The 44,406-nt window shown below is 45.4% G+C and carries 41 protein-coding genes; 16 read left to right on the top strand and 25 right to left on the bottom strand.

The features are described from left to right. Positions 1-166 precede the first annotated feature (166 nt). From H5300_RS12320 to H5300_RS12295, 6 genes are all read left to right on the top strand, one after another. Positions 167-763, top strand: a complete 597-nt coding sequence (locus H5300_RS12320) for a DJ-1/PfpI family protein (protein ID WP_102445671.1) — start codon at positions 167-169, stop codon at positions 761-763. Between the two features lie 97 nt (positions 764-860). After that, positions 861-1,100 carry a hypothetical protein gene (locus tag H5300_RS12315; RefSeq protein WP_182796065.1) on the top strand — a complete coding sequence of 80 codons (240 nt, stop codon included), beginning with the start codon at positions 861-863 and terminating at the stop codon, positions 1,098-1,100. Between the two features lie 21 nt (positions 1,101-1,121). Next, on the top strand, positions 1,122-1,523 hold the full coding sequence (locus tag H5300_RS12310; protein ID WP_017076957.1) for a hypothetical protein: 402 nt from the start codon (positions 1,122-1,124) through the stop codon (positions 1,521-1,523). A gap of 335 nt (positions 1,524-1,858) precedes the next feature. Then, the gene (locus H5300_RS12305; RefSeq protein ID WP_108185324.1) at positions 1,859-2,377 is read left to right on the top strand and encodes a hypothetical protein; all 519 of its coding nucleotides are present in this window, start codon (positions 1,859-1,861) and stop codon (positions 2,375-2,377) included. A gap of 43 nt (positions 2,378-2,420) precedes the next feature. Beyond that, positions 2,421-2,777: a MerR family transcriptional regulator gene (locus H5300_RS12300; RefSeq protein ID WP_182796064.1), complete on the top strand. Its 357-nt coding sequence runs from the start codon at positions 2,421-2,423 to the stop codon at positions 2,775-2,777. A gap of 60 nt (positions 2,778-2,837) precedes the next feature. Next, the gene (locus H5300_RS12295) at positions 2,838-3,218 is read left to right on the top strand and encodes a carboxymuconolactone decarboxylase family protein (RefSeq protein ID WP_017083073.1); all 381 of its coding nucleotides are present in this window, start codon (positions 2,838-2,840) and stop codon (positions 3,216-3,218) included. A 111-nt stretch (positions 3,219-3,329) separates the two neighbouring features. Here the strand turns inward: H5300_RS12295 and H5300_RS12290 are convergent, their stop codons facing one another. The 10 genes from H5300_RS12290 to H5300_RS12245 form a co-directional block, all read right to left on the bottom strand. Further along, entirely contained in the window at positions 3,330-4,211 is an 882-nt protein-coding gene (locus tag H5300_RS12290) for an AEC family transporter (protein WP_054541472.1), read from the bottom strand. 287 nt (positions 4,212-4,498) lie between these two features. After that, positions 4,499-5,833 carry a guanine deaminase gene (gene guaD / locus H5300_RS12285; protein WP_182796063.1) on the bottom strand — a complete coding sequence of 445 codons (1,335 nt, stop codon included), beginning with the start codon at positions 5,831-5,833 and terminating at the stop codon, positions 4,499-4,501. Between the two features lie 59 nt (positions 5,834-5,892). Continuing rightward, on the bottom strand, positions 5,893-6,774 hold the full coding sequence (gene xdhC / locus H5300_RS12280) for a xanthine dehydrogenase accessory protein XdhC (protein ID WP_108209375.1): 882 nt from the start codon (positions 6,772-6,774) through the stop codon (positions 5,893-5,895). 48 nt (positions 6,775-6,822) lie between these two features. Next, entirely contained in the window at positions 6,823-9,228 is a 2,406-nt protein-coding gene (xdhB, locus tag H5300_RS12275) for a xanthine dehydrogenase molybdopterin binding subunit (RefSeq protein ID WP_182796062.1), read from the bottom strand. Beyond that, positions 9,221-10,666, bottom strand: a complete 1,446-nt coding sequence (gene xdhA, locus H5300_RS12270; protein WP_182796061.1) for a xanthine dehydrogenase small subunit — start codon at positions 10,664-10,666, stop codon at positions 9,221-9,223. The genes xdhB and xdhA overlap by 8 nt, the downstream gene beginning before the upstream one ends. A gap of 482 nt (positions 10,667-11,148) precedes the next feature. Beyond that, positions 11,149-11,883 (bottom strand): GntR family transcriptional regulator, encoded by a 735-nt coding sequence (locus H5300_RS12265; protein ID WP_102456253.1) that lies wholly within the window; start codon positions 11,881-11,883, stop codon positions 11,149-11,151. A 194-nt stretch (positions 11,884-12,077) separates the two neighbouring features. Next, on the bottom strand, positions 12,078-12,764 hold the full coding sequence (locus H5300_RS12260) for a DNA-3-methyladenine glycosylase I (RefSeq protein WP_017092268.1): 687 nt from the start codon (positions 12,762-12,764) through the stop codon (positions 12,078-12,080). A gap of 119 nt (positions 12,765-12,883) precedes the next feature. Beyond that, the gene (locus H5300_RS12255; RefSeq protein WP_182796060.1) at positions 12,884-13,381 is read right to left on the bottom strand and encodes an N-acetyltransferase; all 498 of its coding nucleotides are present in this window, start codon (positions 13,379-13,381) and stop codon (positions 12,884-12,886) included. A 41-nt stretch (positions 13,382-13,422) separates the two neighbouring features. Beyond that, positions 13,423-14,049: an HD domain-containing protein gene (locus tag H5300_RS12250; protein WP_182796059.1), complete on the bottom strand. Its 627-nt coding sequence runs from the start codon at positions 14,047-14,049 to the stop codon at positions 13,423-13,425. Positions 14,050-14,244: 195 nt separating this feature from the next. After that, positions 14,245-14,904 carry an HAD family phosphatase gene (locus tag H5300_RS12245; RefSeq protein WP_182796058.1) on the bottom strand — a complete coding sequence of 220 codons (660 nt, stop codon included), beginning with the start codon at positions 14,902-14,904 and terminating at the stop codon, positions 14,245-14,247. A 411-nt stretch (positions 14,905-15,315) separates the two neighbouring features. On the opposite strand from H5300_RS12245, the gene H5300_RS12240 reads away from it, so the two are divergent. Beyond that, the gene (locus H5300_RS12240; RefSeq protein WP_004732879.1) at positions 15,316-16,644 is read left to right on the top strand and encodes an anaerobic C4-dicarboxylate transporter; all 1,329 of its coding nucleotides are present in this window, start codon (positions 15,316-15,318) and stop codon (positions 16,642-16,644) included. A gap of 156 nt (positions 16,645-16,800) precedes the next feature. Here the strand turns inward: H5300_RS12240 and H5300_RS12235 are convergent, their stop codons facing one another. Further along, positions 16,801-17,706, bottom strand: a complete 906-nt coding sequence (locus H5300_RS12235; RefSeq protein WP_065605925.1) for a LysR family transcriptional regulator — start codon at positions 17,704-17,706, stop codon at positions 16,801-16,803. A 102-nt stretch (positions 17,707-17,808) separates the two neighbouring features. Between H5300_RS12235 and H5300_RS12230 the strand changes: the two genes are divergently transcribed. From H5300_RS12230 to H5300_RS12220, 3 genes are all read left to right on the top strand, one after another. Further along, entirely contained in the window at positions 17,809-19,299 is a 1,491-nt protein-coding gene (locus H5300_RS12230) for an aldehyde dehydrogenase (RefSeq protein WP_017086641.1), read from the top strand. Between the two features lie 90 nt (positions 19,300-19,389). Next, the gene (locus H5300_RS12225) at positions 19,390-20,529 is read left to right on the top strand and encodes an epoxide hydrolase family protein (protein ID WP_182796057.1); all 1,140 of its coding nucleotides are present in this window, start codon (positions 19,390-19,392) and stop codon (positions 20,527-20,529) included. Positions 20,530-20,706: 177 nt separating this feature from the next. Further along, positions 20,707-22,110: a sodium/glutamate symporter gene (locus H5300_RS12220; RefSeq protein ID WP_182796056.1), complete on the top strand. Its 1,404-nt coding sequence runs from the start codon at positions 20,707-20,709 to the stop codon at positions 22,108-22,110. Between the two features lie 124 nt (positions 22,111-22,234). Here the strand turns inward: H5300_RS12220 and H5300_RS12215 are convergent, their stop codons facing one another. The 5 genes from H5300_RS12215 to H5300_RS12195 form a co-directional block, all read right to left on the bottom strand. Beyond that, positions 22,235-22,558, bottom strand: coding sequence for a DUF4144 domain-containing protein (locus H5300_RS12215; protein WP_182796055.1), 324 nt, complete (start codon positions 22,556-22,558; stop codon positions 22,235-22,237). Positions 22,559-22,589: 31 nt separating this feature from the next. Further along, positions 22,590-22,856, bottom strand: coding sequence for a Txe/YoeB family addiction module toxin (locus H5300_RS12210; RefSeq protein WP_017095093.1), 267 nt, complete (start codon positions 22,854-22,856; stop codon positions 22,590-22,592). Next, positions 22,846-23,103, bottom strand: coding sequence for a type II toxin-antitoxin system Phd/YefM family antitoxin (locus H5300_RS12205; protein ID WP_017061616.1), 258 nt, complete (start codon positions 23,101-23,103; stop codon positions 22,846-22,848). Before H5300_RS12205 ends, H5300_RS12210 begins: the two co-directional genes overlap by 11 nt. A gap of 186 nt (positions 23,104-23,289) precedes the next feature. Beyond that, positions 23,290-24,081: a CLCA_X family protein gene (locus H5300_RS12200; protein ID WP_017095094.1), complete on the bottom strand. Its 792-nt coding sequence runs from the start codon at positions 24,079-24,081 to the stop codon at positions 23,290-23,292. Between the two features lie 175 nt (positions 24,082-24,256). Continuing rightward, complete coding sequence (locus tag H5300_RS12195) at positions 24,257-24,958, bottom strand: flavin reductase family protein (protein WP_182796054.1); 702 nt, start codon at positions 24,956-24,958, stop codon at positions 24,257-24,259. 233 nt (positions 24,959-25,191) lie between these two features. Here H5300_RS12195 and H5300_RS12190 point away from each other — a divergent pair, with 233 nt between their 5' ends. Both H5300_RS12190 and H5300_RS12185 read left to right on the top strand, forming a co-directional pair. After that, positions 25,192-26,523, top strand: a complete 1,332-nt coding sequence (locus tag H5300_RS12190) for a ferric reductase-like transmembrane domain-containing protein (protein WP_182796053.1) — start codon at positions 25,192-25,194, stop codon at positions 26,521-26,523. Between the two features lie 193 nt (positions 26,524-26,716). Beyond that, on the top strand, positions 26,717-27,124 hold the full coding sequence (locus tag H5300_RS12185) for a hypothetical protein (RefSeq protein WP_026012354.1): 408 nt from the start codon (positions 26,717-26,719) through the stop codon (positions 27,122-27,124). A gap of 227 nt (positions 27,125-27,351) precedes the next feature. Here H5300_RS12185 and H5300_RS12180 read toward each other — a convergent pair whose 3' ends face one another. Both H5300_RS12180 and H5300_RS12175 read right to left on the bottom strand, forming a co-directional pair. Then, positions 27,352-28,794, bottom strand: coding sequence for an N-acylglucosamine 2-epimerase (locus H5300_RS12180; RefSeq protein ID WP_182796052.1), 1,443 nt, complete (start codon positions 28,792-28,794; stop codon positions 27,352-27,354). A gap of 143 nt (positions 28,795-28,937) precedes the next feature. Continuing rightward, positions 28,938-29,585 carry a glutathione S-transferase family protein gene (locus H5300_RS12175; protein ID WP_182796051.1) on the bottom strand — a complete coding sequence of 216 codons (648 nt, stop codon included), beginning with the start codon at positions 29,583-29,585 and terminating at the stop codon, positions 28,938-28,940. 116 nt (positions 29,586-29,701) lie between these two features. On the opposite strand from H5300_RS12175, the gene H5300_RS12170 reads away from it, so the two are divergent. Next, positions 29,702-30,553 (top strand): LysR family transcriptional regulator, encoded by an 852-nt coding sequence (locus H5300_RS12170; RefSeq protein ID WP_017083089.1) that lies wholly within the window; start codon positions 29,702-29,704, stop codon positions 30,551-30,553. A 100-nt stretch (positions 30,554-30,653) separates the two neighbouring features. Here H5300_RS12170 and H5300_RS12165 read toward each other — a convergent pair whose 3' ends face one another. Both H5300_RS12165 and H5300_RS12160 read right to left on the bottom strand, forming a co-directional pair. Further along, entirely contained in the window at positions 30,654-32,768 is a 2,115-nt protein-coding gene (locus H5300_RS12165) for a methyl-accepting chemotaxis protein (RefSeq protein WP_182796050.1), read from the bottom strand. Between the two features lie 402 nt (positions 32,769-33,170). After that, on the bottom strand, positions 33,171-34,961 hold the full coding sequence (locus H5300_RS12160; RefSeq protein WP_108195244.1) for a sigma-54-dependent Fis family transcriptional regulator: 1,791 nt from the start codon (positions 34,959-34,961) through the stop codon (positions 33,171-33,173). A 326-nt stretch (positions 34,962-35,287) separates the two neighbouring features. On the opposite strand from H5300_RS12160, the gene H5300_RS12155 reads away from it, so the two are divergent. Next, on the top strand, positions 35,288-36,808 hold the full coding sequence (locus H5300_RS12155) for an aldehyde dehydrogenase family protein (RefSeq protein WP_108195245.1): 1,521 nt from the start codon (positions 35,288-35,290) through the stop codon (positions 36,806-36,808). A 142-nt stretch (positions 36,809-36,950) separates the two neighbouring features. Here the strand turns inward: H5300_RS12155 and H5300_RS12150 are convergent, their stop codons facing one another. The 5 genes from H5300_RS12150 to H5300_RS12130 all read right to left on the bottom strand — a co-directional run bounded on the left by H5300_RS12150 (position 36,951) and on the right by H5300_RS12130 (position 41,272). Next, a complete protein-coding gene (locus tag H5300_RS12150) occupies positions 36,951-37,688 on the bottom strand; it encodes an NUDIX domain-containing protein (protein ID WP_017083093.1) in 738 nt (245 codons plus the stop codon). 237 nt (positions 37,689-37,925) lie between these two features. Next, positions 37,926-38,327 (bottom strand): hypothetical protein, encoded by a 402-nt coding sequence (locus H5300_RS12145; RefSeq protein WP_017083094.1) that lies wholly within the window; start codon positions 38,325-38,327, stop codon positions 37,926-37,928. Between the two features lie 145 nt (positions 38,328-38,472). Further along, entirely contained in the window at positions 38,473-38,805 is a 333-nt protein-coding gene (locus H5300_RS12140; protein ID WP_009846216.1) for a multidrug efflux SMR transporter, read from the bottom strand. Between the two features lie 158 nt (positions 38,806-38,963). Further along, the gene (gene fghA / locus H5300_RS12135; protein ID WP_017083095.1) at positions 38,964-39,803 is read right to left on the bottom strand and encodes an S-formylglutathione hydrolase; all 840 of its coding nucleotides are present in this window, start codon (positions 39,801-39,803) and stop codon (positions 38,964-38,966) included. A 320-nt stretch (positions 39,804-40,123) separates the two neighbouring features. After that, positions 40,124-41,272, bottom strand: a complete 1,149-nt coding sequence (locus H5300_RS12130; RefSeq protein ID WP_012601124.1) for an S-(hydroxymethyl)glutathione dehydrogenase/class III alcohol dehydrogenase — start codon at positions 41,270-41,272, stop codon at positions 40,124-40,126. A 322-nt stretch (positions 41,273-41,594) separates the two neighbouring features. On the opposite strand from H5300_RS12130, the gene H5300_RS12125 reads away from it, so the two are divergent. Then, on the top strand, positions 41,595-41,939 hold the full coding sequence (locus tag H5300_RS12125; RefSeq protein ID WP_017095108.1) for a multidrug efflux SMR transporter: 345 nt from the start codon (positions 41,595-41,597) through the stop codon (positions 41,937-41,939). Between the two features lie 473 nt (positions 41,940-42,412). Further along, on the top strand, positions 42,413-44,406 hold a 1,994-nt coding region (locus tag H5300_RS28335; RefSeq protein WP_182796049.1), incomplete at its 3' end, for an SEL1-like repeat protein.

Below are 44,406 nucleotides of genomic sequence, written 5' to 3'. Positions count from 1 at the left end.
AGTAGAATCGTGCATCTGCTCGAGTTGCAGCTTTTGTTGAGGAGTCAGTGTAATTTTCATGGGTCTTAGCATGATCCTGATTTTATCGAAAATCAAGCACCTTCATTGATCACGGGTATATAGGTAGTTATGACCGTATTGAATCAAGAGATAGGAAAGGATAAATATGGATATTGCCGTACTAACATTTGATGGATTTAATGAGCTGGATTCTTTCATCGCATCGGGTATTTTGAACCGAATGAAAGAGTTTGGCTGGAATGTGCAGATTACTAGCCCCACTGAATCAGTGACTTCAATGAATGGAGTCACAATTCAATCTCAGCAACCTCTGGAGTTTGCCAATACTGCTGATGCCGTGTTGTTCGGTAGTGGCATGCTGACCCGCGATATCGCCCAAGATGCTAAATTACTCTCAAGGTTAAACCTTAACCCACAAACACAATTGATTGGCGGTCAATGTTCAGGGACTTTGTTAATGTCGGTATTGGGATTGCTGAATCAGGTTCCAGCTTGTACTGATTTAACAACGAAACCATGGGTAATTGAATCCGGTGTGACCGTGTTAGATCAGCCGTTTTATGCGGAAGGTAACATTGCTACAGCGGGTGGCTGCTTGTCATCCAAATATCTGGCAGCATGGGTTATCAGTAAGCTCGCAGACCAAGCACATGCCGAAGCTGCAATTCACTATGTTGCGCCTGTTGGTGAGAAAGAAGACTCTGTGAACCATTGCATGTCGATAGTAAGTACTTACGTTTAAAATTATTCATTGCGTGCGCAGTTCTGTATAAGGTTCTTGATATGAATCTCTACCCGTGGCATTTTCTGTTCCAAATTGACTTTAATTAGGACAGAAAATGGAAGAGGTGACAGTCGCGTATTTTAGGGCGTTAAGCGCATTCTTCAGATATATGTTTCAGTCGCTCGTGATCGAATTTATTGGTTACGGTTCTGGCTGGATAGTCTGCAAGGTATTCACTTTAGGGCGCTTCCCCTCATTGATTCCAACTGAAAAAGAGCGAACCAGAATCTCTTATATCGGGGCGATTAGTCTCGCGCTATTTCTGATAGCTATAGGTGTGTTTAATAGTTTTTAGGCTGCGGGATAGAGTGTGACCATGGATAGTATTCAAAATAATACGGACAAAAAAGACATGCTTGAGAAAGTTCAGGATATTGCTTCGATTAACGGGCTGGAATATGAAGTGAGCGGGAATGTTCTTAATCTTAAACTAGGCAGAGCCGCTGGAAAGGTTAAGATTAAATACGATTACGTTACGCGTTCATACGTCTACAACTGCAATGAATATGCTGCTGGTTTTTCCAGTCTCATTTTCTTCGCTCTTTCGTTCAATACTCTGTATCAGGCAGACCAACAAGTATGGTCTGGCTACGTCGCAGGTTTGATGTTTGCGGTGGCAGTCTTTAATTTGATCCAATTAGTGTTGTCTCACGTGCAAATGCTAGATATTAAAGCGCAGCTAAGAGAAGTCGGTATCTATCTAAAGTCTGCCGCATAAGAGCCTTTAGCATTGTGTATCGTGAACAACTCAGCAATCACTGAGTAACGAGTGGTGATTCCCTGTCTTCGGTAACTACATGCTTAAATAAACAGCGCCAACGCCAATTGTTGGTGCTGTTTTTACTTTCCTCTTACACTCTTTTCAAATATCGAACCTAGTATCAAATTTCTCTTTGTTACACAGGCAAGTCTCTCATTATGAAGAACTTCTTTGATAGCGAACTCATGCTCTCTAGCTCCTTGAATTTCGTTTTGCTATCGCTTGGGCTAACGCTCCTTTTTCATCTTCCGATTTGGTGTGGGTTCAACTTGAGCCGACGAAAGTGGAAGCTTATGGATTATTTATGGCCGTTCTTGGCGGGTATCGGGATGCTGGGTGCAGTGTCTGAGATTCGTGCGAAAGTAGCGGGTGATTGGGTTGAAACCGAACAAACCAGAGCGGTGGCGATTTTAGAATCGGTTCAGCAGTTTTCTTTGGATAAGCTGCGAAGTGATACCTGCACCGGTCAACCATCTTTAGATAATCACGCTCAGCACCACGAAGCGTGTTTGTGGTATTTGGATACAGCTATCACGTTCAAAGATGTCGATTTCACCTTGTTACCCAACGCATCGGATTTTGCGGTTCCTGCGCCTAGCGTGTCGCTGGTTGAAAGCGATGCCGTGTGGGTGGATGGTATGCTGAGTCAGTATGAGATGCAGAAAAACCAATACATAAAAACCAGAGAAGCGCAGGTGAAGCAGCCACTAGAAAGTATCTTTTGGTATGTGAGTCCTTACTTAGTGTGCTTCGCTATTGCTTTGCGTTTGACGAAAGTCACCGCAGAGCTCAAATTAGATAAGTGCGCATAGTTTGAGTTCCTAGTTCTTATACCCAGATAGAAAAGGTGAAGTAATGAATGTGAGTGAGTTTTCTCGGTTGGTGGGTTTGTCCGCCCATACGCTTCGCTACTATGAAAAAATCGGCTTGTTGAAAAATGTTCAGCGGAACAGTAGCGGTCATCGAGTCTATAGATCGAAGGACGTTACCTGGATTGAGTTTGTGAAGCGCTTAAAAGACACCGCAATGCCACTGGATGAGATTCTAGAATACGCAAAGCTAAGGGATTTAGGGCCAGAATCGACTTCGCAGCGCCAAGTGTTGCTGGAACAACATCAACAAAATTTGCGTTCCCATATTGAAGAGCAGCAAAAGCATCTGGCTGCGCTAGAGCAAAAAATTAGTTTGTATCGAGATGGAAAAGTCCGTTGACTTAGAGTCGACTCTAACTTGTAAGGTGTTCCTGTGAACTATAAATACAGGAACAAACTCATGAATCAATCACGTTTCGACATTGGCTTAGAAAGACTTAATCATATCGACGGAGAAGCAGGGCAACAGGTTATCGAGAGCCTGCAAGACATCTGCCCTGATCTTGCCAAATATACTATCGAGTATCCCTTTGGTGACATCTATTCACGCCCCGGTTTGGATTTGAAATCACGAGAGATCGCGACCGTTGCTGCCCTTACCGCACTCGGTAATTGTGCCCCTCAGCTTAAGGTACATTTGAATGCGGCACTCAATGTTGGATGCAGCGAGGAAGAGATTAAAGAAGTGATACTGCAGATGTCGGTGTATGCGGGATTCCCAGCTGCGTTAAATGGCATGTTCGCATTTAAAGAAGTGCTTGCGGAGAGAGGCACAGCTTGAGATAAATAGAAAATATAGTCTGAAAAGGGAGCGTCAACTTTGCTAAGTTGCGCTCCCTTTTCATTGATGGGCTAAGTTTTAAAGGTCGTAAAACTGAAGGTTCGCGGTTCTTTAAGACGACATAGACAGCGCGAATGACAGCAAGATAGGCAAGGTGACCACGCTTAGGAAGTTGCCGAACAACACCATAGACGCGACCTTGGGTGGCTCGACATTGAACCTTTCTGCGAACAGGTAGTTCATCACGGCGGGTGGCAGCATGGTGAACAGAACCATCATCTGTAGGTGCAACGTAGGCAGCGGGATAAAGAAGTAGATGATGGCGAAGGCGATGGCACCAGTAAACAGCGATTGAGCCGTGCACAGCAAGCCAACTTTGAGTCCGCTGAGCTTCAAGTTGACCATTTGCGAACCTAGCGACAACAGCATAATAGGCACGGCTGCTTGGCCGAGTAGTGAGGTGGCTTCGTAGATTGGATTCCATACTGCAATGCCAGACAGGTTGAGCGTCATCGCTAACGCTGCGGCTAAGAATATCGGCATCTTGAGGATTTGTTTGATCGGGTTACCATCGCTTAATAGTGCCAAGCCAACACTAATGTGCACGCAAGCCGACACCACAAACAGCAGTACAGCAGGGGCTAATGCGCTCTCGCCAAAGGTATACGTGAACAGAGGAATCGCGAGGTTGCCACTGTTGCGGAACATGTGTGGCGGAGCCCAAGCTTTGAAGTTGAGCTTAAAGATCTTACAGATTGGTATCATCAATAAAGCAGGAACCAACACCGCGACCAAAGAGGCGGTGATGAGTGGCAGTTGTTCTGTGTCGAGAGGCATGGTGGTTAGCGATGCAAACACCAAAGCAGGAATACACACATCCATGTTGATGCGATTGATCGGTTTGAAATCGGGCTTGAGCCAACGACCCACCGCAAAGCCAGCACTGGCTAAAGCAAAAACGGGAAACAGAATGCTGACGACCTGTTCGAACATAGAATTCCTTTCTAGATTTAGTGCTTCCATTTAGCTGAGAAACGAATGTTTTAGAGAGACGCTAAAGTGAAGTATGAAGTCGAAATGTATAAACATTAACCTATCAATATAATGACTTGGCGTCACCGAAGATCGTTGTCTGTGAGCGGTTAATTTATATTTCTTTGAATGAAGCACAAAAAAGACCAGTGGCATCAGCAACTGGTCTCTAAAGGCTAGATAAATCTGGACGGATTTTTAATTAACGACGGCTGTCGTTGTCTAGCGATTGTTACTCGGTTTTAAGCCTAACTAACGAGCTTTTTGTAGTCTTTGAAGTTCACATCGTAGGCCTTTTCGCCGTAGATGTAAGTCTCGCTAACGGTTCTGTCGTCACCCAAGCTCATCAATACAAACAGCTTCTCTTCAAGCTTGGTGGCTTGTTCCATTCTAAAGCGCATCAGCTGAGTTGCGTGTAGATCCAACACCACGAAATCCGCTTCTTTGCCGACTTCCAAGTTACCAATCTTGTCTTCTAAATGCAGCGAACGTGCGCCGCCTAGTGTTGCCAAGAACAGCGACTTAGCTGGGTGCAGCTTCTGATGCTGTAACTGCATGATCTTGTACGCTTCACTCATTGTTTGCAGGATTGAGAAGCTGGTGCCTGCGCCTACATCAGTACCCACGCCGACACGAATACCGTGATCTTCCATCTCTGGTAACCGGAATAGACCAGAGCCTAAGAAAAGGTTAGAAGTTGGGCAGAAGGCGATGGCAGATTCAGTATCAGCAAGGCGTTTACATTCACAATCAGAAAGGTGAATACCATGAGCAAATACCGAACGCTTGTGAAGTAGTCCGTAATGGTCATAGACATCTAGGTAACTGTCGTGCTCTGGGAACAGCGATTTCACCCACTCGATCTCTTTCTCATTTTCTGAAAGGTGCGTGTGCATGTACACGTCTGGATATTCTTCTAGCAGTTTACCGACAGTGGCAAGTTGCTCTGGAGTACTGGTTGGCGCAAAACGAGGCGTCACCGCGTAAAGCAAACGGCTGCGGTTGTGCCATTTCTCAATCAGTTCCTTGGAGTCTGCGTAGCCAGATTCCGGTGTGTCGGTGAGGTAGTCTGGTGCATTGCGATCCATCAATACCTTACCGGCGATCATACGTAGATTACGCTTCTCGGCTTCTTCAAAGAATACGTTAACCGACTCTTTGTGTACCGTGCCAAATACCAGTGCCGTGGTGGTGCCGTTGCTTGCCAATTCGTCTAGGAATAGCTTCGCCACTTTGTGTGCATAAACTGGGTTTTTGAAGCGTTTTTCTTCTGGGAAGGTGTAGTTTTCTAACCAATCAAGAAGCTGCTCACCGTAAGACGCGATCATCCCTGTTTGAGGGTAGTGGATGTGCGTATCAATAAAGCCAGAGGTAATCAGCTTGTCTTTGTATTCTTTTACTTCGAGTGTTTTTGGTTGGCGAGCCAATACCTCATCGGCATGGCCTAAGTCGACGACATGGCCGTTCTCAACCACTAAAACACCGTCTTCAAAATAGTCGTAAGACTCATCGATACCGACGTCTTTTGGGTCGGCGACGCTGTGTAAAATGCTGGCGCGATAAGCTTTGCGTTGCGTTGTCATGTTTACTTCCTTTTAATGACTTCAGCGACGTTATGGCCACTGAAGCTTTGCGACTTTTATTAGGCGATCTTCTCTTCCAATGGTGGTTCGCCTACGTCGCTTGGTTGACTGTGTTGATCGGTCAAATCCTGATTTCGATATTGTTTGGTTGGGCGCTTTTGTTCAAGTGCTTGCCCTTGATAGTGTGCGATCAGTTCACCTGCAACCGATACTGCAATTTCCGCAGGATGTTTGCCATTCACCGCACTAATGCCAATCGGGCAAAGCATAGTTTCTATCTGTTCTTGGCTGTAACCACGTTGCTCTAAGCGGAAATCGAACTTCTTGCGCTTAGTGAGTGACCCAATCATGCCAAAGTAACGGCTGTCTGCACGGTCGATAATCGCTTTAGTTAAATCGAAATCGAGCTGGTGGTTGTGGGTCATCACTAGGTAATAGCTGTTCGGTGGCATGTGTTTCACTTCGCCAACCGGATCATCTGAAACAAGCTTTTTCACACCGTGTGGTAGCGTTTCAGGGAATACTTCTTCGCGTTCATCAATCCAGGTAACACGGAAGGGCAGGGTCGCGACAATGTGCAGCAGTGCCTTGGCAACGTGGCCAGCGCCAAACAGCACGAGGTGGTTCTGCTGAGTGCCAATCGGTTCAAAGCTTAGTGTTGCCATTCCGCCACAACACTGGCCTAAACGAGCACCGAGGTTGAAGCGTTCCACTTTGAGTGATTTCTCGCTGGCAATCAGCATCTCACGCGCCATTTTAGTGGCCACATGTTCAAGGTGACCACCACCAATCGTAGCGATGATTCGGTCACGAGTGACAAGCATTTTGGTGCCCGCATCGCGTGGAACGGAACCTCTGTCTTCAAGAACCGTCACCATCACACACGGTTCGTAGTTCTCTTCCAGTTTTGCCAGTTCGTGAATCCAATTATCCTTAAACATATGTCCTCCTAAATCCCTTCTATACTTCCCAAGCTATCATGAGCCTTATTAAGCCGTTTCTGATTGAGCATCGACCGATGTCGGAGTCGTTTCAGTGACTTCCTGAATCGCCATCAGAATACGTTCTGGCGTTGCAGGTGTGTTGAGCTTAGGAATCGCGCCATCGACGGCGACATAGCTAATGGCGTCTTTCAGGGCGCTCCATACCGACATACCCAACATGAAAGGCGGTTCACCCACGGCTTTCGAGTTGAAGACGGTGTCTTCTGGGTTGTTACGGTTTTCTAAAAGGTGCGTTCTGAAATCAATTGGCATATCAGCAATCGCAGGGATCTTGTAACTCGCAGGACCATTGGTCATCAAGCGGCCTTGCTGGTTCCACACCAACTCTTCCGTTGTCAACCAACCGACACCTTGCACAAAACCACCTTCGACTTGGCCGATATCAATCGCAGGGTTCAATGAAGCCCCCACGTCATGCAGAATATCGACACGCAGAATCTTGTTCTCGCCGGTTAGGGTATCGATGATAACTTCTGAGCAAGAGGCACCATACGCGTAGTAGTAGAACGGGCGACCGCGTGCTTTCTCGTGATCGTAATAGATCTTCGGAGTGCGGTAGAAACCAGTGCTCGATAGCGAGATTTGGTTAAACCAAGCCAGTTCAACAAATGAGTTGAAGGTCATGATCTCATCGCGAATCTGCACCATGCCGTTCTTAAACACCACCTCTTCAGGCCACACTTTGAAGTGCGCAGAAGCGAAGTCAATCAGGCGCTGCTTAATGGTCATTGCGGCGTTTTGCGCGGCCTTACCGTTGAGGTCGGTGCCCGATGAGGCTGCGGTTGGTGATGTGTTCGGAACTTTGTCTGTGTTTGTAGCGGTGATCTGGATACGTTCGACATCGACTTGGAACTCCTGTGCAACGATTTGTGCCACTTTGATGTTCAAGCCTTGCCCCATTTCCGTACCACCGTGATTCAAATGAATACTGCCATCGGTGTAGATATGGATGAGCGCACCTGCTTGGTTCAAGAAAGTCGCAGTAAACGAGATGCCGAATTTCACTGGTGTGATCGCAAGGCCTTTCTTCAAGATAGGGCTCTGCTTGTTGAACTCAGCGATTTCTTTACGACGTGCGTGATAGTCACTGCTGCGCTCAAGCTGTTCGGTTATCTCAGGTAAAAAGTTGTCTTCAACGGTTTGGTAGTAATGGGTCACGTTACGGCCTTCTTCGCCGTAGTAGTTCGCCTTACGTACTTCCAAAGGATCTTTTTTCAGGTAACGCGCAATCTCGTCCATGATGTGTTCAATGGTCATCATGCCTTGCGGGCCACCAAAGCCACGGTAAGCGGTGTTCGATGCGGTATTGGTTTTGCATCGATGACCAACTACAGTTGCATCGCCTAAGTAATAAGCGTTGTCTGAGTGGAACATCGCACGATCGACGATAGAACTTGATAAGTCTGGCGAGTAGCCACAGTTACCTGCGACGGTAATGTCGGCACCTTGAATCACACCATTGTCATCAAAACCGACCGTATATTGATTGTAGAACGGGTGGCGTTTACCGGTTTGCTGCATATCTTCGTTACGCAGCAGACGCATTTTGGTAGGTCGACCTGTAAGGTGGGCAATAACCGCAGCCATACATGCTGGAGAGGCCGCTTGAGTCTCTTTACCCCCGAAACCACCACCCATACGACGCATATCAATCACGACTTTGTGCATTGGTACGCCAATCACTTCCGCAACCAGTTTTTGAACTTCGGTCGGGTTTTGTGTCGAGGTGTAAACGATCATGCCGCCATCTTCGGTTGGCATAACGCTACTGATTTGAGTTTCTAGGTAGAAGTGCTCTTGGCCGCCGATCTCTAGGTCACCAGAGATCACGTGTTTTGCTTTTGCCAGTGCGGCTTTCGAGTCACCACGTTGTTGAGTGTGGCTTTCTGTGACGAAGTGCTCTTTCTCTAGCGCTTCTTTTACATCAAGAATCGCAGGCAGTTCTTCATATTCAATGATTGCAGCGTGTGCGGCTTTACGTGCGGTTTCTAAATCGTTAGCTGCCACGGCAATCACAGGTTGGCCGTAGTATTCTACTTTGCCATCAGCAAGCAGTGGGTCACCCGGAAGAATTGCACCAATATCCAGTTCACCCGGTACGTCTTTCGCTTGAATAGCAATTGCCACACCTTCGAATTCGTAACACGGTGATAGGTCTATTTTGGTGATGTTAGCGTGCGCTTGCGTGCTCAGGCGTGCGTATACATGCAGCTGATTTGGGAACTCTAGGCGGTCATCAATGTATACCGCTTCGCCCGTGACTTGCTTGGCTGCACTGTCGTGTTTAACGCTTTTACCTACGCCAGTTTTTAGGTCTTGTTTTGCAATGGTAACCATCTCTTCGTGGGTCATCGCATTGCTCTTGTGAACAGAGGAATTTGATTTAGACATAAGACGTTACCCTTGTTTCGATTTGGTTGTTTTTGTTCTGTTGTTCAATGAAGTAACGACGCAACATATTTGCTGCCGACAATGAACGGTATTCTTGGCTTGCACGGAAATCAGATAGCGGCTCAAAGTCGTTATACAGTTCCTGCATCGCTAACTTAATATTAGCGTCTGTCCACGGTTTGCCTAATAACGTATTTTCACAACGAGTTGCACGCTTAGGCGTTGCTGCCATACCGCCGAAAGCGATACGAGCGTAAGAAACCTTGCCATCTTCAATTTGAATATCAAACGCACCACACACCGCAGATATGTCGTCGTCTAAACGTTTCGACACTTTGTAAGCTCGGAAGCTGTCGTTGGTTGGCTTAGGAATGATGATCTGTTCGATGAATTCACTCTCTTTTTGCGCCGTCACTTTGTAGCTGATGAAGTAATCTTCAATTGGCATAGTGCGTGACTCGTCTCCGCAGCGAAGTTTGATTTTCGCGTCCAAAGCAATCAGCAGAGGAGGGGTATCACCGATAGGTGAAGCATTCGCCACATTACCGCCAATGGTGCCTTGGTTACGCACTTGCAGTGAAGCAAAGCGGTGCAGTAGCTCACCAAAATCTGGATAGTGCTTTTTCAGTAGTGCGTAAGAGTCACTGATAGGCAGGTTGGCACCAATAATTAAATCGATGTCGGTTTCTTCGCATACCTTCATGTCTTCAACAAGGTTTACGCTGATCAGTGTTTCAATCTCGCGATGGAATTGCGTCACTTCCAATGCTAAATCCGTACCGCCAGCAACCAGCTTAGCGTTCGGATGTGCTTGAAAAAGCTTGGCCAGCTCATCGGTGCTTTTCGGGGAAAAAGCGGTGAGGTGACCAAGGCGTAAGTTGGCTTCAGTGTCTTGAATACCTTCTAGCTTCTTGATGGTGTTGCGTTCAAGTTCTGCAAATTGGTCAATCAAAGGCTGGTCTGTTGAAAGCGACATCGCAGCATCAACAATTGGTCGGTAGCCAGTACAGCGACATAGGTTACCCGCCAATGATTCCATGACGTCTTCTTTGCTCGCATCGGGTTTGTTCTTGCCTAGGGCAAACATCGACATGATGAAGCCCGGCGTGCAGTAACCACATTGGGAACCGTGAAAATCCACCACCGCTTTCTGTACTGGGTGCAAAGAGCGATCTCGGTTTTGTAGATCTTCTACCGTAATCAGTTGCTTGCCATGCAGCGCTGAAACGAAAGTAAGGCAAGAGTTCACCGAGCGGTATTGCAGTTGTCCATCAACCACTTCACCGAGAACTACCGTACATGCACCACAGTCACCCGACCCACAACCTTCTTTGGTACCGGTTTTATTAACCTTGGTACGAAGGTAGTTGAGTACTGTCATATTTGGCGACAGATTATCTTCACGTCTTATTTCCTGATTGAGCAAAAAAGTAATCAAGAGACCTCCTTGTAAATCGACATATTTCCATGTGTATTCTTTTTGACTTCTAGGTCAATAATTATCCATCCTGACCCTGTGGTCAACTATTTATTTACAAAAATGCAACAAATAGTCTTTTATGGAGATTGTGTACAATTTTATTTTAACTTTAGTTGCTTGTTTTATAAGGGGTTGAATTAAAAGCGAACAGTTTTATGGTGTGAATGAATTGATAGCTATGTATACAAGATAAAGGAGGGGTTTATGGCACTGTTGGAAGTGATTCTATAGAGGCTAAGATCGTTGTTGAGGGCAGAATAGACAACATTTTTAGATGGATGTGAGTCGATCGTCGTATTTATTTTTAGAGGAGAGGGCATAAAAAAAGAGAAGTAAACACTAAGGCTTACTTCTCTCCAATTTTGTTAAAGAAAAGCTGTTAACAAAAAGCTGTTAACAAAAAGTTGTTAACAAAAGGTTTGGCTATCTAGTTAGCAGAACTATGACTTGCTCTTAAGCAGGTCAGAGAACACGACATGCAGGTCGCTTGAAGCCGTGCTGCTGTCTAGGTTGAGCTTCGAACGGATATGACTTAGGTGTTCTTGCATCAATTCTACAGCTTGTTGTTCGTTGCCAGACTCTATCGCATCCAGTAAGCCTGAGTGTTCGTCTAGAGAACAGTTCGAGTGATTGCCCGTTTCGTATTGAGCGATCAGCAGTGAGGTTTGTGACACTAAGCTGCGTTGGAAAGCCAGCAGTGGCGCGTTCTCTGCCATTTCAGCCAATTTGATGTGGAACTCACCAGATAGACGTAAGCCAGAGCCGTAATCACCTTGGTCGAAAGCACAGTTCTCTTTCGCGACTAATTTTCTGCATTCTTCTATCTGAGCTTTGGTCGCGTTTTTCACCGCCAACTCAGTGATAGCAATTTCCATCACTTCACGTGCTTTAAATATCTGTTTGGCTTCGTCAACCGTTGGGGCTGCAATCATGGCACCTCGGTTTGGACGGATCACCACAACTTGTTCTAAAGAGAGACGCAGCAAGGCACGACGTATGATGGTGCGGCTAACGCTAAAGATTTCTGCTAGCGCTTCTTCGCTTAATTTGGTGGCTGGTGGCAGCCTTTGTTCTAATATCGCGTCGAAGATATGGCAGTAAACAACATCGTCTTGAGTCTGGCCTGTTACTTTCGTTTTTACACCTTTGGAGACAGAATTTTTGAGAGCTGTCATAGAGATAAGGGCCCTTGTTTAGTCGAGTTGGGTTAGTCGAGAATAATTCATGAGAGTTACTCTATATTGTATACATTTATCTATACAATGCCACCGGATGAAAGTGCGATGCACGCTTATTTGTTAATGACTTATAACATTTTGTTTGCAGGGAACTGTGTGCAATCTTTAGCTTTAAACCATTTTTAATCCAACTAAACTCGATTATCACCGCAGCTGTAGGCAACGATTTGGCTGATTTCGCTCAGACTACGACCTGACTGTTGCTGCCATTCGTTGAAGGCTTTACCTGCTGCCAGTTGTGCTCGCTTGGTATTACGGCCGCTATCGACCACATCGGTGCTGCGTAGGTGTGCTTCAACATCTGATGACAAGATGAAGGTGTCTTTACCCATTTGGCGCAGAGTGTAGGCACCAGTATTACCACCTAATCGCTTGCCGTGTTTCTTCAGATAATCCCAAAGTTCAGTGATACGTTCTGATGGCCATTCGGCAACCATTTGCGAGAATGAATCGGCTTCACGCTTGGCGTTGTGGATCATGGTGGCATTGGCAGGGATGGTCATCACCTTAGTAAGGTGACGAATAATGCGCGGGTCTTGCGCTTTCTGTTCCCACATTTCATTCGGCAGCATCAGCATTTTTTCGATATTGAATTCAAAGAACACTTCTTCAAATTGCGGCCATTTCTTTCTCACTACATTCCATGAAATACCACATTGGAATACCTTTTCGGTAAAGGCGGCTAGCCAACGGTCGTCGGTGATTTGCGATAACTCGGCTTGGGAAAGGGGCGCGCGAACAATCTTTTCGAGTTCGGCTGCTCCGCCTTTACGGTGAGCTGCACGTTGATAAATAGTGTCGAATTTTTCTTGGGTCATTGAAGGTTCCAAATTACATCTGTGTATCTTGAGTGTGCAGCCATGCTTAATGATATGGGGTCAAATCTGGCAATTAAAACAAGTCTGTTAACTAAAACCAGTCTGACAATTAGAACAAGTTAGCAGAGCTTCAATTCCATTTGATAGAGGGGCCAGGTTTTGCCATTGAACTCTTTCACGCTCGGCTCTTTGTCTACCACTTGAAAGCCCGCTTTGTCGTAGCAGCGCTTTGCGCCGTAGTTTTGCTTAAATACCGCTAAGGTGATGGTGGTGACATCTGGTATTTCTTTCGCCGCTTCTAATGCACTTTCTATCATGGATTGCCCAAGCCCTTTACCACGTTGGCTTGGGTGAATCGCGACTCGGCAAAAGCGAAGCTCACTGTCTGACATACGCTGAAACTCCATAAAGCCAAGTAATTCATTGGCATTCGAGTTAGTGCTAGGCGTGGAGAATGTGTAAAGCTCGACATGAGGCTCTTGAGATCGTTCGATGATCGAAGCTACTTCTAACGGCCAACCAAAGGTTCGCCCGCCCCACAAAACGTAGTCTTCTAGGGATGTAAACCAAGTGACGATCTCGTCGGCGTCGGATGCTTTAAAGCGCTTTATTTCCATATCCTTCCCTCTCCCTTATCGTGTGTCTGTTTTCTAAGCCGTTAAACTTCTGTGCGCAACTGATCAAGAAAACCACGCATGTAGTCGGTGCGCTTGTTGGCTTCTAACTTGGCGGATTCTGTATTCATGGTTCCAGCCAGTTTAAACAGTTTCACGTAGAAATGGTCGACGCTGTAATGCTTGTCATCCAAGTCACGATGTTCAGCGAATGGGTCTTCGTGGTTATAGAGCTCTGCGTTAAAACTCTGACCCACGTACAGGCAGCGTGCAATACCAATCGCACCGAGAGAATCTAGGCGATCGGCATCTTGGACGATTTGAGCTTCCAAGGTTTCTGGCGTGATGTTGGCGCTGTAGCTGTGAGTAACAATGGCATGATGGATCTCATCAAGGTAGGACGCAGGATACTCGATAGATTTGAGATAAGAGATGGCCTTGTCTGCCGCCATTTGTGAGCTTTGAGCGCGGTCTGGGTGGTTCTTCGGAAAGGTGAAGCAATCATGAAGGTAAGCGGCGGGCAGCACGACTTCAAGCTTAGCTTGTTCTTGAGCACACAAAGCCTTGGCGGTTTTGACTACGCGCTTAATATGGCTGATGTCGTGCGCTGCATCTTGTGTCATTTCTTGTTGTGCAAAATCAAGCAGTTGGCTTTCTAATTTTTCTATCACGCGTCCCTTTCTCCATTTTTAGACGTTATCAATGTTGCTTATCGATCAGTGTCGTTTCATATCGACTTTAACAGTTTCAAGCGCGAGTTTTTATCTTTTATAAAAGGAATACCCACAAAAAAACCGACTCTGTGAGTCGGCTTAATAGAAAGGTTATTCTGTGTTGATTAAAGCGTTATCAACGGTAATCAGAGCCTAAGCTGCAGCTTGTTGAAGCTGCGCTAATACATCATGCAGCGATGGGCTTATCGTGTGACCAAGCGCTTTCACTTCTTCGCAAGGCTCAACCAAATCAGGGATTTGGAAGCTGATCATGTTGGCTGCCATTGATGCGCGAATACCGTTGTTTGAGTCTTCAAACGCTAGGCAGGTTTCAGGGGCAACACCTAGGCGTTCTGCCGCCAATAAGTAGATCTCTGGGTGAGGTTTACCATTGGTCACTTCACAGCCTGTGCTTAGTGAGGTGAAGTAAGAATCTAGGCCTGCCAGCTCAAGCTTTTTTTTCGCGATATCAAGCTGAGTCGAGGTCGCCACCGCGATTGGAATGTCGTTTGATTTCAGCCATTCAAGAAGCTCAATCACGCCATCTTTAACTGGGATAGCCTGGTGCTTAACAATCGCAGTGTAGCGCGTGCGCCATTCATGGTTCAATGCTGGGTAATCTAACCCTTCGCCGTAGCCATTTCTAAAGATCTGTTCGATGGTTTTTGCGTTACAGCCAATGATGCCTAGGTAAACATCCTGCAAAAACGGAACACCTTGCGCGTGACATGCTTCTTCAAAAACCTGCATACAAAGTCGCTCGGTGTCGAGCAGCAGTCCATCCATATCAAAAATAGCAGCTTGAAAATTCATATACGTGGTTCTTTCTGTGTTGTCGTCGTGAGGGCGAGTATTTTGACATAGTGTCTGGAGATAGGCGAGTCAGTGTTGCGTGAGAATATGCAGAATTGGCTCAGTAATATGCCTCTGGATGAGCTATGATGTAATTGATTCGGTCTGGAATGATATCGTTAAGTTATGAGCCTGATATTTTATAGGTCATACCGTTCTAACAGACACAAGAATGGTTATCATACATAACAAATCTAGGTTGAGTACCTAGCTTCCTATTACAATTCATAAACTTACAGGCGTGTTAGCGTGACCATAATCTTATAAAAAACAATTTGCGGAAGCCTGCAATCATAGTGTGACCAAGCAAAAAGTAAATGGTGGAACTTACGGACAAAATAGAATTAGTCCACATTTTTAGCAAGGTTGCTTATGTTGTATTTTGAGTTTCTATTTTTATTAGTCGTACTTTATATCGGGTCTCGGTATGGCGGTATTGGCTTAGGTGTTGTTTCTGGGATTGGCTTGGTTATCGAGGTGTTTGTCTTCAAGATGCCACCAACGTCTCCACCTGTCACCGTAATGCTGATCATCCTCGCTGTTGTTACCTGTGCTTCGATCCTCGAAGCGGCTGGTGGCTTGAAATACATGCTTCAAGTTGCGGAAAGGGTACTGAGAAAGAACCCTAAACGTGTCACCTTGATAGCACCGTTCGTGACTTACTCGATGACTTTCTTATTGGGTACTGGCCACGCGGTTTACTCAATTATGCCAATCATCGGCGATGTTGCGTTGAAGAATGGTATTCGTCCTGAGCGCCCAATGGCGGCTGCGTCTGTTGCGTCTCAGCTAGCTATCACGGCATCACCAATTTCTGCTGCTGTGGTCTATTACCTCGCGCAACTTTCTGATATCCAACACTCTATTACTCTGCTTTCTATTCTTATGGTGACGGTTCCTGCAACCTTGTTCGGTACACTTTTGCTTTCTCTGTATAGCTTGAAACGTGGTAAAGAACTAAACGACGATCCTGAATACCAAGCGCGTCTAAAAGATCCTGAGTGGAAAAAGCGCATTGAAAGCACTACAGCGACCTCTTTGGATGAAGTGCTTCCAACTTCGGCTCGTAATGCGGTATTGATTTTCCTACTTTCAATTGTCGTGATTGTTATCGTGGCGATGGTGCCTGAGATCAGAACCATCGTAGACGGCGACAAGCCAATCAAGATGTCGGTGATCATCCAAATGATGATGCTCTGTTTCGGCGGTATCATCTTGCTGGCAACCAAAACTGACCCGCGTGATGTGCCAAACGGTGTGGTATTCAAATCGGGTATGGTGGCAGCAATTGCTATCTTCGGTATCGCATGGATGTCGGATACTTACTTCCAATACGCAATGCCTCAGTTCAAATCTGGCATCGTGGAAATGGTAACCAATTACCCGTGGACGTTTGCTCTAGCGCTATTCATCGTATCGGTTGTGGTGAACTCTCAAGCCGCGACTGCTCGTATGATGCTACCGGTTGGCCTCGGCTTAGGATTAGACCCAGCACTGCTTATCGGCTTGATGCCAGCGGTTTACGGTTACTTCTTCATCCCGAACTACCCATCAGACATCGCAACGGTGAACTTCGATGTGTCTGGCACCACCAAGATTGGTAAGTGGTACTTCAACCACTCATTCATGTCGGTGGGTTTAATCGGTGTAGTCGGCGCATGTTGCTTAGGCTACGCACTGGCTCAGATTTTTATCGCTTAATCTAACTTTTTGTCGCTTAATTAAGCGATAACGAGATAAAACGAAAAACAGCGCCTATTGAGGCGCTGTTTTTGTATTGGAAATCCCTGCAGTTCGCTCCGCCGTTAACTAACTTTTGCTAAGTGAGAGTTGCTAACTAAACAATAGTAGTTGATGCTAATTCTTTAGACCTTTGCTATACGATTTGGCAAAATCGAAGAAGATCTTTTTGATCGGGCTCTGAGCAGGATTGAATGTAATCAATTCTGTACTGATGGTGTCGAGGTGATCGTTGATATCGATGATTTTGACGCCTTTTCGATAGTAATTCTTAACTGTTCCTGCATGTAAGCTGATACCAAACCCAGAGCTGACTAAGCCTAAAATGGCTTCGGTATCGTAAGCCTCCTCTACAATATTGGGCATGAATCCAGCATTGCGACACACTCTTTGAATGATCTTGAAAAAATGAGTCCAGTTATTGGCATTCCCTAAAATAAACGACTCATGTCTTAGATCGATAAGGTCTATAGATGGTTTATGTGACAGTGGATGAGAGTCTGGAACGATGGCGACGAGTGGGTCTTGCTGAAAAGGAAATGACGTGATGCCTTTATAGATTAATGGACCAGTAATGAAGCCAAAATCTAAACGTTCTTTTTCTAGAGACTCAATTTGATCGGCTGAAAACTGATGAATAAGTTCTAGTCGAATCAACGGGTAAGAATCTTTGAATGCCTTTAGAAGTTGAGGCAATTGACCTGTAATCGCAAAGTTCGTATAGCCAATTCTCAATGACCCTTCTTCCCCTATCTTCACGCGCATCGCACTCTTTTCTGCGTCGATTAACGATAGAAACGCTTGGTGTGCTCCCGCATGAAATGCTTTTCCCGCGTCGGTCAATTCTACGAGGCGAGTGGTTCGAATAAAAAGAATTACTCCCAGGTCAGATTCGAGTTTTTGTAATGATCTCGATAACGCTGGCTGAGCGATGTTGAGCTTCTCTGCAGCTCTTCGAAAATTCAATTCCTCCGCCAATGCAAAGAAGTGTTTTAGATGCCGGATTTCATAATTCAAACTCATACTCATTCCTAAAAGGTATCAAGATATATCTTTCTGATGCTTTACGGGAATCTATCAAATTATTAACATTCTGGAAACATTAAATTAAAAAGAGAATGATTAATGAACAATGTACTCGTCGCAGCAGATATTTTTTCTTTGGCCGAACAGGGTGAACTATGGGCCGGTCATTTGATTCCTGACCACTCTGTAAATCGTGAGTTGTCTTTTCCTACTATTGCTCCACATAACAAATCTGTCATTGGTGCAATTGAATCTGGTAGTCCAGAAATCGTTAATTTAGCCGTGAGTGCAGCTCGTGAGGGATTCAATAAAGGCGAGTGGTCTAAATTGAACCCAGCGGAGCGTAAAGACGTGATGTACAAATGGGTTGTGCTGCTTGAAAAACATGCCGAAGAGTTAGCAGCACTCGATTGTGTTGAAGCTGGTAAACCTATCGCTGAGTGTCTTGAAACTGATATTCCAGAAACTATTTCACTTATTAAATGGTACGCAGAAGCGGTAGATAAGCAGTTCGGAAAGGTTTCACCAACCAATGGTGATGCGATGGGGCTCATTGTCAAAGAGCCGATTGGTGTAGTGGGGGCGGTACTACCTTGGAACTTCCCTGCGTTGATGTTTGCATTCAAAGCTGGCCCTGCATTAGCAACGGGTAACTCTGTGATTGTAAAACCTGCAGAACAAACCTCATTGAGCACGTATCGCATGGTTGAATTAGCGCACCAAGCGGGCATCCCTGAATCGGCGCTTCTTATGGTCACTGGCCATGGGGAAGACACAGGCCAACCGTTAGGTTTGCACAATGATATCGACATGATTTCTTTTACTGGCTCAACTGAAGTTGGTCGTAAGTTCTTAGAGTATTCCGCGCAAAGTAACCTAAAAGAGATCGTTTTGGAGTGTGGTGGTAAGTCTCCTCAAATCGTTTTCTCAGATATCCCTGATATGGATGCTTTCATCGATGACATGCTAAACGCTGCATTTTGGAACATGGGTGAAAACTGCAGTTGTGGTTCTCGTTTAATTGTTGAGCGTACTATTCGCGACCAAATTATCGAAAAAATGATCACGAAAATGCGTGATTGGAAGATGGGTGACCCAACTCAGGCTGACACTATTGTTGGCCCAATGATTGAACAAAAACACTTCGACAAAGTGAAAAGCTATCTAGATAAGGCTAAAAGCGAAGGCGCGCAATTGGTTTACGGTGGTACAGCCTCTGATGAGGTCGGCCTGTTTGTTGAGCCAACCATTTTTAGTGATGTGACTGCGGATATGAGCATCTTCAAAGAAGAAATCTTTGGTCCGATTCTAGCGGTAACGGCCTTTGATACCGAAGAAGAAGCACTCAAGCTTGCCAATGATACTGATTACGGCTTAGCAGCCTCGATTTACACCTCTGACATCTACCGTGCTCAACGTGCAGCGGCAGCCGTGAATGCTGGCACTATCTCGATTAATGGTTTTTCTGAAGGGGACATCAGCACTCCTTTCGGTGGTTTTAAGCAGTCTGGATTTGGCGGTAAAGACAACGGTGTTGAAGCATTTGACCAATACCAACAGACGAAAACTATCTGGTATGTAAACAAATAGCCGTTAATAAAAATATAAGAACTGATGCATATGTCGTTATATCGAGGATGATGGCGACATATCGCAGCCATAAATGAAAGGGACGATTTTATGATTAAACCATTTGAGGTTAACCTTAGTGATGATATTTTGTTCAACATTAGAAAAAATGTTGCTGAGTACCAATGGGGTTATATGCCTGACGACGGTGGTTGGGATTACGGTACGAATATCAAATATCTCAAGGAGTTGTGTGACTACTGGGTGAACGAGTTTGATTGGCGTGAACAAGAACGAAGAATGAATAAGTTCTCGCAATTTACGGCTTCAGTTGATGGGATGAATATTCACTATATCCATATCCGCGGCAGCTCTGTAGAACCTCGCCCTCTACTTATTAGTCACGGTTGGCCCGGTTCTGTTGCTGAGTTTCTTGATTTGCTTGAACCTCTGGCTTTCCCTGAGTTGTTTGGCGGCAAAGCAGAAGATGCGTTTGATCTTATTGTTCCTTCGCTGCCCGGTTTTGGTTTCTCTGACCGACCAGAAAGACCAATGGGACCAAGAGCGATGGCTAAGGTTCTTAACAGCTTAATGACGGATGTACTTGGTTACGATGATTATCTAGCACAAGGTGGGGACTGGGGAAGCGCGATTTGTAGTTGGTTAGGTCATGATTATGCCGACCACTGTAAAGCGATTCACATCAACTTCCCGACGATGCGTCATATTGATGGTCCTCAAGATGAAGAAGAGCAAGCATGGTCAGATCGCGTAGATAGTGAATCTGTTATGGAGGATGGCTATCGAACTTTGCAAGCAACACGCCCACAGACACTGAGTTACGCTATGCAAGATAACCCAGTTGCGATTGCAGCTTGGATAGTTGAGAAGTTTTATTCATGGTCCGACCTAGACGATGGGGACATTGAAAGCGTTCACAGTAAAGATGAGATGTTAACCAACATCATGATCTATGTGGCGACAGGGACTTTCAACTCTTCCACTTGGATCTACTACGGACGCCGTGAAGAAGGCGGTCGTATATTAGGTGAAAACGGTAGTCGTGTAGAGGTACCGACAGGAGCCGCACTGTTTCCGAAAGAGACACTGGCGTGGCCTCCGAGGAAATACTCGGAACGCATGTATAACATCAAGAGCTGGACGGTTATGGAACGCGGCGGTCATTTCGCTGCAATGGAGCAACCTAAGGCGTTGATGGCAGATATTCAGCAATTCTTCCGCGGTATGTAACCCCAGTTGACTTGCAAGTTTTGAATTATCTGTAAATTTTGGACTGTATTTGGGCGGTGATCTTTCCCTTTTCGCTGAATGATATTGTGGAAAGTTCTCGCTTTGAAACTGATAGGAACACGTATTTGCGTGAGTGAGCAGTAGTAAAAACGTGTTAGATCAATAAAGGATTATTTTATGTCATCATTGTTTTTTCCATACGTAGGAGCCTTTTTTTGGGTCGGTGTATTGCTGTCTTTTGCAGCTTTCCTACGCTCAAGAGTTACCTTCTTTCAGAAGAACCTGATTCCTTCAGCCCTGATTGGTGGTGTGATTGGCTTTGTACTCATGAACTTCGGTTTAATAGGTATGCCAACTCAAGAAGGCTGGAAAGAGATACCAACCAGCGCGTTTGGTGTGTTGGTTTCTCATTTGTTCGTGTTTGGTTTTATCGGTATTGGTTTAATCCAACAAGATGAACCTGAACCTGAAGCTGATAAAGCTAATTCTAGCTGGGTTAGAAGTGGGGCACTTTGGCTTGCTCTGATTTACTGCCTTATCTATGCAATACAAGGGATCACTGGGCGTACTGTTTTTGAACTTTATTCGTACCTTACTTCGGGCGAAATCTTTACGGGTTACGGTTACCTAGTAAGCGTTGGGTTTTCACAAAACCCTGGGGCTGCTCAAGCTATTGGAGGTATTTGGGAAAATGAATATGGAGTACAAAAAGCAAGCACGGTTGGCCTAGCCTTTGGTGCTGCTGGTTTCTTATTTGCTGTTCTGATTGGCATTCCATTTGCCAATCAAGCGATTAAGAAAGGTTGGTTATCTGAAAAGCACTTATCCAGCATGCCGAAGCCGTTATTAACCGGCATCATGGGCAAAGGTAATTCTGAGCCTTGTGCACAATCTACGACTCATAGCGCGAATATCGACACTTTTGCTTTCCATTTTGCTGTGATGTTTGTGTTGTACGGTGCGGGCTATGTTTTCGCTTTGGCATGGGCGACATTCAGTTGGCCTGAATCAATTGAGAAGGTTAGAGGCCTTGGTTTCGGTATGCTTTATGTTTGGGGCATGTTAGCTGGCGTTATCACGCGAAAGACATTAAGAAAGGTCAAATCGTGTCATGTGTTAGATAACTCTACGACGCGCCGCATAACGGGTACAACCGTTGATTTCATGATTTGTGCAGTGTTCTTAGCGATTGGTATCAACGATATCCAGCAGATCATTGTCCCATTCTTAACGACAACGATTTGTGCTTCAGTGATCAGTTTCTTTGTGATTGTGTGGTTTGCACGTCGTATGCCTAAATACGGGTTCGAACGTGGCCTAGCAGCATTTGGTTGTTATACCGGTACAGTTGCTTCAGGTTTATTACTGTTGCGTATTGTTGATCCTGAGTTCAAATCACCCGCAGCATTTGAGTTGGCAATCATGAACATATTTATTTTGCCAATTGTGCAGATTATCTACATTAACCTGCCATTTTTTCCATCAAGTAACTCGATCATGTTACCTGTATTGACGGTCTATGTAGTGACGATGATTGCGTCTTTGTTCCTACTTGGTTTTGTTAAAAAGCGAGCTTGGTAGCATCAACGGTTTAAGTTCATTTGGACATAAACCAAAAATAAAACAGCGCCTAATTTGGCGCTGTTTTTGTTTGTTCTGTTTGATAGTTCTGATTCGAATCTAGGTTTCGAATTAACAACCGATATTAACGAGGCTCAAAAGCGAGTGACTGAATCGCTTCTTCTATCGTTAGGAAGTGGATCTTCATCAGGCATACTTCGGCTTTCTGGAACTCGTGATTTCGAATCAGTTTAGTGACGTTTTCAGTCGAATAGCGTTCAGGTCGTTTCGCTAGAGACAGTTGATTTGAGCTCGATTGAAGCGAGTAACTGTCGCCAACTGAATCGATGAGGTAATCCTCTTCGCCCAAGATCATGTCTGAGCATTCTGCTCGAAATTCGTGTTCGGATGCGACGTAAATAAGCTCATCGTCACCGTCGAGTTTTACCAAAGATGGCCAACTGATCATCACTGCCCTTTCTATGTGCTGCTTACTGCTTTTAATAGTGGTGACGACAAGCAATTATGTAAAAGTTATCGTCATCTGCTTTATACACTAATCGATTCTTGTCATCGACTCGTCTTGACCAAAATCCAGACAGGTTGCCGACTAGTGGCTCCGGCTTTCCAATCCCTTCAAAGGGCGTTCTTTTGGCAGCTTCAATCAACTTATTTAGCTTCTTGAGCGTTTTCTTGTCTTGGGTTTGCCAGTATAGGTAATCTTCCCAAGCATTATCTGTAAATACAATCTTTCGATCATTCGTCATTATTCAATTCTCGAACGGTTGTATTTCCGGCTTCGAGTTGAGCAATGGATTCAGCCAATCTTTCAGCGTTTTTAGGCGAGCTCATTAGGTACAAGGTTTCTTGCATTGAATTAAAATGATCAAGAGACATTACCACGGCATCTTCTGAATCTCGTCTGGTTATTACCGTAACATCAGAATCGTCTACCACTCTATCGAGCACAGACTTAAGGCTATTTCTTGCCTCAGTAAAAGAAACAATATTCATCACTTATTTACCCTGTTGTTTTTGGATATGTTTAATCTTTCAATATACACAGAATAGTTAATCATTCATGAATTAACTATTGTACATGTTCCGCTTGTTGTACATGTTATCTCAGAGATTACACATGGTCAACTTATGGTACATGTCACTCACTGTAAATCTGCAGAGTGTTACTGACTCAAAATGCTATTTACTTAAAGATCGGCCCAACGGCGCGAAGTAACCTTGCAGCGCTTGATAAATCTCTTTGCGATGCGTGAGGTCTGGATAGAGAGGGAACATATCCGGTTTGGTCGTGCCATCGACTAAGTAAGAATTCTCGATATTTGAGCAGGACTCAATCGTAGCTTCAAAGGCACGCGCCATCATTTCTGTGGGTAGTGAGAAGTAGCGGGCAGACGTCGCTTTGTCGGCAATAACACTGCGTGCAACGTAGTCGTGTTTATCTAGGTTGTTGTCACTGAGTAGTGTGGCATCGAACACAGACATCAAACTCTCGTTTAATGGATGAGGTCGCACCTTTCTATCGTGTAGCCAACAGTCACTGGCGAACAAGATGTGTTTTTTGGGGCCAGAGGTATCGCCGATTTCAAACGCCTTCTCAGCGATATAGTGGTCAAACGCATGCCAAAACTCGTGAGCGAGCGCACCAGCTCCTGCATTCTTAGCGAGGGCTAACTCTCTTTGATTTGGTGCGTAGTGTGCTTGCACACCTTTTCTGCCACCACTGCCGAACGCTAAGCCTAATGTGCCGCGAAGGCCAATTGCTTCTGGTGGCAAAGCCAGGATGTAAGCCAAGTCGGCTAACGAGTCGAATATCAGATTTGCGGCTAGCTCTTTCTCTTCTTTCGTTACCCAAGCGCCCACACGGATGCTGCCCATACCGAAGGTCTGTTTGATGTCCATGAATGACACCTGATCGCCATGTCGGTAGTCTGGGCCTTTGCGCGTTTTGTATTTAAAGTGGGTTAACTTCAAAGGGGTCCTTGGAGAAAGATGTTAGGTGGAAATAAAGGTGTTCGGTGGAAATAAAGATGTTAGATGAGAATTAAGTGGAGCATTCTTATCGGATGCTGGGCATTGAGTCATATTCTTTAAACTACACCGTTATGAACAGTATTTATGAACGAAAGTTAGCACCTTTGTGAGTAAATTACCGAACAAAATGAGTTAGATTGTGTTCGAAAGCTTCCCATGAGGTTGGGCTACCTTCGTGGGTCAGTGGAAACAGCGGCTTATTTGGCTTGGCATAGCTTAAACGATGTAGCCTCTGCGTGACATGATAGCTGTCTAGCCCAGAAATAGTGACTAAATCTAACGCTTCTAAATCTAGGTAGCCGTCCGGCATCACAGCACGTTTTGGCGCGTGAACCGTAACAACTTCACCAATCAACATTTGAGTTTGGTTACTTTCAATTGTGATTTGTTCTTTGAAAGCCAAGCCTATTTTCAGAGGACTCTCCAAGACAAACGGAGCAGGGAACACATCATCATAATAGGACGTGAGACCGACCGCGTTAAACTCTGAGATTGATTTAGGATAACGAGCGGAAGTTTGATGGGCTTTTTGAACAAAGCCCGCACCGATGCTGTTGATGGTGAAGTGTCGAGTTTCTAGGATGTTCTCTAATGTATGACGGCGACTTTCTGCAGGTCGGACGATGAAGCCAAACAAAGGTGGATTCGACCCTAAATGAACCACAGAACTCACCACAGCAAGGTTTTCTAGCCCTTGTTTATCGCAGGTGCCAATAAGGTTGGCGCTTTTGAACCCCGATAAGGAGTTAATTAAACGAGCGCGCTCACGATGATCCATTGCTTGGATATCTTGTCTTGAAAGGGTCATTTCCTTCATATTTTCTCTTCTTCTCACTTTTATTTCGACGACTTGTTCACTAACCAACTCATATTTACGCAGAAGCATCCTCTATCGATCAGCAGAGTGGTTGGTTTGGTCGTGGGCAGCCCGTCTCTTTTATCTCTGCTACGGCACAACGGGCGAGATCATTTGCATAGATTTACGTATGTTGACGTCGCTTTACATCACAGGAGCTAAAGTAATGATGTCGTCTTTATGAGTGTTAAAAAATGAAATCAGTCCGCAATATCATCTGGGCAATGATTGCCACAATGTCAGCCTTTTGGTTTGCGATGGAACCGCAACTCTTCGCTTCAAACAACATATTTGAATTGCGCTCTGCCATGATTCAGTACTCGGGTATGTTGTCTCTGATGTTAATGTCCATCACCATGATTTTGGCGATGCGTTTACCTATGGTTGAGAATTGGCTCAACGGTATGGATAAAGCGTATCGAGTCCACAAATGGCTAGGTATAGGCGGCGTAGCACTGGGTGTGACACACTGGTTGTGGTACCAGATCCCTAAGTGGCTAGTGATGTCTGAAGTGTTGGCTAAGCCTGTTCGACACGATGGTTCAGGCCCTGCAAGAACATTGTCTGGTTGGGAAGCATGGGTCAATGGACTCCACGGCTTTGCTGAAAACATTGGAGAGTGGGGCTTTTACCTATTACTCGTTTTACTGGTGGCGTCGTTGTGGGCGGCTGTGAAATACAAACCGTTTAAATTGTCACATCGTTTTATGTCGGTCGCGTACCTATTGATCGCTTTTCACTCAGTATTACTTCTCAAACATGCCTATTGGGGCGAACCAATTTACTACCTCACAGTGGCATTTGCTTTGGTTGGGTCTGTTGCGGCGATTTACAGTTTATTGGGCTTTGTAGGGCGTCGTAATCGTCACTCTGCTTCTGTCGTTTCCACTCGCTACTTTCCCAAAGCTGAAGTGATGGAGTTAGTGCTAAAGCCAAGTACATCATGGCGAGGACACAAAGCAGGGCAGTTTGCGTACTTACGCTTTGGTAATGAAGATCCTCATCCGTTTACTATTGTGTCAGGTAGCGAAGATTCAGAAGTACGTTTCTTGATTAAAGAGTTGGGTGATTTTACTAATGGGTTAGTTGAGCGAGTAAAGGCGGGCGATGCGGTTACGGTGGAAGGGCCTTATGGTCGACTTGAGTTTGACCTAAACAAGCCACAAATTTGGATTGCGGGTGGTGTCGGAATAGCGTCGTTTTTTGCAACGCTTGAAGCGCTCAAAACAGAGAAAACTCATCCTCGAATTGAACTGTTTTACTGTACCCGTGGTGTCGATGAGCATTTAGTCGATGAATTATGGCACCTTGCACATCAAGTCGGAGTGAAGCTGAACGTAATAGATACCTTGCACTCTCCGCGATTAAATGCAGAGAGAATCGCGAGTCAATGTGGTGATCTAAACGTTTATGAGTTGTATTTTTGTGGGCCAGAGTTGTTCTCAACCTCGCTTAAAAAAGAACTCGATACGTACAAGTTCAATGTTGACCAAAATTATCACGAAGAGCTGTTTGTGATGCGTTAAAAAGGCCGAATGAGGTATCAATAGCGTCAAGTTTGGCTCTTCGTTGCGGGGCTAAGGCAGCGGTTCGATTTGGTGTTATTGATACTTAACGACAAGCTCTAATTAAAAAGGCAAAAGTTACTCAATTTTTTATTGCAGCGGTTTGCTATTGAGCGATACCATGTACGGCTGTTTTATTGGTAAAGATTGCAAAATGTCAGATGAAAAGCTCGCGCTAGAGTGGATGCGTCAACAAGCGCATAGAATTGATCCATATGTTATAAATCCATCATTTGATGAATGCGTTGAGTTGCTTGAGCCTGCCTTTAAGAAGGGCAAGAGTGTCGCGCAGCTAAAATATCTATTATCAGAAGCGGATCGCCGAGCTGGCGCTGCCGAGCGTAAACACGCCGCTTTAAAGTTCGCCAAAGAAAAAAGCCCAAAGGCAGGCCAAAACCTTCGCCTTCAAAGCAAGCTTCAACAAGTTCAGTTGGCATTAAAGTTAGCGACGGGCGATAACAACATGACCATATCGCAGTTCTGTTCTGAGTATGATGTCAGTAAGCGAGACGGCAACGAAGCGTGGAATGAAAAGCTGGTTGAGCAGAATAATAAGAAGTGATTTTTTCGATGTCTTATGCTGTTTCACTGAGGCCCGATAAGATTTACTTGCTCGTGAAAGTTTGTTCATAAAGTCATTTCAAACCCTACCAATAAATATTGTTCCACTGTATTTCAAAAGCCTGAAAAGCATCTTTTCTTCTCAGGCTTTGCGAACAGCTAGTCACTCACCTTTTCCGTCTTAACCGTAAACCACAGCTAAAAGTATCGATGAGCGAATATCAGATATTAAGGTCGAATGTTATTGAAGCTGACCTTCTGCGTTCCATCTCCAAGTTTCTCCAACTTAACTACGTCTCCTTGATAGTAATACGGTTCCATTGGCATATTGCTGTTGGTCGGTCTTGCGTAGTGCAATACAGCCAGTTTAGCGTCAACTTGCTGAGCATATAAATAGCCAATCAGCGCATGTTCAAATTGGTGATAGCCATTGCCCCAATGGAAAGCTTTAGTACGCTTAGGATCAAGCCCAACGCCACCGTATTTGTGGTCGACCCATACATCATGAAAGGTCGGTAGGGTGTATTGCAGGACGTCTTTCATTGAACCATCGACCAGCGAAACCGTCATGGCCGCTTGATCAAGCTCAGCCCACTCCCATGATGACGCCCACTGACTGTGCGGTCTGCTTTGCCAGCCCGTGATATCTTGCCCTTGCCACATTTTCTGAAGTCGCTCACCAAAGTAGTTAGATACATTGGCAAAGTCTTTCTGATATTGCGCCTGATCCAGAGTGTGTTTCATGCCGTCTAAACCAAATTCCGACCAATCGGAATTATCTAATGCATGACCGGTTAGATAGGTCATCCAATATGCTTTGATGGTGTGCCCAAAATCGTTGTGATTGGCATTCGGCATCATCGCAGCTTTATCGTGAATAGCCCCGTAGAAGCGTTGTTGATCTTCAGAATGGTATTGGTCAATCATGGCTTGCGTGAGCCAGTTTAAGTCATCAAGCCATTTGGATTTGACGGGCTCTTTGAGCAGAGGTGCGACTAACAACAGGTAGCCGTTTATTTGATCAAGTTGCGCGACCAGTTCGCGTCGTTTTGCACTGCCATCTTCACCGTCAGCAAGTACCCAAGCAAGACCACTGTTGTCGCTAAGTCGATATTTATCAAAGATAAAAGTTTGTTGGGCGATGAGTGCTTCTTCTACCTTTTTGTCTTGGGTCAGGTAGTAGTACATGGCAAGGCCAACTAATGCATACGCTTGATCTTGAGAGGTACGCTGCTGCCAATCCTGGCCTGCTTTTCCCTCTTTTGTGTAGCCAATAAAGCCACCATTTTGCTTATCTTCTAGCTGATCAATGAGGTAGTACGCCCCTTGCTTAGCAAGCGCTAAAGCTTGTTTGTCTCCAGTAAGGTGATAGAGCATGCCGTAGGCATAGGTTTGGCGTGATTTCATGCGCGTAAACTCCTTGCCAAAGTGCGGAGTGATCCAGCCTCTGTCTAATTCAGGACACACATCAGAAACATCGAGCAAGGTACCGTCATCACAACGAAACGTCGGGAAGTTGCCTACCGGTTCTCCCTGAGCGCTAGGCATCAGCCAGTAAGGTGCGAGCCCTTCAGAGGCATGATTGATCCAGTCTTCTCCAGAGGGAAGGGTGACATTGGCAGATACGGCCAAGCTGGCCACGCTGAGTAATGCGATCGTTGCTCGTAACATAATGTTTATCTTAACTATTTGAATTTAGTTGAATATAAACAATCGCATCTGCACATTGTGATTCGGTGATCACAATCGACCAAATTATTGTGGTTTAAATAAAGGCTCACAGACTAGTGAGCCTTGAAAGGGTGTTTTGTATTTTATACAGGCTTCCCCGCCTCATCTTCTTCAACCACATCGGTTTCTAAGCTTGCCTCTGCCAGCCATTTTTGTATTGATGGGCTGTTAAGCACACGTTGTTGATACTGCGAGGCTTTCTTTGAAAGCTGGATGCCATAGGTTTCTACACGTAAAGCCACAGGTGCAAACATCGCATCGGCAATCGACCACTCACCAAATAACCATCCTTCAGGGTATTGTTCCATCTGTGTCGACCAAATGGCATCGATACGAGCGATGTCTTTCAAGGCGTCTTCACTGAGTGTGAGCTTTCGTTGTGCGCGGCAGTTCATCGGCATTTCATTTCTGACGGCAAAAAATCCAGAGTGCATCTCGGCGGAAATTGCTCGGGCATGGGCGCGTTCTTTCACTGAACTGGGCCATGCTACGTCGTTCAAGTGAGCGTCGTTAACGTATTCGAGAATGGCCAATGAATCCCACACTGCAACGTCACCATCAACTAGGGTTGGAACCTTAGCCGTTGGTGTCACTTTCTCCAGAGTGTCGTAGAAATCAGAGGTGAAAAGCTTGAGCTTGATGACTTCCGCATTCAGGTTGTAGTTGTCGAATATTAGCCATGCGCGCAGTGACCAAGTTGAGTAGTTCTGGTTTCCAATATAAAGCTGCATCGTTGCTTCCTTGCGTTTGGTGGGTATGTTTTGAGCCTAGGGCATGCATTTGAGCTTAGGGGATTGTATTGCGGCGCACTAACGGATAATTTTGATGCAATACATTAATAAAAACGATGGGTGGTGATTTCAATATGGATATTGATGCGTTGCGAGGCTTTCTCGCGTTCGTAGAAACCAGTAGTTTCACACGTGCAGCGAAACAGATAAATCGCACCCAATCGGCATTCAGTGCTCAGATGCGTAAGTTGGAAGAAGAACTCAACGTCACTCTTTTCCAAAAAGAAGGGCGTAACTTAATACTCACTGAAGCAGGTTTAGCGCTGCGTTCTCATGCCGAACAGTTGGTCGCGCTCCACAATACAGCCCTCAAGCAAGTAAAGCGTTACGAAGACAAACAACCTCTGCGACTCGGCTGCCCTGAAGATTACAATGACACCATTCTGCCGAAAGTGATTCGCCTGTTGCAGAAAGCAGAACCCACCTGTTCTATTCAAATATTTAGCCTGCCGAGCATTACGCTCAGAGAGTGGTTGGATGATGGCCGTTTAGATGCGGCGATTGTCACTCGAGCACCCGACAGCGAAGAGGGGCATTGGCTCACCAGTGATATTGGGGTTTGGATTAGTAGCCCTGATTATGCGTTTGATGGTTCCAAGCCTGTTCCATTAGCTTTGTTTCAAACGGACTGTAAATATCACGCTGCAGCAGTGAATGGTTTAACTAAGCAGGGCACGCCTTATCAGTTATTGGCGTGCAGTAATACCGCTTCTGCACAACGTGCCATCGTCAAAGCGGGTTTGGCCATTGGTGCGATGGGTAAACTGAGCGTGACTTCAGATTTGAGAATCCTCGATGATATGCCACCGTTGCCTTCGGTCGATATTGTGCTGATCCTAGCGAGTAAGCATCATCCGGTATTGGATAAAGAGGTACTCAATCAGCTTGTGGAGTTAGACTCCAATTAGATTTTTGCTCGGTGAGGGTAATGTTGAGTGCGGAACTAAAATAGATAGGCCGAAAACATTGCGTTTATCGGCCTTATTTTTATGGAAGACTGAACGTGAGTTAAGAAAGCTTGAACTTGCTTAACTCACCGTGCAAATCTCCGGCTTTCACTGTCAGCTCATTACTGATTGCTACTGATGATGTCATGGTGCCCATCACTTCCACAGCGGTGTCATTGATGATCACTACATTGCGGTTAATCTCTTCTGATACTGAGCTTTGCTCTTCAGCCGCGGACGCAATCTGATTGTTCATGTCGTTAATCACTTCAATCGCTTGGTTGATTTCAGATAGTGCTAGATGTGCTGCTTGGGTTTCCCCTTTGGTGTCATTCGCTTGCTTCTGGCTTTGCTCCATCAATATCACGATAGATTGAGTCTCTTGCTCTAGGCGAGCCAGCATCGAGCGAATCTCTTCTGTCGAACCTTGAGTGCGATTTGCGAGGTTACGCACTTCATCTGCCACGACAGCAAAGCCTCGTCCTGCTTCACCCGCACGTGCTGCCTCAATAGCGGCATTAAGCGCAAGTAAGTTGGTTTGTTCTGCAATGCCACCAATCTCGCTCAAGATACCCTGAATAGCGGTGCTCGAATCGACCAAATTTTGCGTTTGTTGCTGTGCGTCATTTACCTGCACAGCCAAGCTGTCTACAGCGCTGGCGGCATTGTCCATGCGTGTCATGCCATTGAGACTGTTGCTTTGTACTTGGCTTGCTGCTGCGGCTGCTTGAACCGCTGAACTTGCCACTTCTTGCGCAGTCGCACTCATTTCATTGATCGCGGTTGCAAGTGAGTTCACCTCGTTAACCTGAGAGTTCAACTGGTCACGTGAAACTTCAGCACGAGCTTGGCCTTCTGTTGCGTTTTTATCTACTTGGTCGGCCGTTACCATAACGGTAAGTAGCATCTCTTGCATACGAGATAAGAAAGTATTGAACCAGTGTGCAAGCTGAGCGGTTTCATCTTTTCCTTTCACTTCAATGCGGTAAGTTAAGTCGCCTTCGCCTTGTGCTGCATCTTTAAAACGCTCCACTAAGTTGTTCAGAACCTTGCCCAGAGAATTGGCAATGAATGCCATTGAGGCAATGCCTAGAATAGCTGCGATGAGCCCCGCCCACACACCTTTTTCAAGTGCCTTTGAATTCTGTACATCACTCCATTGCGTGTAGTCGTCGACGCTTTTTGTAAGGTGACTACTGGGAACCGACACCATGACTACCCATGGTGCATCACTGGTATCAATGGCTGTTATTGCGTACTCATCGCCGCCGAAATTAACAAGGCCAGCCCCTTCTCGCTTAGCGATAGATTGAATTGTCGACCATTCGGATTCCAATTCAGAAGAGACTCTTTTACCCACCATGTTTCCAGCACGGCTATTGGCGAGAGTTATGCCTTTCCATGATGTGATAAGGATTTTTCCTTCGCCATCAAACAAGTTACGTGCAAGCAATTCGCTTTGGCTTTGAAGCTCAAACAAAGACAAATCAAAACCAATTGAGCCAATGATTTTCCCGTCTTGTTTGATTGGTTGGCTGATGGTAGTGATGAGCTCTTGCTTACCGCGAACTGGATAGAAATAGGGTTCCATCACAAATGTCTTACCGGTTTGGTATGGCATTAAGTGCCAGTCGTCTTTGCGCTCACCGTTGCTGTTTAGCTCGGTATTGCTAAAGCTCTCCATTGCGACGGCGTCAAAGCTGTTCTGATCATTTGGAGAGAAGAAAGGCGCAAGGTAGCCCTGACTGTTAAAACCTAATTCAGTGTCCAAGCTGATCTCGTTATTCAGATCGGTTTGTTGTGGCCAAGTCTTGTTCTCCCACACCATGTAGCCCGCAAATACAGCTTTGTTTTGTGCTTCCAAGGCGGCAGTAAACTGTTTAACGATAAGGTCTGCGCTTGCGTTGGTTTCTGAACTTAACTCAATAATGGATCGTGCTTGCTTAAGGTTTGCTAGTACAGGATCAAGTTGGTTGGCAATGTTCAAACCTTGTTGAATGGCTGTGTTTTGTAAATCTGTCGTTGTGGCGTCTGTCAGCTGCGTCTTTACTTTTTCAGTGGCTTGTTTGTTCACATCGGTAAAGGCGCTGGTGGTCATGCCCATTGCGATCAACAGAGTGAAAGCCATCGCTCCACCTGCACTGACCGCAATTCGCGTACGTATACTGTTAAACATAAGATCCCTGTAGCCAAATAGTGGTAGTTTTCCAGAGATTTTAAACAAGATAAGTGAATGGAAAATTCAAAATAATGAACACAAAAAGAATAGGGTGATCAAAATTATAAATAGGATTGCATAGTGCTCTGATTTATATCTTATGGGCGAGTTCTATAAGGCAAGTAAATGGCCGTTAGTATTTCATTAGCTATTTGTATTCATTGATCTTTTAAATTTACTGATGATATTTATTTGTCGGTAAATCAAGAAGTTGTAGTTTGAGAGTATCCTGAATATGGATTACTCATTACGTGACTTTACTCACACTTTAATTTAATCCGAAGCACATTATATCCACTTGTAAAGTGTGTGTTTATGCGTTGCATGTTCAATCTGAGGAACCAAATCATTGTGCATGTTTTATTGAAGAATCCCCAAGCTCTTTAGCTTTCGATAAATGGTATTGCGGCTGATGCCCAGTATTCGAGATGTCTTACTGATGTTGCCTTGGTTCGCTTGATAGGTTTGTAGCAAGGTTTCTTCAACTGTACTTTTTAAATCGGAATTCGCTGAACCTTTGATGGCATTAGGAGTTATTAGTTGATGCTGATTATCGTGTGCTAACGACGTGAGATGTTGAGCAAGGTGGCTTGGCACATGTTCTAAGGTGAGCTGTGGTTCATCACTCGCCAGTAAAGCCGCGACCTTGAGTAGATTATCTAATTCGCGAATATTGCCCGGCCAAGAATAGGCGCACAGTAAGCTCATCAAGTGAGGGCAGATTGTTTGTTCGTCTTCGGCGTATTTACGATGAATGTGCTCGATTAAGGCGTGTTTGTCTTGTCGGTGTTGTAAACTCGGCAAGGTGAAGGCTAAGCCGTTTAAGCGGTAATACAAATCTTGTCTAAATTCTCCAGTTGCGACTAACTGTTCTAGGTTTTTATGAGTGGCGGCGATGATCTGACAATCGACTTGGTAGCTCTGATTTGAACCCACGGGCACCACGGATTTGTCTTGCAGAACATGCAGCAATCGACACTGAGCCTCTAACGGCATATCGGCTATTTCATCCAAAAATAGAATGCCTTTGTCTGCTTGGCGGATCTTACCTTGAAAACCTTTGTGGCTTGCGCCAGTAAAAGCGCCCGGCGCGTAGCCAAACAGTTCTGATTCAATAAGGTCTTTCGGCAGCGCACCGCAATTTACCGCCACCAAGGGCGAAGATTTTCGTTGGCTTTGCTTGTGCAGCGCCTTAACAAACTCGCCCTTACCAACTCCTGTTTCTCCTAAGATCAACAAGCTGATCCCTTTGTCGATAACCTTATTGGCTTGCTGCCAAGCGTGTTCTATTTGTTGTTCGCCATGGTGCAAATCACACGATGCTGAAATAGAGCGAGTGCGTTTTGCAGTTGGTTGTTTGAGGTGCTGTTTCTCAAATACAAAGGGCGTGTCTAATGAGGTTCGGTTGAAGAGGGTATCTATGCATTCGCCGACGATCGAGGTTTGATCCAGTAGTTGAGAGGCAACCTGATTGTGCGCGACTACCTCACCAGCTTCATTGGCTATCACTATTCCTTGCCAACCACTGTGTAGTAAAGATTTCTCACACGCGAGATCGATTCGAGTGGTGCCTTGTGGGATATGACTTAATAGCTGATTTTCAACAAGCTGAACCATATTTTGAACCAGCAATTGGACAGAACTGTCGTGTTGTTGCTGCTCACTGGTAATGTCCAATACGCCAACCATCTGCCCTTGATGATCAAACACAGGGCTTGCTGAACAGCTGATAAATCGATGCTGGTGGATGAAGTGTTGTTCGCCAATGATGGATACGGGTTTCGCTTCAACAATGGCGGTGCCAATCGCGTTGGTGCCTTTAAGTTGTTCCTGCCAACACGCTCCAGAGCTGAGTGCAATTGACGTCAGCTTCTCCTTAAACCGCTCCTGTCCCCAACTCGCCAGAATCACCCCTTCAATGTCCGTCAAAATCAAACGACTGTCAGTGCGCGCAAACATCTGATTAAACAGAGGGAGAGCATTACGTTCGACGATATGAATCAAGTCAGACGATTGATGACGTCGCTGTTTAAGAATCGATTGTGGCAGGCGAATGTCTTCGGGAAGTCGTCTCTGTTTTAGACCCGCTTCTGTGCTGCGGTGCCAAGACGACGAAAGCCAATCTGAGGTGTTTGCTTGTTGAAGGTGCATGACTGTTCCATGTCGTAACAGTGAGGGTGTACCAATTTGGAACAGTTGAACACTGGTGTGGTTTCCAGACGTCCGTTCAATGCCAACTCACTTTGGGTTGTAAACGTTTGGTAATCATAGTTTTACAATTTATTAACAACAAGTTTTGAAGTTCTGGCGTGTGATTTGCGTTGTTACTGTTGTGAAGAAAACACGAAGTATCAGTGTTTTAAACAGAAAGCATAAACATGGGCGTCTTGTCATGAGTTCTTTCTCAAGAGGAGCCGCCTAAAAAATAAGACAGCTCTAGCTCAATAACGAATAACAAATCAAAGAAGGATCTAACTATGATTTACGCACAGCCGGGTAGTGATAACGCAGTGGTGAACTTTAAAGCACAATACGATAACTTTATCGGTGGCGAGTGGGTGAAGCCTGTCAGCGGCGAGTATTTTGATAACACTTCCCCAGTGAATGGTCAGGTGTATTGCCAAGTGGCACGCTCAACCGAGGCGGATATCAGCTTGGCACTCGATGCCGCGCATGCTGCTCGTGCAAGTTGGGCTTCGACCAGTGTAACTGAGCGCTCCAACATCCTGCTTAAAATTGCCGACCGCATTGAAGCGAACCTAGAAGAAATCGCGGTCGCTGAGACGTGGGAAAACGGTAAGCCAGTGCGTGAAACTTTGGCAGCAGATATCCCTTTGGTTGTCGATCACTTCCGTTACTTTGCGGGCTGTATTCGAGCGCAAGAAGGCAGCGCAGCAGAGCTAGATTCAAACACCGCAAGCTACCACTTCCCAGAACCTATTGGTGTGGTGGGGCAGATCATTCCTTGGAACTTCCCGATTTTAATGGCGGCTTGGAAATTGGCTCCTGCACTGGCTGCGGGCTGTTGTGTGGTGATGAAGCCAGCCGAGCAAACACCAACATCGATCTTGGTGATGATGGAGAAGATCTCCGATCTTCTGCCTGCAGGCGTGGTCAACATCGTCAATGGTTTTGGTAGCGAAGCGGGTCAAGCGTTAGCAACCAGCGATCGCTTAGCGAAGTTGGCGTTTACTGGTTCAACAGAGGTCGGCCACCACATCTTGAAATGTGCCGCAGAAAGCTTGATTCCATCAACGGTTGAGCTTGGCGGTAAGTCTCCAAACATCTACTTCCCAGACATCTTTAACCATGAAGATGATTACCTCGATAAGTGTGTCGAAGGTATGTTGCTTGCGTTCTTCAACCAAGGTGAAGTGTGTACCTGTCCATCACGTGTGCTGATCCATGAATCGGTATACGACAAGTTCATCGCCAAGGTGGTCGAGCGTGCTCAAACTATTAAACAAGGTAACCCGCTAGATACTGATACTCAGGTTGGCGCACAAGCTTCAAAAGAGCAGTTCGATAAGATCTTGAGCTACCTAGAAATCGGTCGTCAAGAAGGTGCGAAAGTGCTAACAGGTGGTGAAATTGCGCAGCAACCAGATGATCTCGGCAACGGTTACTACATTCAGCCAACCATGCTGGAAGGGCACAACAAGATGCGTGTATTCCAAGAAGAGATCTTTGGCCCTGTTATCGCGGTAACGACGTTTAAAGATGAAGCAGAAGCGCTAGAGATCGCCAATGACACCGAGTATGGCTTGGGTGCAGGCGTGTGGACGCGTGATGCAAACCTAGCGTATCGCATGGGGCGCAACATTGAAGCGGGGCGTATTTGGGTGAACTGTTACCACGCTTATCCAGCACATGCCGCGTTCGGTGGTTATAAGAAATCAGGCATTGGTCGTGAGACACATAAAATGATGCTCGATCACTACCAAAACACCAAGAACCTGTTGATCAGCTACGATACTAATCCGTTGGGTTTCTTCTAATACTGGTTCTTTCTAAAAGTATGAGAATGAATCATAGGTACAAAGAATAACTAACAACGCAGTTGGCTTAATTAAGAAAAATAAAAAGTGAAAGCAAAACGCCCAATTCAATTGAGTTGGGCGTTTTTATGTTTGAATTGGTCTAGCTTTTCGAAAAGAAGATCTCGGGCTTGTGGACTGGGCCATAGTTGCCTTCTAGCTGAGTAAGCTCTAATCCTTGCTTTCCTATCAGAGAGCCGACCAATTGGCGGTTAAACGGGTAGCTGTCGGGGTTGTTAATATACTCTTCAACATCTATCCATTTAGCTTCTGCAATTTCATCAGTGTCTTGAATCGCGATATCTTGAGTTTGAGCGATAAGGTGACAGATAAAGTAGAGGTTTGATTTGCCAAACTGATACGGGTGTCTTGTCGCCATGCCAACCACAGACACGAATGTTGCCTCGATACCGGTTTCTTCCAAGGTTTCTCGAACAACCGATTCCTCAATACCTTCACCCAACTCAATATGGCCGCCAGGTAACTTGTAGCCAGTCATACCGTGCTCTTTAATCATCAGCACTTGGTTGTGTTCGTTGGTGATCAACGCGCCAGCACCCAAGGTGTGGGTAGGGATGAAAGGCACAAACTCTACAATCTCGGATTTATGGATCAGTGTGATTTCGTCTTCTAGACAGTTGTGAAACACAAAGCCAAGCTCAGTCGCCACCGGAATAAGGTGCGAGAGTGAAATAGGTAAACTAATCCAAATGATGCCTTTGTTATTCTGCTTTGAAAATTCGGTGATCTCGCTGAGTTCGGCATTGAAAGAGTCAGCATCGTGAGGGGCTGTTGCTGGGTCAATGATGATGCCGTTAAATTTGTCGAGCGTAAATTCCACTAGTGATCCTTTATTATTTTTGATTTATTGGGAGTCGAGCCTAGGTGGAGCTTATCTTATCTCAAGAGCTTATAAAACCTGCTCTGCTTGTAGCATTTTTAAGAGCACGGCAGTGGTGGGTAAAAAGCGAGGGAGAGTATAAAGCGGGCGGCTTGAAACAAAAATTGCGCTAGAAACAAAAAACTGCGCTTGGAAGCCAAAGCGCAGTCTTGAAATAGGGTCTATGGCAGCTCGATCTTAGCGAACATAGTTAGCGTCAACACTTACGTACCAGTGTTGCAGTTTGCCGTCGGCCTTTTTGATCCACAAATCGTTGGTGTAGCTCTCGATCTTACCGTTAACTGTTAAGTTGAATGTGTTCTCGTCGAATTCACCAAGCTTCACGAACTGGTCTGTGGTAACTAGGAACGGGTCCATGTCGTCCACGCCAACCACATCTGAAATCACATAGTAGTGGTAAGTCAGTGGCTTGCTCGCATCATTCGGGTTGCTGCGGTACGCCACAAGCTTGAATGGTTCCGTTAATGGAACGTCGAGCGTTTGCTTGTCCATGGTCGCTGGAATCGGGATAAACAGCCAAGCGGTAAACAGACCGCTCAATAAAACCATCAGGAAGAAAAGAGTCTTAATTGCTTTCATAGCAACCTTCAAAATAGGTGATGTTGAAGGCGCTATGGTAACAGGTTTGATTTGTTGATTGTAAGAGTATGAATAAGTGAAGGTGACACCTGTCTGTTAGGAAATTTGAACGAATTGACACACTGTTCATAAGTCATTATCTACACTAGTGCGAGTGACCTTGCGACAGGTTTATCATCACAACACCAGCCGCAACGAATAACATGCCGATCCACACCATGGTATCGAGGTGCTGGCGGTAAACGAACGTAGAAATCAGACTCACTGTCACGATAGCTAAACCTGCCCACAAAGAGTGAACCACACCAACTGGCATCCCTTTCATAGCTTGGCTCAAAAATAGAAATGCCGCCAAGTGTCCTGAAATCACCAATAAAGCAGGGATAGGTTTAGATAAGCTGAAACCGTCGGTTGCTTTAAGTGCTACGTGAGAAAGTGCTTCTGCCATCACGCCCATCATTAAGAAAAACCAGCTCATAGTCGTACCTTTAGTTGTATTGTTTTGTTGGTATAGCGGGATGTTTGAAAGAGTGAATCGTTGTTGCTGCTATTGAGTTACAGCGGACTCGCCCAAATAGCAGGCACAAAAAAGCCCGCACCTCACGCTTTTGCAAGGTGCGGGCTAAATTCATCTGGCTACTTGTTTAAGTAAGCTGCGTGGAACTCAATGTGTTCATCAATAAAGCTAGAGATGAAGTAGTAGCTGTGGTCGTAACCTGGCTGCATACGTAGCTCTAAATCGGCATTAGTTACCTTAGCCGCTTCGACTAATTGCTCAGGTTTAAGCTGCTCAATTAGGAAGTTGTCCGCTTCGCCTTGGTCAACCAACATTGGCAGCTTAGTGCCATTGGTTTTGAGAAGCTCAGAGGCATCGTAGTGTTTCCACTCTTCAATATCTAAGCCTAGATATTGGTTGAATGCTTTCTGTCCCCAAGGGCATTGCATTGGGTTGGTGATTGGGCTGAATGCCGAGATAGAACGGTAGCTATCTTCGTTCTTGATGCCAATCGTTAGGGCACCGTGTCCGCCCATGCTGTGACCAGAAATCGATTTCACAGATGTTACTGGGAAGAAAGATTCAATCAGCGCTGGGAGCTCTGTTACCACGTAATCGTACATGTGGTAATGGCTGTCCCATGGTGCTTGAGTGGCATTCACATAGAAGCCTGCACCTTGGCCGAGATCGTAGCTTTCATTGTCGGCAACGCCTTCGCCACGTGGGCTTGTATCGGGTGCAACAATAGCGATGCCTTGCTCAGCCGCAGCTTTGAACGCGCCGGCTTTTTGCATGAAGTTTTCATCGGTACAGGTCAAGCCTGATAACCAATACAAAACAGGAACTGGGTTTTCTTTGCTTGCGTTAGGCGGCAAGAAAATCGCAAAACGCATGTTGCAGTCAAGCGTTGCAGAAAAGTGGGTGTATTGTTTGTGCCAACCACCAGCAACCTTTGCTTGGCTAATGTTTTCGATTGTCATCTATTGTGCTCCGTTAGGTTGATGGTTTTGGGGAATAACATGTCTATATCATTTAAAGTTTCACCACCCACCGGGCAGGAGGTGGTGAAGACAGTTTCGCTCTGATGTTTAAGTCAGAACTGTGGTCTCGACACCTAAGTGCCGAGACCAAGAGGTGTTATACCAATCACAGTAAGTAGATGGTCATAAATAGCGCAGAAAAAATGCTTGAGAACAAGGCAGAAATTTTCGATAAGTAGTTATTCTACAATCAAAATTTCTAACGCCGTTATCGAGCGTTTTAACAAGCTAGAATGACCAGTTATTTACTACGATTGGTATTATTTATCCATATGTAGAACAGTACGGATAGATTCACCTTTGTGCATTAGGTCGAATGCTTCGTTTACGTCTTGCAGACCCATTGTGTGAGTGATGAACTCTTGCAGACCAAACTCACCTGCCATGTAACGGTTAACGATTTCTGGAAGCTCAGAGCGGCCTTTAACACCACCGAAAGCAGAACCACGCCATACACGACCAGTCACTAGTTGGAATGGACGAGTTGAGATCTCTTGACCTGCACCTGCAACACCAATGATTACTGATTCGCCCCAACCTTTGTGACAGCACTCAAGTGCTTGACGCATTACGTTTACGTTACCGATACACTCGAAAGAGTACTCAACACCGCCGTCTGTCATCTCAACGATAACGTCTTGGATTGGCTTGTCGAATTTAGTTGGGTTGATGCAGTCAGTTGCGCCAAGCTGTTTTGCTAGCTCGAATTTGCTCTCGTTGATATCTACACCGATGATGCGGTCAGCACCAGCCATGCGAGCACCAATGATTGCAGAAAGACCGATACCACCTAGGCCGAATACAGCAACGTTGTCGCCTTTTTCAACTTTAGCTGTGTTCAGTACCGCGCCCATACCCGTTGTTACACCACAACCTAGAAGACAAACTTCTTCAAGTGGTGCTTCTTTGCTTACTTTCGCTAGAGAGATTTCTGGAAGTACTGTGTACTCAGAGAAAGTAGAGCAACCCATGTAATGGAAAATTGTTTCGCCATTGATAGAGAAGCGGCTTGTACCGTCTGGCATCAGGCCTTTACCTTGCGTTTCACGAACGGCTTGGCATAGGTTAGTTTTACCAGATTTACAGAACTTACATTCGCCACATTCAGCTGTGTAAAGTGGGATAACGTGGTCGCCAATCTCAACACTTGTAACGCCTTCGCCGATCATCTCAACGATGCCGCCACCTTCGTGACCAAGAATTGAAGGGAAGATACCTTCTGGATCGTCACCTGATAATGTGAATGCGTCAGTGTGACAAACACCAGTAGCAACGATGCGAACTAGAACCTCACCAGCTTTAGGAAGTTGTACATCAACTTCTTCCATTTTTAGTGGCTCGCCAGCTGCCCATGCAACCATTGCTTTTGATTTGATATGCGTTTGACCAGGTTTAATTTCGATTGTCATTGGATGTTTCCTATATATGTCAGTACAGCGGATAACTGTGCAATTAAATTCAACCCGTTAAGCGTAGTTGAGCTTAATTGTTTCCGCTCTCTCGTTTTGTTGGAGCTAGTATAGGTGTGAGTGCATGTTTTGATAATCCCCTTAAATAGAAAATGATTATTACGCATATGTAATAATTGATGTGTTCAGAGGAGTTCGGAGAGGGGGGGTGATTACTCAGAAAATCTAAGGACACAGTAAACAGGAACTATGTAGGTAAGACATTTATTAGAAACAAATGGGACGTAAGCTTTCCGCCTATTTTCTCGTTGTAGACTCAAACATGCTTTTATCTCTCCCACCGCCAGTGATGCTGTCACTTGCCATTGTGCTTGAAGTTGTCGCGACTTCTCTATTACCTAAAACGCAACAATTTACTTCTTTACCGGCCACTGTTGCGGTATTGGCTAGCTACGGCTGCGCTTTCTATCTGTTATCTCTCACAGTACAAACCATGTCTTTGGGTGTGGCGTATGCGATTTGGTGTGGGGCAGGGATTGTATTAGTCGCAGCATTGTCTTGGCTGGTCTACGGGCAAAAACTCGATATCTTCGCGATCATCGGTATCGCTTTGATTCTGGCTGGTGTTGTGATTATTAACTTGTTTTCGACGTCGGTGAGTCATTAGGGGAGCTAGTTGTGTTATGCGTGAGGGGGGCACAACTTTGTGACTCGTTATGTACGCAACACAGGAGTTTCAGCTACTGAACTTGTTAAGTTTAACCCTCAAGAACTTATTCCTAGTTAACTTATTCCTAGTTAACTTATCAATAGTCGAGTTGGTTGATTCTCGACTGTTACATCCCTGCCCGTTTATTTGACAGATTGAATACTCTACACAATTTAGCGACGAGCCTTTCCCGACTAGAATTCACTCAAACGCAGTAAATATGCAACATATGCAACAATAAGCAATTCACTCGATTGACTTTCTTCTAACTTATTGATTTTATAAAAAGTCACAAAGAGAAGGTCGCATTATTTTATTACTTGCTATTTAAAGGTCGCTATAGCGACTTTGCTACTACTTGTCATAGATTTTGTGGAAATCACAAGTTACACACATAAATAATAATTATTACTTATACAACAGAGTCAGAGATGCGAATTTTAATTTTCTTAATAGTTTCTATTAGCTTGGCTGGGTGCACTCAAGATCGACATCAAGAAGATATTGAAGCAAAAAAAGCTGCATACTTTCAACAGGCAGAGCAAGGGGACGCTCATGGTCAATTTAATCTAGGCGTTATGTATGAAGACGGAAAAGGTGTATCTCAGGACGATACACAAGCAGTGTCTTGGTATAGAAAGGCCGCAGAGCAAGGGCATGCAAGAGCTCAAACCAATTTAGGACGGATGTACAAAAAAGGCAGAGGTGTTTCCCAAGATTATGAAGAGGCGGTGTCTTGGTATAGAAAGGCCGCAGAGCAGGGGTATGCAAGAGCTCAAACCAATTTAGGATGGATGTACGACGAAGGCCGAGGTGTTTCCCAAGATTATGAAGAATCAGTGTCTTGGTATAGAAAGGCCGCAGAGCAGGGGTACGCGAGAGCTCAAACTAACTTAGGATGGATGTATAAAGAAGGCCGAGGTATTTCTCAAGATGATAAAGAGGCGGTGTCTTGGTATAAAAAGGCAGCTGAGCAGGGGGAGGCGAGCGCTCAAAACAATTTAGGATGGATGTACGACGAAGGCCGAGGTGTCTCTCAAGATGATAAAGAGGCGGTGTCTTGGTATAGAAAGGCCGCTGAGCAGGGGTACGCTAGAGCTCAAACCAATTTAGGATGGATGTACGAAAATGGCCGAGGTGTCTCTCAAGATGACAAAGAGGCGGTGTCTTGGTATAGAAAGGCCGCTGAACAGGGGTATGTAAGAGCTCAAACTAACTTAGGATGGATGTACGAAAAAGGCATCGGTGTTTCCTTAGATAACAAAGAAGCGGTGTCTTGGTATAGAAAGGCCGCTGAGCAAGGACATGCGAGAGCTCAAAACAATCTAGGCGTTATGTACGAAGAAGGCCGAGGTGTTTCTCAGGACTATAAAGAAGCGGTGTCTTGGTATAGAAAGGCCGCTGAGCAGGGGAACGCGACAGCTCAAAACAATCTTGGCGTTATGTACGAAAAAGGCAGAGGTGTCTCTCAAGATGACAAAGAGGCGGTGTCTTGGTATAGAAAGGCCGCAGAGCAGGGGCATGCAAGAGCTCAAACTAACTTAGGGTGGATGTACGACGAAGGCAGAGGTGTTTCCCAAGATGATAAAGAGGCGGTGTCTTGGTATAGACAGGCCGCAGAGCAGGGGTATGCGAGAGCCCAAAACAATCTAGGCATTATGTACGACGAAGGCACAGGTGTTTCTCAAGATGATAAAGAGGCGGTGTCTTGGTATAGAAAGGCGGCTGAGCAAGGGGACGCGAGAGCTAAAAACAATCTTGGTGTTATGTACGGAAAAGGCCGAGGTGTTTCTCAAGACGACAAAGAGGCGGTGTCTTGGTATAAAAAAGCCGCTGAGCAGGGGCATGCGAGAGCTCAAACCAATTTAGGATGGATGTACGCCGATGGCACAGGTGTTTCTCAAGATTATAAAGAGGCGGTGTCTTGGTATAGAAAGGCGGCAGAGCAGGGGTATGCAAGAGCTCAAACCAAGTTAGGATGGATGTACGTCGAGGGCACAGGTGTTTCTCAAGATGATAAAGAGGCGGTGTTGTGGTTTAGAAAGGCCGCTGAGCAAGGGCATGCGCTAGCTCAAAACAATCTAGGTGCTATGTACGCAGAAGGCCGAGGTGTTTCTCAAAATTATGAAGAAGCGGTGTATTGGTATAGAAAGGCCGCAGAGCGAGGACACGCGCTAGCTCAAAACAATCTAGGCACCATGTACGCAGAAGGCCGAGGTGTTTCTCAAAATTATGAAGAAGCGGTGTCTTGGTATAGAAAAGCCATTGAGCAGGGTGCTATGGATGCTCAATATAATCTTGGATTGTCTTACGAACGAGGTGTGGGTGTAATTCAAGATTATGAAGAAGCGGTGTTGTGGTTTGGAAAGGCCGCTGAGCAAGGGCATGCGCTAGCTCAAAACAATCTAGGCAGCATGTACGTAGA

Origin of the sequence: Vibrio sp. SG41-7 (genome assembly GCF_014164465.1) — a bacterium.
GTDB classification, from domain to species: Bacteria; Pseudomonadota; Gammaproteobacteria; order Enterobacterales; family Vibrionaceae; genus Vibrio; species Vibrio splendidus.
This window is presented reverse-complemented; position numbering and strand designations above follow the sequence as displayed.

Coding starts and splice junctions, on each gene's coding strand:
- H5300_RS12320 (WP_102445671.1), top strand. CDS start 167: ATGGATATTGCCGTACTAACATTTGATGGATTTAATGAGCTGGATTCT.
- H5300_RS12315 (WP_182796065.1), top strand. CDS start 861: ATGGAAGAGGTGACAGTCGCGTATTTTAGGGCGTTAAGCGCATTCTTC.
- H5300_RS12310 (WP_017076957.1), top strand. CDS start 1,122: ATGGATAGTATTCAAAATAATACGGACAAAAAAGACATGCTTGAGAAA.
- H5300_RS12305 (WP_108185324.1), top strand. CDS start 1,859: ATGGATTATTTATGGCCGTTCTTGGCGGGTATCGGGATGCTGGGTGCA.
- H5300_RS12300 (WP_182796064.1), top strand. CDS start 2,421: ATGAATGTGAGTGAGTTTTCTCGGTTGGTGGGTTTGTCCGCCCATACG.
- H5300_RS12295 (WP_017083073.1), top strand. CDS start 2,838: ATGAATCAATCACGTTTCGACATTGGCTTAGAAAGACTTAATCATATC.
- H5300_RS12290 (WP_054541472.1), bottom strand. CDS start 4,211: ATGTTCGAACAGGTCGTCAGCATTCTGTTTCCCGTTTTTGCTTTAGCC.
- guaD (WP_182796063.1), bottom strand. CDS start 5,833: ATGACAACGCAACGCAAAGCTTATCGCGCCAGCATTTTACACAGCGTC.
- xdhC (WP_108209375.1), bottom strand. CDS start 6,774: ATGTTTAAGGATAATTGGATTCACGAACTGGCAAAACTGGAAGAGAAC.
- xdhB (WP_182796062.1), bottom strand. CDS start 9,228: ATGTCTAAATCAAATTCCTCTGTTCACAAGAGCAATGCGATGACCCAC.
- H5300_RS12265 (WP_102456253.1), bottom strand. CDS start 11,883: ATGACAGCTCTCAAAAATTCTGTCTCCAAAGGTGTAAAAACGAAAGTA.
- H5300_RS12260 (WP_017092268.1), bottom strand. CDS start 12,764: ATGACCCAAGAAAAATTCGACACTATTTATCAACGTGCAGCTCACCGT.
- H5300_RS12255 (WP_182796060.1), bottom strand. CDS start 13,381: ATGGAAATAAAGCGCTTTAAAGCATCCGACGCCGACGAGATCGTCACT.
- H5300_RS12245 (WP_182796058.1), bottom strand. CDS start 14,904: ATGAATTTTCAAGCTGCTATTTTTGATATGGATGGACTGCTGCTCGAC.
- H5300_RS12240 (WP_004732879.1), top strand. CDS start 15,316: ATGTTGTATTTTGAGTTTCTATTTTTATTAGTCGTACTTTATATCGGG.
- H5300_RS12235 (WP_065605925.1), bottom strand. CDS start 17,706: ATGAGTTTGAATTATGAAATCCGGCATCTAAAACACTTCTTTGCATTG.
- H5300_RS12230 (WP_017086641.1), top strand. CDS start 17,809: ATGAACAATGTACTCGTCGCAGCAGATATTTTTTCTTTGGCCGAACAG.
- H5300_RS12225 (WP_182796057.1), top strand. CDS start 19,390: ATGATTAAACCATTTGAGGTTAACCTTAGTGATGATATTTTGTTCAAC.
- H5300_RS12220 (WP_182796056.1), top strand. CDS start 20,707: ATGTCATCATTGTTTTTTCCATACGTAGGAGCCTTTTTTTGGGTCGGT.
- H5300_RS12215 (WP_182796055.1), bottom strand. CDS start 22,558: ATGATCAGTTGGCCATCTTTGGTAAAACTCGACGGTGACGATGAGCTT.
- H5300_RS12210 (WP_017095093.1), bottom strand. CDS start 22,856: ATGACGAATGATCGAAAGATTGTATTTACAGATAATGCTTGGGAAGAT.
- H5300_RS12205 (WP_017061616.1), bottom strand. CDS start 23,103: ATGAATATTGTTTCTTTTACTGAGGCAAGAAATAGCCTTAAGTCTGTG.
- H5300_RS12195 (WP_182796054.1), bottom strand. CDS start 24,958: ATGAAGGAAATGACCCTTTCAAGACAAGATATCCAAGCAATGGATCAT.
- H5300_RS12190 (WP_182796053.1), top strand. CDS start 25,192: ATGAAATCAGTCCGCAATATCATCTGGGCAATGATTGCCACAATGTCA.
- H5300_RS12185 (WP_026012354.1), top strand. CDS start 26,717: ATGTCAGATGAAAAGCTCGCGCTAGAGTGGATGCGTCAACAAGCGCAT.
- H5300_RS12180 (WP_182796052.1), bottom strand. CDS start 28,794: ATGTTACGAGCAACGATCGCATTACTCAGCGTGGCCAGCTTGGCCGTA.
- H5300_RS12175 (WP_182796051.1), bottom strand. CDS start 29,585: ATGCAGCTTTATATTGGAAACCAGAACTACTCAACTTGGTCACTGCGC.
- H5300_RS12170 (WP_017083089.1), top strand. CDS start 29,702: ATGGGTGGTGATTTCAATATGGATATTGATGCGTTGCGAGGCTTTCTC.
- H5300_RS12165 (WP_182796050.1), bottom strand. CDS start 32,768: ATGTTTAACAGTATACGTACGCGAATTGCGGTCAGTGCAGGTGGAGCG.
- H5300_RS12160 (WP_108195244.1), bottom strand. CDS start 34,961: ATGCACCTTCAACAAGCAAACACCTCAGATTGGCTTTCGTCGTCTTGG.
- H5300_RS12155 (WP_108195245.1), top strand. CDS start 35,288: ATGATTTACGCACAGCCGGGTAGTGATAACGCAGTGGTGAACTTTAAA.
- H5300_RS12145 (WP_017083094.1), bottom strand. CDS start 38,327: ATGAAAGCAATTAAGACTCTTTTCTTCCTGATGGTTTTATTGAGCGGT.
- H5300_RS12140 (WP_009846216.1), bottom strand. CDS start 38,805: ATGAGCTGGTTTTTCTTAATGATGGGCGTGATGGCAGAAGCACTTTCT.
- fghA (WP_017083095.1), bottom strand. CDS start 39,803: ATGACAATCGAAAACATTAGCCAAGCAAAGGTTGCTGGTGGTTGGCAC.
- H5300_RS12130 (WP_012601124.1), bottom strand. CDS start 41,272: ATGACAATCGAAATTAAACCTGGTCAAACGCATATCAAATCAAAAGCA.
- H5300_RS12125 (WP_017095108.1), top strand. CDS start 41,595: ATGCTTTTATCTCTCCCACCGCCAGTGATGCTGTCACTTGCCATTGTG.